The organism is Bacillus sp. DJP31 (genome assembly GCF_049310945.1).
GTDB lineage: Bacteria > Bacillota > Bacilli > Bacillales > SA4 > Bacillus_BS.
Map to the genome: position 1 here is coordinate 173,015 of NZ_JBMERO010000004.1, position 49,098 is coordinate 222,112.

Below are 49,098 nucleotides of genomic sequence, written 5' to 3' on the forward strand. Positions count from 1 at the left end.
AGAGTGGACTGGCTACTTTAAAATCATATCTATGGGATATGAAGTTACGAGGTATCAAAGGGAGGATCTTAACGTCTACGTTTCTTCAATTTAACAATCCCAAAGTGTTTCGAGAATTGATGAAGATATCGAATGTGGAGGTCAGATTAACAGATGTAAAAGGCTTCCATTCAAAGGGATATATATTTAATCATCAGACACATTACTCTCTGATAGTCGGAAGCTCAAATTTAACATCTCATGCTTTAAAAGTTAATTATGAGTGGAATGTAAAATTAACATCTCATGAAAATGGAGAGATTATTCATCACTTTATTAAACAGTTTGAAGAGATTTGGAAAGACTCTAATTTGTTATCTGCAGATTGGATAGAACAATATGAAAAAACGTACTCAGAGCAAGTGATCAAAGAAGAGCTAAAAAACGTTGTTGAAATCCCTAATGAATACCGCTTAAATACTTTGCAAGATGCAATTAATATAAAGCCAAATGATATGCAAGTTGCTGCTTTAGAAAGTATTCAAAACGTGCGCGAAGGTGGTCATACTAAAGGTATGGTTATATCGGCAACTGGAACTGGTAAAACATATTTATCTGCATTTGATGTCCGTAGGGTTTCCCCTAAACGAATGCTTTTTATTGTTCATAGGGAACAGATATTAAAAAAAGCTAAATCAGATTATCAAGAGATATTAGGTGATATTAGTAAAAATTTTGGTATACTTTCAGGTACATCTAAACAGTCTGACGTAAAGTATTTATTTGCAACGATACAAACCATATCAAAAGATGATGTATTATTACAATTTGATCCTACAGAGTTTGATTATATTTTAATAGATGAGGTACATAGAGCTGGAGCTGAATCCTACCTAAAAGTAATTAAATATTTTCAACCGAAGTTCTTATTAGGAATGACTGCTACTCCTGAACGTTCTGATAACTTCAACATCTACGAGTTATTTGACTATAACATAGCTTATGAAATTCGATTACAGGAAGCTCTCGAAGAAGATATGCTATGCCCATTTCATTATTTTGGTGTTACAGATTTTGAGCATAATGGAGAGGTAATAGATGATACAAGCACTTTGCAAAAGCTTGTAAATGAGGAAAGAATAAATCATATTATTGATAGGATTAATTATTATGGATATTCAGGTTCATCTGTAAGAGGTTTAATATTTTGTAGTGGAAAAGAAGAAGCCAAAAAACAATCGGAGCTTCTAAATGAAAGAGGATTTCGAACAGTTGCATTAACTGGAGATGATTCTCAGGATGAGCGAATTCGTCAAGTGAATTTGTTGGAGAATGGGCATTTAGACTACATTATTACAGTTGATATTTTTAATGAAGGCATAGACATTCCAAGTATCAACCAAGTTGTAATGCTAAGACAAACACAGTCTAGTATCATATTTATTCAGCAGTTGGGTCGTGGATTGAGAAAGCACAATTCAAAGGACTTTGTGACGATAATTGATTTTATTGGTAACTATAAGAATAATTATCTTATTCCAATTGCCTTATCAGGAGATAAATCACAAAATAAAGATAATGTTCGACGTAACATGAAGGACACTAGTTATATTAAGGGTGTCTCAACCATTAACTTTGAAGAGATTGCTGCAAAGCAAGTTTTTAAAGCGATAAATGAAACGAAACTAACTTCATTAAGGATACTACGAGAAGCCTATCTAGACCTAAAAAATAAAATTGGTAGGATACCCTATATGTACGATTTCATCACCCATAATTCTATTGATCCATTAGTTATAGTAGAGGAGCATTCAAATTATTATCAGTTTTTGTTGAAAATGAATGAAGACATTCCTGCACTTTCTGAATATGAAAAACAAATCCTTGTCTTTCTCTCACTTGAGGTGTTGAATGGGAAAAGAAAACATGAGATTATTTTACTTGATTTATTGTTACAGCAAAATGAACTATCAGTGAACAAGTATTTAGAGATACTAGTTTCTTTTGAATGTTACGTGACTGAAAGCACTTTAGAGTCGATTAAACGTATTTTTAATTTGGAGTTTTTTACACAATCCTATAAAAAGAAGTATGGTAACATTCCAGTTGTAGATTTTGAAAATAATGTCTATAAGGTCAACCGATTAATTAGTCAAAGCTATTCTTCAAATGAGTATTTTCACCTTCTACTGAATGATATTCTTTATACAGCTAAAGAAAAATCGAAAGACTATTCTACATCAAAACCTTTAACACTTTACCAAAAGTACTCAAGAAAAGATGCGTGTAAGCTTCTGAATTGGCAAAATGATGAGAGTTCAACAATGTATGGCTATAAGCCAAAACATGGAACATGCCCTATCTTCATAACGTATCATAAAGATGATGAGATTGATGCTAGTGTAAAATATGGAGATGAATTCCTAAATCCAAAGATAATTAAGTACTTTACTAAAAGCAATAGAACACTGCATTCAGAAGAAGTTCAAAAGATAATTTTTTCTGAACAAAAAAAATATGAACTTCATATATTTGTAAAAAAAGATGATGCAGAAGGTACTGATTTCTATTATTTAGGTACTGCATTACCAAAAGAAGAAACAGCGAGACAAACAAGCATGTTGGATAAAAACAACAAAGAGATCCCTGTAGTTACGTTAGAACTAGTTTTAGAACACTCCATTGAACCAAAACTTTATCACTATATAACAAAAGAATAGATACATTAAAAACCCACGAAAAAAATCGTGGGTTTTCATTTTTTCAGGAAGAGAAGCTGGAAATTATCTTTCTTTAATTAATTCTACAACTGCAGGAATATCAGCTGGAGCCCACTTAAGGGAATCAAGGTTTTCGCGTTTTAGCCATATTAGCTTAGAATGCTCTGTTGGTATAGGATTACCTGAAGTAATTTTACACTTAATTGCAATTAAGTTAATGATAAATGTTTCATATTCATGTGTGTTCTCGTTAAATAACTCATTAGTTTCTATTTTACAATGAAGTTCCTCTTCAATTTCTCTACGAAGGGCTTCAAAAATATCCTCATTTTTCTCTACCTTTCCACCTGGAAACTCCCACATGTTTGGTATAGCCATTTTAGGAGATCGTAATGCACAAAGAAGTTCTTTATTATCGTTTTCAATTATAGCTGCGACCACTTTTACTGTCTTTTTCAAAATTATCACCCTGTTTTTATTAATATAATAACATTTTACTGAATAATTCAAAACGATAAACACCCTTTTGCTTGAGTTGAAAGTTTTATGGAACTGTCATAAACGTATGGAAACTCCATATGAATAGGGTAGCAGGGAAGGGAGGATTGTTATGAAGCTTTCTCAACAAGAATTGGTAAAGAAACTAAACGAGCTAATTGATGCATGTGCAACCTACTCATTATTTACAAAAAGAACCCCTCATGAGAGAGCTAAAATTAAAGAGCTTTTATCCATTGTCAGAATTCACAAAGAAGAATTAAGTAAAGAGTTTGTGAAATACAACTTAGGGCAAAAGAGGCTAAAGCTTCTAAACGAATGGATGGAAGGGGCAAACAATATGACAAAGGTTGTGTCAATGCTCAATATGAAGGGTGGAGTGGGTAAAACTACACTTACCTATAATCTTGCATGGTATGCGGCCTATAAGAAAATGTATAAAGTATTAGTGATTGATTTAGACCCCCAATCTAATTTAACTCAAATTTTCATGGGTGAAGAAGGCTATAAACAATTTCTAGCAGATGATAACCAGTCAATTGTCGATATTTTTGAAAACAGCAACAATGTTAGTGATGATGTTATCCGTACAGTAGATGAATGGACAGATGGAAGTCTCATTCACCTAGTCCCATCTCGTGTTGAACTTTCCAAAACACTTAAAAATCCTACAACGAAAGAACATAAACTAAGAAGATTCTTATCTGAATATAAACATCAATACGACCTCATTCTAATCGACTGCCCTCCTACCGATTCCATCCTTTCTGTCGCAAGTTACTTAGCAAGCGATAATCTTATTATTCCAGTGAAGCTAGAAAAGCTCGCCATTATTGGTCTACCTTTATTGGCAAGTAGTATTGAAGAATTTAATCATGATAATGCAGGTGAAAATGAAATTAAAGTAGCAGGTGTTATTTTTAATAACGTTGAACCAGGTGAACCAAAAGAAAACAGAACTTCAAAGCAAGAAGTAGAGGTTTTGGCGAAACAATATGATTGGTATGTCTTTCAAAATGAAGTAAGGGAATCTAAAGCGTATGTAAACGGAATCCGCGAAGGTAAACCTATGTTTGAGACTTCAAGAGTAAGAGATTATGTCATGAAGGAATTTTACGATGTAGGAGACGAATTTTTGCAGAGGGTTGGGTTAGATATATGAGTTCAAAAGTTCTTTTACTTGAATGCTTAAAGCTTAAGGCTATGTTTGATGAAACAGAATTTAAAGAAGTCATTGAAGTATTGAAAGATCATGATCATCAGTATTTAAGAGAGGTCCTTCGTTTAGTGAAAATGTTAGATATAGGAGCAACCCAAGCTGTAATAACTAAGAATAAACCAAATAAACATCCTGATATAGTGAACTTTGATTCATATGAAAACAAACTACAGTTGGAAGAAATACTAGAATTAGCAGAATCAAAGGAAGTTTTTCGTCTTATAAAAGACTTACAAGACTATATTAGTAAAAAAAAGAAGCTTACGAAGGCAAGGTATACAAAAAAGGAGTTAATCCAAATTTATGTAGAACTACTAGCTAATGCAAGCAAAGAAGAACTAACAATAGAGAAGGAAAAGCTCTTAAGTCTTAAGGATGATAAGGTAGCTCATTTTATTGGCATGGCCAATGAAATTGTAAATGCTAGGAAAGTGAAGAAGTTTTAGTGTACGAATAATGGTTAGTGAGAGGTGTATCGTTTTTGAAATGATATACCTCTCCCTGTCCCTTAAGACCCTCTGATTAAGACCTATTGTAATAAGTTTAGAAGAAAGATATGAGATTAAAGAAATTATGGTTCATCTTAATAGTGTAAATCAGCACTTTATTTCAGCACAAGGAATTCAAATTAATCCATCACTAAACCTGAAATAATGTGCAATATTTTTCACTTTATTTCCGATGAGCAGATTAATTCGCTTTGATTTTCAAATATTTCAGTTGAAGATTAGGAGACCTAAAAACAAAAACCCCTTAGAAAGGGGCATCGGAAAGTTGGAAATATGGTGTGAAGATTTTGACTTTATAAATTTCAAGTGGCTTTAAATTAAAGCTTACATTTTGATTCATGGTAATAAACCAGTCAAAATCCTTTTCAACATATGCTTGATAGTAATGATTTCTAATTCTCAGTTCAATCGTCTGTCCTTGTTCCACACCATAGGATCTTTGGCCAATCCATACTCTCCATGTGTCATTTCGGTGGTCAAAAACTAAAATTCCACGTTTCATCATAATCCAGTATCCTCCGCGGCTATTCGAACAATCTCTTCATCTATCTGTTCCTTCTTCATTTGAAATCCATATAATAGACAATTCGTTGTTAAGGTGTTGATGACCCGTGGCCAACCTTGTGATTGTAGGCAATGGCTTCTTTTGCTGTCTCTGTGAAAATGGATATCTTCGATCCCGCAACCTTTAGATGGTGATCGACATAAAGGGAAACTTCTTCTTTATCGAAAGCAACGAGTTGGTATCGCATGATGATACGCTGAGCCAATGGGCGATTCTGATTCAAATTTAGTCTTGTCCTTAAATGTGGCAAACCGGCAAGAACGAGAATAAACGGATTGGTGGAATCCATCTGAAAGTTAAACAAAATAGCCAAATCTTGTAGAAACGTATCCTTTGCCATATGCATTTCATCTAGGATAAATACCGGAGTGATCTTCTACTCACGATAAAGTCGCTCAATTCCTTCTTGAATTTGTCTAAATAGATCTACCTTTCGGAACTTCGGCTCCTCACCTAATCCATAGGCCAAGCCCGGTAGAAGTCCATTACTCCAGTTGAGAGGGGAAAGTAAATGACTTGATAGAGAGAGGGATTCAATGATTCCTTGAAGGTGCGTAATGTAAAGGTTTTCCCTGCTCCTGGCTCTCCTAAAAGTAAGCCAATGCCTTTTGTTCTTTTCAAATAATCTAGGCCCGACAGGGCTTCTTGATAAGGACGAGATTGAAAGGAATCCGATATCTTCAATCCTTCTGGAAATGGTTCATAAGCAAGCGAATAATAGGACTTATACATCGGCATGCTCCTCCTTTTGATCTGGAACGGAAAAAGGAGAGCGGTTTCGTTTTACACGGGCATTATCTTTCATACTAACAAGCTTTAATTTTGCTATTTCTTTCCCTTCTTCATAAACGAATACATCCTGATCATCCAGGCGTACATCAATGGATTGACCAATATAACGTGGTGGTACTTCATACAATTGCTTATTGAGCGTTATGGTTCCATCTGCCTTTACTTTTCTTTGTTCACGTTTCAAGAAGATAGAGTCCAGAATAGATGGATTCTCCAGAAACTTCACGTTCTCCAATTGGGAGTGAAAGACTCCATGGGGAGTTTGCCCATCTAAAGAAGCATGCACCCTACGGTGATAGTCTTCTTTTAGCCAAAGCCAGAATCGATCATTTAGTTATTCCAATGAGTGTGCTGGGTTAGTGTCTAATAAGGGATAGAATCTTGTTTGAACAGTTTTAAAAAAACGTTCAATTTTTCCCTTGCTTTTAGGATCGTAGGGTTGCGTATGGATAACTGTTGTCCCAAGTTGAGCACAAGCATATTGCAGAGTTTCAGAACGATAGATTTTGCCATTATCTGTGTAAATGGAAGTACCTTCGAAAGCATGGGGACGGTTCTTCTGCTTCCAAATGGAAGCAAGAGGACAGTCCCCATACTTCTTCTATAATGCTAGTTTCATTGCCGCGATCACAAGTTCATCGTTTTGATCATTGCACCATGCTTCTATTTTTTCAGCTAGGCAGCTACTAAGTGTTCCAAATCCATTTTTTTCGAATAATTGAAACGGGTTAGGTGAGGGTACGCCCGCGTCTTCTACAATAATCTTATCTTTGTTCTTTGAAGAACTCTTAAGTGAATTTGAAAAACAATGTCGACATTGATTTTCAAATTTTATAAGAAAAGTTATAATTTTTCTTATAAGAGAATAGAACGGCCAAGGAAAAAGTAGAAGCTTAGGGATTGTTCTTCTAATTCCAAATGGACCCAAGAGAACTATTACCATGCTTGCTTCATAGGGGGGAAGGGACTTTGGATATAAATGCTTATGATCAACTACTAGTCTCGCATTTTGTGCATAAAACTTGTCCTTAATAGAACAGAATCGTATCTTCACTGATTCCTAAAAAAAGAAAACCAAATCCTACTAATTTTCATGTCGAACTGGTTATTTTGTGATAATTTTAAAGTAGGAACCCCGATAAGCAAGAGTGTTGATGGTTAAATTAGATTAGGTGATAAAATCCTTTATTAAATGGGAAGCAGTTATAGTATGAGAATAGTGGAGGAACTTCTATGTTTTTAAATGTCAAAATGGAATCTACATTTTTGGAAGACGTAGTTAATTACATTCAAAAAGATATGACCATTCTATTAATAGACGAAGAAGAGGATGAAACCAATATTGGTCAAGGAGAAATGATTGTATTTTCAACTAAACATGCTGACTCTCCTTCGATACGAGAACTTTGCGAGGGGCTTGAGCTGCATCTTTACCAAACTGTCAGTTCAGTTAGGATTTTTAACAATGAGTTTGAAGCCGAAGAATACGAAATGTGGAAGAAAGAAGGAGTAGATTTAACTGGAGAAGAGGAAACACATGATGATCCTGTATGGAAATTCGCTAGAGAACTTGGTGTAAGTGATGTAGCGGTGTATGAAGAAAACGATTATGATGAAAATACAATCAGTGTATATGGAACGATCGCAATTTTATCAGATTTATCTATTGGGAAAGAGTACCAAAGAAAAGGGTATGGCACCCAAGCAATGGAAGAGAATATTAATTACTGCAAAGCTTTAGGTATCGATTTTATTTTACTCAAACCCTTTCCTCCTAGTGGAGAGGATATGGATGAGATCGAAAGTCAAAGAAAGGTTAGTGAACTTCTAAGTTTTTATGAGCCACTTGAATTTAAGAAAACGATTGGGCGAGCAGAAGAAGTTCATTTGTGTTTACGATTGTTTTAAATCTAGTAGTTTATCTTGTATAGAAGCATGGTGACAGTTCTTCTGCTTAATGGAAGCAAGAGAACCGTCCCCATGCTTCCCAATTCAATTCTATGAAAAAACATTTCAACATAAACCAAATAATTGTCACGAATATCCGCTTGAATTTGAAATAATGAGGGGGTATGAAGTGATTACGTTTCGGGAAATGAGGAAAGAGTTTGGGAGTTTTCCGGCGGTTGCGGGGTGTTATAGGAGGGTGGAGTGTTAAGGGGAAGGCTATCCAAACGAGTAAATTATAAAAACGATAAACACCCACAAACATTGATATATCAATACTTGTGGGTGTTTTTATATTTGTCGAAAACAGGATAAAAAATTTTGGGTTTGTATTCATTTTACAGATTTTTCACTCAAAATTAATATGGGGAATAGTAGGATCAATAGATATAGTAGAGATTCACGGGGGTATGTCAAGTGGGGGTATTAGTATATTGTTTTGGGAAAGAGAAGCTCTATCGCTTTTAATTAACAGATTAGAAAAAGTGAACAAAGATTTCTTTTAGAATAATATAACAGGCACCTCGATTTCCAGACAGTAATCCCGGTCAGACATTGGATACATCACTTTGAGTAGTAATAACTTAAACATCAAAATGGGACATTTGGCTGTAGCGCAAAATGCCTCATTATACGTCTCTTTTAACTCATCATAAATAAATTCAAAGTTAACTAAGTTATTAAACTTCCTTAAGAAATGATCCTTCGGGATTAATATATCATAAAGTGCACTATATGAACTGAGCATTAATTCTTTTTTAGGTAGCATGGTATCACCAATTTTCTTATTTTTCTATCTCTATAATATCATTTTTAATTTACCAACTAAATAATGGGTACGAAAAAAGGTGATATTTAGACATTTTCAGCAGTCTATGTTAAATCTCGCCTTTTTTTGTTTGCTTTATTAATCCTTAGATTTAGTTTTCACATATTTGACTACAAGATGAATTCAATGAACTCGCATTTTGTCTTTTATTGTAAAAACCTAGGGGTTATAATTGAAAGTGGACAAGTATATGTATATAAATTGAGACCAATATAAAAGCAACTGATAGAAAAAGGTGATGCTATGAAGAAAAAGTTAGTTCATTTAAAGGATCGGTTAAATGATTTAGGTAAGAGAAACCGATCGATTCGAATGTTAAAGTTATATGACAAATGGGCGTTTGATATTAGTACGATAGATAAGTTAGATCAAACAACAGCGGAAACAATAGTTGAGAGAGTGGTGGAACAAAAGGGGAATGTCATCCTCCTAAAGCAAAATCCACTTAATGAAGATTCATTAGTTCTTTCAAATAAGCTAACCTCATTATTCAGGAACATAAAAGGGATTGAGGAGGAAACCGGCCTTTACGATCTATATGTTGGGTACCCTTATATTACTGGTAATATGCTGGATGGTACGTTTATCAGAGCTCCATTGTTTTTATATCCAGTCAGACTTGAAAGAGAAAAGGCGAGTGGCACACAGTGGAAGCTTCATTTTGATGATGGGGGAGCTCAACTCAACCGTACTTTATTTCTTGCCTTCAAAAAATATAGTGGAATTCATGTACCTGATGAAATCTTCGACGAAGCAGAAGAACAAGTCCAATCGATTAACTTTTTAAAGTGGATATCTTGGCTGAAAAACTACTCTTTGAATATTCTTTGGTCAAATCAAAGTGAGGTACAGTCGTTTAAGGATTACAAACAAGATGAAGTACCTGATTATAAAAATGGTCAATTTGAGTTAGAAAACATGGCGATATTAGGGAACTTTCCTCAAGGGAATTCTGCCATACTGAAGGATTACGAAGACTTAATTAGCATGGTCGAAGGTGGTAACACGGATCTTGGAGTGATTGGTGAACTTCTTCAGGCTGGTGAAGAGCTTGATAAAATCTCGGAGCCTGGTGATGATCTAGATGCAGAGGAAAGAAGAGAACAAAGCGAGAACGAAAGATTTTTCGTATTGGATACAGATGCCTCACAGGAAGAGATTATCAAGGAAGTTGACAATCAAAAAGGTATTGTCATCCATGGTCCTCCAGGTACTGGGAAGTCACAGGTTATCGTCAATTTAATTGCCAACTCTATTTCTCAGAACAAAAAAGTACTATTAGTTTGTCAAAAAAGAGCAGCGTTAGATGTGGTGTATCAACGTTTAGACTCAATCGGTTTGTCATCTCATGTAGCGTTACTACATGATGAAAAGAATGATCGGAAATCCTTGTACCGAAAGCTGCATAGTTTACTCGAGGATGACCTTTCTACCCAGGAACTTGAAACTGAACTCAACCAAATTTCTTCGAAGATTGAGCAAGCTGAATCGCAATTAAATGCGATTGCAAAAGGGCTGTATGAAGTCCATCAACACGGGTTTAAAGCCTATGATTTATATGGACTAAGTAAACCTGTTACCAGCCTGGATACAATATTAAACATTGAAAACGTGTTAACATCGTTATATAAAGATAATCTAGAAGAAGTACTTATCAAGATATTTTCATATGGTAAATACTACAGCCGATTTGGTAGTCCTAACTATCCGTTAAAAAGTAGAAGTCCTTTTACAAACTTAGATATGAAGGATTCACTTACAATTGTTGAAATTCTTAAGAACGTTCAAGAGAAAGCGAAACAAAGTATAGACTACTTAGAGAAATTCGAACAGGATTTTGTTACACCAGAATACAGCTGGAATATAAGTGATAAATTAGAAAAAATCTATGACGACTTAAGTCCTGATGAAAAAAGGTCACTGCAGAAGTTAAGGCTATGGTGGTGGACTTCATTTACCGGTAAGACGATTGTTGAAGAGATGTTAAACGAAGAAAAATTTAAGGGTTTGTCATCAAAAGAGTGGCCGAAACTTCGGGAAAGTTTAAGATTACTCTATGAACTTTCTCAGGTTTCAGAAAAAATGTCTAAAGAAGTAGACTCTTTAAAAACGTACTTCTCAAAAGTGGCCCTTACCCAACTCAATGAGAGAATTACAAAAGGGGACATCCCACTAACAGATTTTCAGCAGCAACAAGAATTCATCATACAGGACTTTGAAGAGCTGCGAAACATGGATCGGACCTATGAAGAAAGTTTACCTTTTATAAAAACGATCATAGACCTATTAAAACAAAAATCAGGGGATAACGTTCATAAACAGCTAGCAGATGAATGGGTTGATCTTGTTAAACAATCTGCTTATATTCACTGGATCGATCAAATTGAAAGGAAGCATCCTTCCTTGACGAAGATCGGAACAGAAGAATTGGACAAGGTACGTGAAAATTTCAAAGATTTGTTAGTTCAAAAAAGAAACCTAGCAGTTAAGGTATTAATCAATATATTGTTAAAAAGGCTCTACCAAGTAAAACAGCATAATAGCAAAGCGATGAGAGAGTTGAAGCACCAAGTGGGGAAGAAACGCCAGGTTTGGCCAGTGCGAAAGCTTGTGAGGGAGTTTTCCTTAAACGGCTTACTCGATGCTATGCCTATATGGTTAACATCACCAGAAACAGCCTCTGCGATCTTTCCCTTACAAAAGGATTTATTTGATGTGGTCATTTTCGATGAAGCATCTCAGTGTACGGTCGAAAACGGACTTCCGTCTGCATACCGCGGGAAAACTCTGGTTGTGGCAGGGGATGAAAAGCAGCTTCCACCTTCTAGTCTTTTTAAAGGTGAAATACAAGGCGATGAAGATGACGAAGAACAAATGGAATTGCAAGAATCTGAAAGCCTACTTAATTTAGCTAAACGTATTCTGCCTGAAAGAATGCTGCAATGGCATTACCGTTCAAAGTCAGAAGAGCTAATTAACTTTTCAAATCATGCCTTTTATAATGGAAATATTCAAATAGCACCAAACGTTCAACCATTGAAATCGCCAGCAGCTTTACAGTGGCGAAAAGTGGAGGGCAAATGGATCAACCAATGTAATGTTATTGAAGCTGAAGCAGTGGTGGAGTTAATAAAAAACATCATGATCAACAACCCATTAAAAACGGTCGGAGTTATTACCTTTAATGCAAAACAACAGGACAAAATTTTAGATATCATTGATAGAGAAGTAGAAAAAGACCAAGAATTCGGTGTTCTCTATCAACAAGTCATGAGTAAAGATCTTGATGAACGATTATTTGTCAAAAATATTGAGAATGTCCAAGGTGACGAGCGTGATTTCATCATTTTCTCAATCGCTTATGCAAGAAACGAAGAAGGCAGAGTATACAACCGATTTGGTACACTTGGTCAACAAGGTGGAGAAAACCGTCTAAACGTTGCCATCACACGTGCAAAAGAACAAATTTATGTGGTATCAAGCATCGAACCTAGTGATTTGAACGTAGCAACTGCCAAAAATGATGGACCAAGATTATTGAGAAGTTACCTAGAATATGCCAAAGCAGTCTCATCACTTAGAAAGGATGAAGTTGAGGCTGTCTTAGTTCAATTAAATGAAAACAAAAATATTAAAAAACAGGCTGCAACACTATCATTCGACTCTCCATTTGAAGAGCAGGTATATAATGAGCTAACAAAACTAGGCTATAAAGTAGACACACAAGTCGGAATGTCTGGTTATCGAATTGATCTGTCAGTTGTCCATCCTAATTATCCGGAAAAGTATATCTTAGGAATCGAGTGTGATGGAGCAATGTACCATAGTGCTCCTTCTGCAAAAGAAAGAGACGTGTACCGTCAAAAATTTCTAGAATCAAAAGGTTGGAAAATTACTCGGATATGGAGCAGAACCTGGTGGAGAAATTCGAGTGTTGAGATTGAGCGGATTGATCAGATGATTAAGCAGATGGTGAAGGATGAGGTTGTTAAGGAAGAAATGCAGTTAAGATAGGCAAGTGATAGACAAGGTGTGCCTAATTTGGTGCACTTGTTTTATTTGTGTATAAAAGAAGAGATAATTAGAAGCAGCCGGAACCGTCCCTGTGCTTCCGCAACCATTAAAGTTACCAGCAGCCATTCAGTGGCGAAAAGTGGACGGCAAATGTAATGTAATTGAAGCTGAAGCAGTAGCGAAGCAAGAGAACCGTCCCCATGCTTCACCATGCTTCATTTGGGATTGTAATCTTTGGAAAGATTCTTCTCTCTATTATTGCTTATTTCATTGTTACTTTACCTTTTCGTAAACTGGAGTCGATTGAATTTGGTGGACTCAAATATAAGGAACAGGCAAAAAGGCAAGAAGAAATTGCAGATAGGGCAATTGAAACGATTCAGGCAGACGAATTAAAGAGGTTATCTTTTATACATACAGTTGCAACTAATGAAGATATCTATCAAGGGATATCGAATTGTGTAAATTCTTATAATTCGTTCAATCAGTTTCTTGCATCTGAATACCTAGCTTCCTTATTGCATGCAACCTTTCCTGATTTTACCGAGATTGGCGTTGTGTCGATTGATAACAATCAGTTAAACACTAATCAAATGACAACCTTACACAAAAAAAAATCAGAGGTAATTAGACAATCTTTTAATCATAAACAGAAGTATTTAGATGAGGCTGAAGATAAATATTTTGCTGTTCCTTTACTTTATCAAGAAAATGAACAAGATTTCACTATTCTATATGGGGTCTCTTCAAAAAGCTTAACAGAATCAGATCTCTTGATGATATTATCTGCCTGGGGAATTATTACATACCAGATTGATCTAGCGATGTCACAATTTTCTATGGAAGCAAGCACTGGTTCTTGAGGATTGTACACTATCATGTTATTATTATATTGAGAAGTTTAATGGAAGGGGAGTTATAATATGTCAAGAAGGAAAGTAGAAGTTCGCATCATTACGACGCCATCTACAGACAACACACCGACGCCAGCGAAAACCTTAACTAGTCTTCAGACATTAAATAACTTCAAAAGCGTAGTCAATACTTATGCAACTTATAACAAAGATAAGAATGCCGTATATCGTAGGTACAAAAATGAGATGTCGTTAGCAAAAGTGACGCCTTGAATAATAAATAAAACACTTTACACATAATAATAGACATGAACTTTCACTGAGGAGGATTCTATGTCTATTTTTTATTTTCCTACAAAAAATACAAATAAATTCGGACCCAGAAAAAGAGGGAAAGGAAATTTCTTAGATAACCACTCTTTAAATACTAAAATTGCAAAAGAAATCAATAACAACGCAGAATACATACCTGAAAAAAATGCTGTCTACCGACAATATAAACAACAAATGAATGGAGTGAAAAATCCAAAATGAGTAGTTCTTAAAGAAAATAAGTGGTTTCTGAGTCAATTTTAAGAACAAATAAAAATTAATAGCAATTAGCCTAGATGAATATCCCGAATTGGTATGTTCATCCTGGGTTTTTTTAAGTAAATTAAAAAATCAAATTACGATGACCACACGCTCTCCTCTTAATATAGAGAAAAAGAAAGTATGGTGGTATGTAATTTATAAATGTGCAGGTTTGGTACGAACGTGTGAAGGCTGTTATTTTAGAAGAAGCCAGTACACAAGTTTTTATTAATTATTGGACATTCGACCAAATTAAATTCATGTCATTAGATTAATTACAGAATAAATTCAAAGTCAGCAAGGGATTATTTAAGAGAAGAGTCGGAATAATCAATTAGTAACTTTGACTCTCTATTTATTTAGTAAAACTCAATATGTACCTTGTACTTTTTAGTGGATTTTTTTTATAAATATGATGTTAGTCTAAATATAAGACACAGTAAAATAGGGTGAATGTGTAGTATAATTTAACTATCAATTAACGGGTTTGTCCAAGATGTGAAAAGGTTATGAGAAAGAATTAATTAGGTGCTGTAAGTAGGGCGAAGGAATACGGAAAAAGAGAATCTGAAGTAGCACAAGATTTAGAAGAGGAAAATACATTACTAAAAAAGGCTATGGACATCTTCGCAAAAAAAACAGAAAAAATCTATGACTTCATTGAAAAACTGAAATGAGGTTCGGGTAGCGAAGATAAGCAAGGATTTGTATAAACATACAGGTAGATTTCAATTGAACCGTTTAATAGATGGAAATAATGATTTTAATAGTTGTAGTTGTTAGAAGAGTCCCTGTTAAAAGGGGGATAGTAGCCTTAAGTTCGAAGCTTTACATATTTGTATGAAAAAAATTCAGTGAGGGGGATTAATAAGGCAATGTCAAAATGTTTTAGCGTTCTTATATTGATTTTAATAGGTAATGTTATTCTATACTTTGTATTAGGTGTTCTATTTAATAGTAATATTCTTTATGAAACACTAATTTATACATTTAGCACGATAATTATTATACTACTATCAGTGTTAATTTCTTTACTTGTTTATTTAACTAGTATATTAAAGGAAAAGCAGTAGATTCATTAACAGGATATGAACTAATATCAAAAGACGCATATTTCTCACCAATACGAGGGATATGTTTCTTTTTTATTCACCTATTACACTAAAGTGGCCCTCCCTTCGAGAAGGGCAAATAAATATGGACAACGAAGCCAATTTAAATCTACTGCCTATCATTGACTTCCTATTTGCTGATTACATTGAACATGGATTATACACAAACGAAATCAAGGATTATGAACAAAATGGTGAGGGGGATATTAATTGGAACCTTACCATCGAAGAAGAAGATGCCTATTTAGCGAATGGACAAGCCATTTACTTTAATCTAATCACAGATTTTGAGCGAACAGATGAGCAGGATTTTATTCGCCATGTACATATGCATGTATTAACGGAGTGCAATCAATATCTCCAAGCGCTATCAGTGTTGAATATTTTTGAATATCCAGAACATATCTAGTTTCTAAGGCAATCCAAAGTGATGCTCTATATTTTGCAAGAAAAGAAATATTAGATTCTGACTTGAGAATATGGTTAAAGAAGAGATTAAAGAAAGAATTGAATAACATAAAGATTGACAGCGCAGAAGGGAAAAAGTTTTATACCGCAGAATATAATCATGAATTAACAAAGGCGGATTATATTGCTAAATTAGTTATAGAGGATGATGAAGATTTAAAGGATAAACTCGAAAAATTATTTCAATCCTTAAATCATAATAACAGCACATTTTTAGATAAAGATGCAAAGTTTCAAGTGGTGAAAATCTCAAAAGACACCGATCACACCTATTTTATTTTTTATCGAAGTGTGAAAATTTCTGCAATGGAACGAAGAAACGTTAGTAAACTCCCGACCGTAAGAGACAGAGATCAGTTGGTTATTCAAGACAAAAATGTCATCGAGTTTGGAGGTAAAATTGAACTCTTTATTCACGAAGACATCATGTACATTCTGAATCCAAGAACATTAGAATATACTTTTAATTATGATGATCATATCAAAAGGCAGCGGGATAATAACTTAGATACTATTACCAAAATGAGTTTTTTTGATGACGAGTCAAATACAACCAAGTTTAAAGAAACTTCTAGCCAGTATATTCTTTCCAGAGGATTAGCTTCAATTTAAAAAGAAACATTAGACGCATTAGAGGAGAGTTTTGAAGAAAGGTGTGAAGAATTAAATATGATTAAAAGTGATATACCTGACAATGAGCCAGATAGAGATTTAAGAAGAAAGCATATGCAATATGGGATTGGATTGGAATGACCCAAAACCAGCTATTTCGTTTTTGAAAATGATTAATTCAAAGGTATTCAGAAAACTTTCCAAGTCATAGGAGGGTGTAAAAAATATTTCTAATAGGTGAATTAGTCCATGAAGGATTAAAGCACTTTTTTTGTAGATAATTCTGGTGACGTGAAGCTCTAAGGAGTAGTAGTGGTCTAATAGGGAGAGAAATGCTATACAATATATTGCGGTTTATAGTCGGAATCTATTTCAACACACTTATTACTTGATCAATGGCAGAATCAGAATAAGATCTAAAAAAGAGATTTTTCTTACACCATTTGAAATCGTATGGGAAGGAATTGCAGCACAATAGTTAATAGGTTCAAAAAGGATGGCGAAGTTAGAATGTCAATTTTAGTCTATTTATCTGTAGTAGTGCTAACTTTAATTAGTTTCATTCATTTTTACTGGGTATTTGGAGGAAGATGGGGATTTACTGCTTCTGTACCTGAAAAAGCAGGAGGCGGTGCATTGTTTACTCCTAGAATAATTGAAACTTTCATTGTAGCGATAGGATTATTAATTGTAGGATTTATGTTACTGGTTCAATTCAATGCTATCCCATTCTATAAACCTAATATAATTACGAAATCATTTTGTATTATTTTTACCATTATCTTTTTTTTAAGAGCGGTAGGTGATTTTAAATATCTCGGTTTTTTTAAGAGAATTAAACATTCTACATTCGCTAAGTATGATACTAGATACTATTGTCCTCTTTGTCTATATTTAGGGATTTCATTTTTATTGGTGTGGTTATAGATTTTACCACTTTTATGAAATGAGGAGAAAACATGAAGAAGAAAGTACTCATTATTGGAGCAGGGATTAGTGGATTAGCGAGTGCTCTTATGCTTGAAAAAATCGGCTATGCACCAGTAATCTTTGAAAAGTCTGATGGTCTTCGAAATGATGGTGGTGGCTTAACCTTATGGCCTAATGCAACAGATGCACTTCATTCGATGGGGCTATTAGAAGAAATATATCAAAAGAGCAAAATCTTGAGTGAATCAGCCCTTACAACATCTTCAGGAAAAACTCTAGTCACAATACCACTAAAAGAGCTTGCAACTAAATATGGTACTCACACAGTAGGTATTTTAAGAGCCAACCTTCATCACATACTAGCTAGTAAATTAATGCAGACAGAAATAAAAATAGGCTATAAGCTAGTAAACCTAAAAGAAACTAATGAAGAAGTGATCGCACGTTTTGAAAATGGACATGAAGAAGCAGGGGACCTTTTAGTAGGAGCAGATGGTATTCATTCAGCAGTAAGAAATAAGTTATTTCCTAATCATGCCTTACGCTTTAGTGGATATGAAGCTTGGAGAGGTATCGCTACTTATACAAATCAATATACGAAATCTGGCTCTATGTTTGAAGCTTGGGGTAATGGAATGCGATTCGGGCTCATTCCTATGTCAGATTCACTAGTATATTGGTTTGCGACAAGAAATACCTCAGAAAATCTGAGTGAAGGTCAGATATCCAAAGAACAATTGATACATTCGTTTAGAGAATTTGTCGAACCTGTTCCAACCGTAATCGAAGTAACAAAAGATAAAGATATTACAAGAAAAGTGATCTATGATCTAAAGCCATTACCAAATTGGTCAAAAGGAAGAGTAGTGCTAATTGGTGATGCAGCACACGCTACAACACCTAATTTAGGCCAAGGAGCATGTATGGCATTGGAGGATGCCGTAATTCTTGCGCAAACTCTAGAACAAGGCAACTCAATTACACAAACTGTCAAGACCTTTGAAGACATGCGTAAGGGTAGAGCTAAGTTAATTGTAAATAGTTCTTGGGTTTGTGGGAAGATTGCTCAAGTTGAAAATAAATTATTTTGTGATGTTAGGAATAAGCTAGTAAAAATAGGACCTTCAATACAAAGAAACAGTATTTTTAATAGAATTATTGGCCATAAAATTTGATACATGGTGAAGTAAGTAATTTGCATGTTATGAAAAAGGCATTACATTGTTATGCTTAAACAATTATCAAACTATTATTGAAGGGTTTTCTCTGGTTATAAAAGGATAGATTTAGTTAAACAAGAACTATCATTTATAACAGGACCCTTTGGTGCGTAGTACAACGATACTATGCAATAGAAAATAACATTCACAATCTGGCGCGATTGCGGCAGACCATAAGCCTAATTCCTTGGTAAAAATAGGGTGAATTAGGCTTTTTCACTTTAAAACCTTTCCATTACTATGGAAGCAAGAGAACCGTCCGGGATCAGTGATAAAGTCGTCAGTGTGGTCTAGTGATACTAGATATAGAGTTTGATTCCTATTAATACACAACTAATAGTAGTTAACTATATTTATTTATTCGATAATTGTACTTTATCACCAGTCTCGAACCGTCCCCATGCTTCAAGGTGATCCAATGGTTTGCAGAGAGTGTGGGAGCTACCGAGAGAAATGGTCGATTTACGCTCATCCCGGTACGACCAGACTGGAGTGATGGCTCTGATTTAATTGGGTACCGTGATATTAAGGGTGACTTTAAGGATGGTCCGTTAACGAAAGTCATCAAGCGAGCAAAGCTGGAGCTGGACAAGCCTTTCTTTGTTTTACTGGATGAGATGAATCTTGCAAGAGTTGAGTACTATTTTAGTGATTTTCTCAGTGTGATGGAGAGTCGTGACTGGGGAAATGGTGGAATTACTTCGTCATTGATTTTGACAAAAGAAGAGGCAAACGAAAATATTTGGTTCCCAGAAAACCTTTATATTATTGGAACGGTTAATATGGATGAAACGACACATCCTTTTAGCAAAAAGGTGTTAGACCGTGCCAATACGCTTGAGTTTAACCGAGTACAACTTGATTACCTAGATTTTTTAACGGATACCATACCAAATGTACAACAGAAAAACATTGATAATAAAATGTTCCGTTCTGAATTCCTTTATTTAAAGGACATGGTGAAGTCCAATATGAGCTTAATTGAAGAGATTTCGACTCAGCTTTTTCAAATAAATAAATACATACAGCCAATTGGAGCGCAGGTTGGATACCGGGTAAGAGATGAGATTTGTATGTATGTGGCTTATAACCAAAGTGGTCAGTTATTGACAAAGGAACAAGCATTCGATAACTGTATCCTGCAAAAGATTTTACCTCGGATATCTGGAAGTGATTCACGAGTAAAACGCTCACTATCTGATTTGTTCAGATTTTTGACAAATAAGGTAGTGGAGTTTGATATAGAAAACTATGAACAGGATTTAAAATTATCTAAATATCCAAGAAGTGCAACGAAGGTGTACGGGATGCTTAGGAGGCTAGAGGATGACGGCTTTACCTCTTTTTTGGATCAGCTAAAGAAGAAGTCGAGTTGGTCAAAATTGAAACGGTTGATTTTTCACTTGTCATCAAAGGGAAGCCCTATCATGAGAGATATTTAGGCTTACAGCAATATAGAAGCATGGACTTTCATGATGAGATGAAATTCATGGTAACAGGAGATATCGAAGAGGTTAAGGTCTTCGATGTAAGCTCCCAATCGTTAGTAAAACCGACAGGGCAACGACCGATCTTTTTTGAAAACGGTGTGTATCAAGTGATGATCTCACCAAAGGATGGGAAAGAACTTACCTTTTACCATGAGCATCCTATCCTTAGAAAAGCAGTAGACCGGGTATCCATTGGACATTCTTATGTGTTACTTGGTAACCTCCATTTTCAGAGTGAAATCGGGTTCACCAGCTTCGAGGTAAGAAGCGATGATGAAACATTACTTGAGATAACAGTAGAGATTTTTCCGACAAAATTAAATTATAAAGAAGACTATCAGAATTTGTTAAATGAAGTGAACGATGAGATTTATAACTTAGCGTTTCATTTTTTAAAGAAGACGTACTTAAGTGCAAAGACTAAACTCGAAGGGAATCCTTCACTTGTTGAATTCTTCCGTTTAATTACTTTTTATTTTGACGACTTTATGAAGTCCACCCAGCAAATTGAACGTCAGCCACATCATAATCTAGAGAAGCGTCATGAACTTGTTCGAGGGGATCGGATTAAGAATTTAGATCGTAAAGGTAGAAACTATCTTATTAAGAATAGTAGACTTCTTCAGCCTGTGGATCATGGAATCAAGGTAGGGAGTCAAGAGTATCTGCCAATAAAGGGGCTAACTGTTAAAAAAGAGATTACATATGTTACTCATGAGAATCGATTTGTCAGGTGGATGATGACGAGGCTCTTAATGAAGCTTGAAGGTTTATATGATCGGTATGTGAATCAACGTAGCTGGGGTGAACAAACAGCTGATGAAGAAATAAGAAAGTTAATTGAAGGCATGAAAAATAAGCTTCATTCTAAGGTAAGGGCTCCTTTCTGGAGAGAGATGCCTTTACCAGATCGAGTGTTTACAAGCTTAGTTCTGCAGCTTGCACCAGGATACCGTGATGCCTATCAAATATTTTTGACAGTCTCAAAAGGGTTAACCCTGCACAACAGTATACATAAAATGTCGGTGAAGGATGTAGCTACTCTTTATGAATACTGGACCTATTTGAAGCTGGGACAAATTCTTGGTAAGAAATATACACTAATTAGTCAGGATGTCATCAAGGTGAATCGTGATGGTTTATTTGTAAATCTTGAAGCGAATAAGCAAGCGAAGCGGGTATATAAGCATCCACTAACGAATGAGCAAATAACTTTAACATACCAAAAGCGTGAACATAATCTACCGACAATTACTCAAATACCAGACACGATGCTAAGCATTGAAAAAAAGGGAGAAAACTACAGTTATAACTATATATTTGATGCGAAGTATCGGATCGACTTTGCCAATCAAGGCAGTTATTATGGCAATAAATACTCAACACCTGGTCCAATGGAGGATGATATCAACACGATGCACCGGTACCGAGATTCGATTGTGGCAGAGATTAATGGTCCATATGAACGAACCGCGTTTGGCGCATATGTGTTGTTTCCGTGGAATGATGAGCAGCTGTACGAACACCATCATTTCTACAAGAGTATTGGAAAAGTAAATATTGGTGGTTTTCCATTTCTTCCGAATGCAACAAGCTTAGTCGAGAGATTTATAGAAAACCTCATTGAAAAAAATCCGGATGAGTTACAGAAAGAAGGCATTTTACCGAGAGGCTCGCTGGAAAAGTGGAAGGCATATGTTGAGGAGAAGGTACTTGTAGGAGTCAATTCTACTATCGAACAGTATCGAAATGCACTTCAAACAGCCTCGTATCACTTGCCTGTTTCGAAGCTAAAGAATGGCTGGCAGGAAGTAAAGTACATAGCCTTGTATGTAACGAAGCAAGCAAGCAAGGTAAATGGGGTTGTTTGTCTAGGTAAGATTTCGAATGTAGTTATTAATGACGATATGATTCATTTTCAAGTAGATAACTGGAGTAATTTGAAACAAGTGATTAAGCCAGTTAATTATGGGGTTGCGAACTATATGATTACTACCCTGCAAAACCTGCTACAAGCTAAGGAACTGCCTGAACTGTATATGAAATCCGAGGAAGAAAAAGCGATTTGGCAAATGGTAAGAAGGTTTTCGGATCATATTAAGATTGATATTGATAGCCTTGAGCTAGATAAAGCAAAGCAAATTAACCATTTTGAGTTTAAAGGGATCCAGCTTGGGTTTGATCGAGAAGAACAGTTGATAACCATTAGTTCAGATTCGAATGAATACTTAATAGACTATAAAGAGCTTCATTGCAATCCAACTAGTGTTTTTAAGATTATTGCTAAAGAGCTGGAGACGAGACTATAGATTAATTAGCAAAACATAAATCTTAAGTGTAACCACTGTCACCATCTGAAATGGTCACATATCTTCCGATGATTGCAGATTAGATAGATTAATATCAAGTAAGGATTTTCTAGTAAAGTGATAAGCCCTTATTTCAAATGTGTATAAAAAAACAAGTATCAAGGGAATTGATTTCGGACTTTTTGATTTCCATGAATGGGTAAAAGGATTAAGGAAGAATATGTCGAATAATACATTATACGATTATTAAAGAGGTGTTTATATTGGCTGAGCCTGCAAAGATTTTTATAAGTTCCGCTGCTGAATCAGGCTTAAGCCGATTAAGAGATTCTATACACATTGAATTAAAAAAAATGGAACATAATCCACAAATATATGAAAAAGATTTCGGTCCATGGCCAGCGCAGAATTTAGTAGAAAATTGTATAGACCATGTATTAAGATGCGATATCTTTCTCTTATTTATTTCACATAAAGCTGGAAATTACAGTGAGAGATATAAAGCAACGGTAACTCATATTGAATTTCAAAAGGCACATCAGAATAAGAAACATATAATAGTTTTTGTACAAGACGAAATTTATCGTTTATTCTGGAATGACCTGCGTTGGACTATTGGTGAAATGGTTGAAGCATTTAAAGAAGCTAACAATGGTATGGAACCAGATACTTATCGGAATATTGCTGAGGAAGCTTGGAATAAGCATCCTGATAAATCAGAAGGGTTTGACTCTTATGTGTGGGGATTCTTATATGATATTTATCAAAAAGGCCACTATCTTGAACAGATATCATTAGGAGTAGATGGATTAAAGACAATTAAGCAATACTTCAGTGATTTATTTCGTCAAGGAAGTAAATACCTTGCTCTAAAAAATGAAATTGATGATCAAATTGCTGAAGGTCCTACGTATCGTAAACATGCAGAATTTACTTCGAATATGATTGGGTATTTACAGGAAGGGGAAATACAAAATTCAAGAATGTTTTTGGAGTATTTACAACGGTACTTGAAAAAGGGTTCTATCTATACTAAACCTGGAACAGTTTTCGAAAAACTTCTGGGAGAATACGAATCTTGCTCTGGGAGCACACTTTATAAGAATGTTGATGCGGAATTACAGTTGATTGCTGCATCAGGAATGGCGAGTGACGACAATGATGCATACAATTTGGATGATAAATCTTCTTATGTTGTAAAAGCTTTTGAAAGTGGAAATCCAGAGTTATTTTATAGTGAAGGAAAGCGGCTATTTTATCTTGCTGTAAAATCAGGAAATTATGTAATCTGTTTTCATTATCCTGTCGATTCATTTTGGACAGAAGAGAACGTACAACACTTTAAAGTGGATATCATGCGTGATATAATGGAAACAGAACCAGCACTTTTCCGTAATTTTGCCATAAAATTACTAGGAGGGATTAGTTAATGAAATCACAGTTACTTCGTAATGATGATGAAAGAATCATACATGTTGCCTCCGGATCTGAAAAGGCTGCTGAAAAGTATATTGAAGCAAAAGCGAAACGGTTTGATGAAACAAATCGACGGTTACAAGACGCTTTCGGTGAAAAGACTAAACGAAGAGTTTACGGATATTAAGCAGTTTTACAATTTTTATATTAGCACTTTTTTAATAAAAAGAGGAAACCCATCTAAACCAGAAGGGTTTCCTCTTTATTGTCATATAATTACTGTATATTGAAACTAGATAGTATTTCTGATTTTATAAAAAGGGTAAAAGGAGTTTTTACGATATGCCACTTTACAATAAACTTGTCCGAGACCTAATTCCGGATGTAATTGATCGTGCTGGTAAAACATATTCTACAAGAATATTAGAAGATGAAGAGTACATACTTGAGTTAAAAAAGAAAAGCTTTGAAGAGCTTGAAGAGTATATGAAGACAACCAATACAGAAGAAGCAATGGAAGAATTAGCAGACTTATTAGAAATCATTCATGCTTTGGCCGAATGTCATGATACTTCTTTCAAAGAAATTGAAGTAATTAGGAAACAAAAGGCCATAACAAAAGGGGCATTTAAGAACAAGGTCTTTTTGATTGATGTAGAAGATTAAAATATAGTCGAAAAAAGGTGAAGTATGAGTCATAAACTGCAAGTAGGAGAAATGAGAGCAGAATACTTAACGGACAAAGATGTATGGTCCCATTTCAATTATATCTTTTCTCCAAAATCCAAAAATTCAACTACATATAAGTTTGTTCTCATTAAATCTATAATAGAAAACCTTTATAACGTCAACGATAGACTTGAATTAAGCTATGACAGCCTATTCAGTAGCTTTGCAAAGATTTATTGGAATCTAGTCATTCACCATAACCTTAACCAAATCAATATGATTGAGAAAAAGTCTGAGGTTCAAAAGATTCTATTAGAGCCTGTTCAAAAAGGAGGACAAAAAGAGCAAAGAAGTTCAAGGAAGCGAAGTCTTGAGCACCGGAGCGTATGTTTTGTATACGTGAGGAGCGGAAAGACGAGCTGACGAAGAAATTCGAAGCTATTTTTGCCGGACTTTTTGAACATCCTCTATTAGATGTCCAAGCCAAATATGATGTACCTAATACCTTAGTATTTGATAAGCTTTCTAGTGAAATGCAGCTTGATATTATAAATAAAGTTAAAAAACGATGTAAAATCAATGTTATGGGTGCTATTTACGGTGACACTGGGAGTACCATTTATGATTTTGACAATCAAAGGGAAGTTCTGAGAATGAACGGTTCCTATTATTCTTTCATGCAGAGGTTCCAACGGGTATTAACCTATTTAACAAACTATCAACTAGCTCTATTCTTAGAGAAATTTAATGAACAAGGTGATACCACTAGACTTTTACTAAAGGTTGAAAACGTCTCTAAAAGATCTTCGTTGGATCAATTCTACTATGTACTTGAAGCTTACTATAATGGTGAGTGCTTTTATTGTAGCAAGTCAATAAAAAAAAGGGATACCACACATGTAGATCATTTTATTCCATGGAGCTTTATTCAAGCGGATCAGTTATGGAATCTTGTCATATCTTGCAGCCCCTGCAACTTATCAAAGAGTGACAAGCTCGCTGATGACGTTTATTTGAGTGCACTTATTGATCGTAACAGGAACTTACTTAAAAGCCCGAATTTTAATTTGAGAGAAGACATGAAGGTCTATACCGCCAACAAGCTAGAACAACTATATCAGTATTCCGTTGATAATGGATTTACAGATATTTGGACTCCGAAGAGACGAATTATTTAGAGCTTTAGAAACTCGAGTGAGTATTTAGGGTTTTTCCATGCACTTTATTGGAACCTCTCTAATCCTTGAGATCTCCATATAAATAAGATAAGCAGAAAAACCCCCTGTATCAAAAGTAATTAATTTGATACAGGGGGTTTTTTACATATGTTGAATTAAAAGAAAGTAGTGAACAACGCAATAATTAGTGTTACCTTACAGCAATCATGGAACTTTATTTTATTTATTCAGAAAATTAATATAAACTAAAATTCAAATGTATATAGTAGATAGTACTGACTTCAATTAAGAGGAGAAATACTTATGAAAGCGATTGTATACACAGAATACGGATCATCTGATGTTCTTCAGCTCACAGAGGTAGGAAAACCTACTCCCAAGGACAATGAAGTGCTGGTAAAAGTTTACGCGGCATCGGTAAACCCATTGGACTGGCATTTCATGAGAGGTACACCGTACCTGGTGCGCCTAAATGCCGGGCTGCGCAGACCAAAGAGTCATGTATTGGGAGTTGATGTTGCAGGAAAGGTTGAAGCTGTTGGCAAGGACGTGAAAGAGTTTCAACCGGGGGATGATGTATTCGGTGCGTGTAATGGAGCTTTTGCCGAGTATGTGTGTGCTTCTGAAAGGTCGTTGGTGAAGAAACCAGCCAAAGTGTCGTTTGAACAAGCGGCGGCCGTACCGATAGCATCGTTCACTGCCGTCCAGGGTCTTCGTAATCAAGGACAGATTCAGCCAGGGCAGAAAGTCTTGATTAATGGTGCCGCAGGAGGTGTGGGCACATTCGCCGTACAGATTGCCAAATCGTTCGGAGCGGAAGTGACTGGCGTTTGCAGCACAAGGAATGTGGACATGGTCCGCTCAATCGGTGCGGATCACGTCATCGATTACACCCAAGAGGATTTCACTCAAAGTGGGCAACGCTATGACCAGATTTTCGATACGGTGGGGAATCGTTCTCTGTCAGATTGCAGGCGGGCATTGGGCCAAAGCGGGACGCTTGTTCTTGTGGGGGGGCCAGACAAGGGGCGTTTGCTGGGGCCTATGAATCGTTCGCTTAGAGGGCTGGTGATGTCACGGTTCGTGAGTCAAAGAATGGTGATGCTTATGGCAGCGTGGAGCAAAGATGACCTTGTCTTGATGCAAGAGCTACTTAGTAATGGAAAAGTAACACCGGTCATCGACAGACGTTACACGTTGAGTGAAGTTCCTGAAGCTATCCGCTATCTGGAAGAGGGCCACGCTCAAGGAAAAGTCGTAATAACCTTGGAACATAACAACGAAGACTAACAAATCTTTTTTACTATCGTTACTTTCATTATAATTTTTTAATTAACAGAGACTCACATGTTTGAAAAAGGAGATCGGAGAAGTCATTTCTCTAGAAGTTGAATCCATTTCCTCTGTATGAAAGTAATCTACTTAGCTTTATTCATGATTAATGCCAATCTGGCTTATATGTATAAGATTACATGGGACGGTTAGAGGAAGTAACTAGTGAACATGATAGGGAGTTTCTTATAAACTAGACATAATCATTTCCTCTATCATTAAAACGGTTGAATAAAGAAAAGCTCTCCCATAGGAACCCACCTCTGGAAGAGCTTCTTCTTTTTTATCATTCCAGTTATTACCCTTTAAATAGCTCACCGCCCATCCCGCGGAAAGGGAGCAACCTGAAGTGGAAATCAACAGGTATTAGCACATAACTTTTAAATTAATGGACTTTTTCAGCAGTCTCAACCCGTCCCATTGACCCATAACTTAGCTATATAGTGGGTTTTCCCTTATCAAATTCCTCACGAATCTCCTTCAAAAGTTCTGGGTTCGTCAACACGTCTAAGCCTGTTAATGCTAGTGTTTTTGCGCCTATTATCATACCTTCTCGACCTTGTTCACTCATGGCAGCCTCTCTGAAACCAGGAGTATGACAAGCATGTCTTTCTTTACATATTTGAATATATGGATGAATGGAAGGTACAACTTGACTGACATTCCCCATATCTAACGAGCCTGTATCACCAACACTTTCTACGATTTCTGCTATGTCCACTCCAAGTGAAACAAGTGAATCGGTAAAGGCATTTGATAAATGTTCATTTGTAATCATATCGTCGTATGAGAATTCGTAATTTGAGATTTCTAAACTTGCACCTGTAGCGAGTGCAGCCCCCCTAGCACAATCCTTCACTTTTTCAGTGACCTCATTCACATAATCTCTACTAGACGCACGAACATAAAACTGAGCAACAGCATAATCAGGTACAATATTTGCTGCTAAGCCCCCTTCAGGGATGATACCGTGAATTCGGACATCTGACTTAACATGTTGCCTTAGAGCATTGATCGAATTAAACGTTTGTATGACAGCATCCAGTGCATTGATTCCTTCATGTGGTGCTGCTGCAGCATGGGCTGCACGTCCACGAAATTCAAATTGAATAGCATCCATCGCTAGTGATGTACCACTTTTTTTGTATTGATAGAAGGGGTGAACCATCATGGCTACATCTAAATGATCAAATAGACCCTGCTCAGCCATTGTGACCTTTCCACCTTTTGTTTCTTCAGCAGGCGTTCCATACACATACACCATCCCGCCGCTTTCATGGAGCACAGAACTTAATCCAATCCCAGCAGCAATGGCCATTGTACCGATTAAATTATGGCCACAAGCATGCCCAAGACCGGGTAAAGCATCATATTCAGCCATAAAACCAACCGAAGGACCAGGCTTACCACTATCAAACACTGCTGTAAACGCAGTTGGTAAATCACATGTACCAATTTCAACCGTGAAGCCATGTTCCTTTAATGTATCTGTTAGTACTTTACAAGCCTTAAACTCCTCATGACCAAGCTCTGGATTTTCACCTATATATGTACTAATTTCATAAAATTCTTGTTGAAGTTCATCTATTCTCTTAATAATTGCCTCTCTCATAAATCTAGTCTCCTCTATAATATGGTTCCTTTCATTACATCATAAAAAAGGCTTATAAGGAAGAGTTTAATAAGATATGGGGTCAGTCCATTGATAACGGTAGCTAGTAATTTTATTGATGGTTTAGTCCACGAATTTTTTACTTTCTTATTCCATGAAAATCTCTCATCACCTGTTAAGGATAATAAAGAACACCCAGGAACAGGTTCCTTCATAATGAAAAAATTCATATCATAGTGTAAAACCTAACTGGGGTAGATATCAATGGATAAACAAAATAGCCGGTATAGATGGGTTGTATTTGCTTCTGTGTTGTTTACGTATCTAGTTATATCAAGCCAACGGACCGCTCCAGGGTTGATAACAGATCAAGTCATGTTGGATTTTGGTGTAACGGCAACCACCATTGGCTTAGTGACAAGTATCCAGTTCTTTGTGTACACGGGTTTGCAAATTCCAATGGGTATCATGGCAGATCGTTTTGGCCCCAATTTCTTTCTAATTTTTGGAGCCATTCTTACAGGTGTAGGTACAGTCATCTATAGTTTAGGCACACATGAGTTTGTCCTATTTTTCGCGAGAATGTTGACAGGGATTGGAGATGCGACCATATGGGTTAACATGGTGTTAATGTTGAGTCAATGGTTCAATGCGAAGGAATTTACACGATTAATTGGTGTAACTGCTATGACAGGAAGTCTTGGTTTTCTTGTAGCAACTGTCCCTTTCTCATTATGGATTGACTTACTTGGTTGGAGGCCAGCTTTTTTTTCAGCGGGATTACTTCTTATACTTTGTGGGGTTGTCCTTTATTTTGTACTTATAAAAAAACCAAATCAGTCGTTCTTTACAAAGAAAGAAATACAGCGTGAAAAAACATCGGTTCTTATACGAAGAATATTTTCCAGTCGGCAGGCTTGGGCTTTATTTTTATGTCATTTTGGGCTAGTCGGAACTTATGTTGGGTTTATTAGTTCGTGGGGAGTACCTTATGGGATGACGGTGTATGGAATGACACGGTCTGATGCGAGCGAACTTATGATGATTGGACTCATTGGGGCACTGATTGGTGCTCCACTTGGTGGTTGGATTTCAAGTCGATTAGGAACGATCAAACGTCCATATATTTTTGTCCATATCCTTTCATTAGTCACGTGGTCTGTCTTTCTCTTTTTTATCAATCATCCACCGTTTTTCTTAGTGATGGTGCTATTCTTCATCATTGGCCTTGCCTATGGGGCAAATGCCTTAACGTTTGCGGCCGTTCGCCAATCTTTCCCTATAAAAGAAGCTGGCTTTGTCTCCGGATTCGCCAACACAGGTGGTTTCCTAAGTGCCGTTTTACTGCCAAGCATTATTGGAAAAGTATTAGATTCTTTCGCTGAATCTTCTGGCAGTATAAGTGCTGGCTATTATTACGGATTCATCACTCCAGTCATCTTCTCCATGATTGGCTTGATTGGAGTCATTCTTGTTAAGGAAAAGCGTCAATTGTAGTGGTCACCATGCTTCAAAAGTATTATTCGTCGCAAACAAAAAGAAGTAGCCGTCTAACCTGTAGCAAGGATTCTAGACAGTTACTTCCTTTTGATTATATACATCGAATCTTTTGGCTAACCTCTTAATGCGGATGTAGTTGCCGATCAGGTGTTTGCGCACCTGATCTCTTTTTATTATATGTTCATTTATATATTTTTTTTGCGTAATAATAGGGAACGCATTTTGCCACCTGACCCGACGCTTTAATACGTTACAGCACTGGGTATCAGGCATTAGATTCCCACATTCAAGGAAAATTGTCTTATAATTACTGTATATTGAAACTATTTAATATGTCTGGTTATATAAAGGGTAAAAGGGATTTTTACGATATGCTACTCTACAATAAACTTGTCCGAGATCTAATTCAGGATATAATTGATCGTGCTGGTAAAAGATATTCGACATGAATTCTAGAAACCAGTTGATAGGAAGTCTAAACTTTTAAAGGAAAATGACAATGACGAGAAAAGTGCCTTATCACCTAGTTGATCTTTTTGCAGAAAATAAATACGAAGGGAATCAATTAGCGGTATTTCTTGATTCATCATCTTTGACAGTTAGTGAAATGTTACAGATTGCAAAAGAAGTAAATTAGGAATCTATTAATAACCCCATTTCAAAAAGTCTGCTATGGACGGCGAGAATTAAGAGTGGGCTTGTCATTCTTATTATGATTTTCGACAGCTTATTCAAATTGCTAAAAATAGCTCATATAGTGGAAGCAACACTTGAACTAGGATTTTCTGAACATCATCTTGTCGTGATCGGAATACTCGGTCTCCTTTCTGTGATTCTTTACAACATACCTCGTTTATCAGTCCTAGGTGTATTGCTGCTGACGGAGTATATTGGAGTGGCCATTGCTACACATATTCGTCTGGGTAACCCTTTTTTTCTCATACACTTTTTCCAGTCTATATAGCTGTTTTGGCTTTTGGAGGTATTTGGCTGAGATATAAAAGATTGCGAATGCTGTTTTCAACGGGCAAGTAACAAAAAATAGAATGTTTCACAAAAAAGGAGAAAGAAGTCTTTTGTCGAAATGTAGGTGAAATGTACTAATGAAAGGAGTTCATCATTTTGACAAAAGACCTCAATATCCTAGAGAAACCACAATGACATTGGCTTTCATTCTCTCGCCGTTATGTTCAAAGATTAATCCCTCTAGTTTTACGAGTATTCCACTTCCAAAAGTGAAAGATGTTATTGAAACAAATTTCCCGTCAATTGAAATTAAAGACTGAGGGATGAATCTTAATTTTCTACTTGAAGACGAGACGATTGCCACATTGAATTCGAATCAACTACCCTCACAGAAAAAGACCTCATTCGTTTCGTCCACAATGATCTTCAGCTCTATGCCACGCCATTCTAAATTTAGTTTCCTAGCATAATTGAAAGGATAGAATTTTAAGGTACGTCTACTTCGGCTAAACAGTAGAACTTCTTTATAATAGATTTTTTCCTATCGGATATTGGAAAAAATTCCACTATAGTAAGCTCAGCTCAATATAGAAGTTCAAGATATTATTATGACTATACGATATGAGAGTCTTGTCCTTAGACTTACCTCAACTTATGACCGGTTGAAGTCTTGAAAAAATAGATTGCAACGAGTAATAAGGAAATTAATTTGGACAAGACATTTGAAGTACTCCAAAGTGCTGAAATGAAGTTGTATATAGCTAGTAACACCAATTAGAATTTGTTTGGGGATTAATATTACGAGGAGGGAAGAGTAAAAGTGAGACAAGGTATAAAGGAAAAAGTCCTATTCATTAGTTAATAAGAACGGTCTGAAATGGAAGATAGGTAAAGATCTAAAACATTTGGATACGAGAAAACAATATGGTCATATTCCTGTTGATTTTTCAATGAGGGACTACGAAAATGTTATAATTAATGATAAAGAAAGCGATGTCTATTTATATTTTGTTAGAGGATTCAAGAAAGATTACTTTGTTTTTGGCGATGGAAAATGGATTGTAATAGTAGGAGAAGATGCAATTACGGAAACATCTTTTCAAATTGAAGGGGAATACACCCAATATCTTTCTTGGAAAAAGGGTTACATGTATCTTGGAAAAGAAGAAGAGGTGATTAATTGATGTCAGAATATAATAAGAGTGTTGATATTTATGGGAAATGTATAGGTGATTATGAGATCAGCCCATTTGAATCGGTTGACATGTTGCATAGGCGAAGCAATTTAGAAAGTGTAATCCATGAACTCACAAAAGATGAAAGACTCAAATTATTAAGTTACGACATGGAATTAATTAAAAATGCTATATTGATGGCTGCGCATATTGGTAAGGTCTATGATTTCTCTCTATCAGATGAACCACTTAGTGAATGGTGGTGGCATTTAGATAAAGTAGCAAATGGAACAATTGGCTTTCAATTGCGTGCTGAGGTTGGATCTGATATGGCTATTTAATTGTAAAAGGAAAGCATGGGGACGGTTCTTCTGCTTCCAAATGGAAGCAAGAGGACAGTCCAAATGCTTCTTCTATAATGCTAGTTTCATTGCCGCGATCACAAGTTCATCGTTTTGATTATTGCACAATGCTTCTATTTTTTCAGCTAGGTAGCTACTAAGTGTTCTAAATCCATTTTTCTCAAAGAATTGAAACGGGTTAGGAGAGGGTACGCCCGCGTCTTCTACAATAATCTTATCTTTGTTCTTTGAAGAACTCTTAAGTGAATTTTCTGAAGTATTCACTGGTAATGGGAGGGCATGTTGTCCATACTCGCTGGCCATTCTGGACGATCATTTGTGTCAACTTGTCCACCCATCCTGTCCACTATGTCCTCTTCATTTGGCCATTTCCCCTATGTATACTTCATCTTGAGTCTTCAGTGTTTCTAATCTTTCGGAATCAATTCAATACCATTTTATTTGATCTAATTTGAGTGTATTGAAGTTTTTAAGAGATGAAAATTTGTTGCTGCTCTAGCTTTGTAAAAATCCTTTTAAAACAACGTTGACATTGATTTTCGAATTTTATGAGAAAAGTTATAATTTTTCTTATAGAGTCTGTTCAAAAAGGAGGACAAAAAGAGCAAAGAAGTTCGAGGAAGCGAAGTCTTGAGCACCGGAGCGTATGTTTTGTATACGTGAGGAGCGGAGAGACGAGCTGACGAAGAAATTTGAGCTTAATGGAAGCAAGAGAACCGTCCCCATACCACACTAGTCAGTGTCGTCCGCTATTGGTGTTGAAAAGGGAACCATAGTCGAAAATATTATCATGGCGACATGGAATTTGTAGAAATCAGATGACGGAGAAAAATTTGAATTGGATTCAATAGTTTCATAGGAATTTGAAATTAAGAACAGAAACAAAACCAGATTCATCAATCACTAGGTGTGGAAATATACTTTGAGGTCCAAAAAAATTCCGTAGATAAAATTTGAAGGAATAACAAAGAGGTTAGTTTTTACTTAATCTATTTAAGTACATTTCATGTTTTCCAGATTGTTCAGAAAGAAACTCAATGTCTCGATTTATATTCTTTGTATTTTTGTCTATTTTCTTTAGAATAGCAACGGTATCTTCATTAGCTGTTTGAGCAATGTTATTAATCGTTGTCTCCATACGATCTAATTGAGTTGTGACCTTATCAAATTTGCTATCAAATTTTTGTTCCAACTGTTGAATGGCTTTAAGTATTTGGTCCATAACTTTTCACCTCCTTGACTGTGATTATTATACCATGGTTAGATGGGACTGGTATACAATCCAAATGGTAAAAACGGTACCGTAACAAAACCTCTTCTTGATATTTGATTAAGCTAAACGATATTCAAAAACAGTATTATTTACTTCCTAAAGGAAGCGTGTGAATGAACTGACCTTGGGTGGAATCGCTACCATTTTAAACAATAAATTAAATCCATCATCTGTTGGGGAAAGCATGGGGACGGTTCTTCTGCTTCCAAATGGAAGCAAGAGGACAGTCTGTCTCCATACTTCTTCTATAATGCTAGTTTCATTGCCGCGATAACAAGTTCATCGTTTTGATCATTGCACCATGCTTCTATTTTTTCAGCTAGGCAGCTACTAAGTGTTCCAAATCCATTTTTCTCGAATAATTGAAACGGGTTAGGTGAGTGAGGGTACGCCCGCGTCTTCTACAATAATCTTATCTTTGTTCTTTGAAGAACTCTTAAGTGAATTTTTAAAACAACGTTGACATTGATTTTCGAATTTTATAAGAAAAGTTATAATTTTTCTTATAAGAGAATAGAACGGCCAAGGAAAAAGTAGAAGCTTAGGGATTGTTCTTCTAATTCCAAATGGACCCAAGAGAACTATTACCATGCTTGCTTCATAGGGGGGCTTAGGGACTTTGGATATAAATGCTTATGACCAACTACTAGTCTCGCCTTTTTGTGCGTATAACTTGTCCTTAATAGAACAGAATCGAATCTTCATTGATTCCTAAAAAAAGAAAACCAAATCCTACTAATTTTCATGTCGAACTGGTTATTTTGTGATAATTTTAAAGTAGGAACCCCAATAAGCAAGATTGTTGATGGTTAAATTAGATTAGGTGATAAAATCCTTTATTAAATGGGAAGCAGGAAATTCGCTAGAGAACTTGGTGTAAGTGATGTAGCGGTGTATGAAGAAAACGATTATGATGACAATACAATCAGTGTATATGGAACGATCGCAATTTTATCAGATTTATCTATTGGGAAAGAGTACCAAAGAAAAGGGTATGGCACCCAAGCAATGGAAGAGATTATTAATTACTGCAAAGCTTTAGGTATCGATTTTATTTTACTCAAACCCTTCCCTCCTAGTGGAGAGAATATGGATGAGATCGAAAGTCAAAGAAAGGTTAGTGAACTTCTAAGTTTTTATGAGCCACTTGAATTTAAGAAAACGATTGGGCGAGCAGAAGAAGTTCATTTGTGTTTACGATTGGTTTAAGTCTAGTAGTTTATCTTGTATAGAAGCATGGTGACAGTTCTTCTGCTTAATGGAAGCAAGAGAACCGTCCCCATGCTTCCGCCCATGCTTCCGGAATAATCAGCCTAAGGTTTAGTGTTAAATAAAAAAAACTTAGTCATTAAGCTAATAAGAATAATGGAAGCTAATTGGTAGGAATAGCTGTACATCTGCAACTTCTGCAGTAAACTTAAAAAAGTAAATAAAGTAAATTTAAATAGTCCATTGATTTAATGGGCTATTTTCTATATCATTATTTGATAATGATTATCAATATCGAGGTTTAATTTATATTAAAAGGAAAGAAATTAAGAAAGGAGGCAAAGGGATGTCTGGGGAAAGAGACGAATCATTAAAATTTAAACAGATTTTATTAAAGAAAGAAAAAAAGGAAACAGAATTTGTTGTTGACTTCTATACAATATTCTTTGTTTTATCGGGAGAGGCAAAGATGAAGAGTGATAACATAATCTATAGATTGAGCGAGCAATCGTGTATCGTAGTCACTCCATACTCTCCTATTTGCTTAAGTGAAATAAAAGAGTGTACTCCGCTTCATTATTATCAATTGTCTTTTCAGGTGGAGAATTCACAACAAACTTCCTTACTTGGGGAACATAAAAATCTTCACCCTCTCAAACTATTAGAAAAAATAGAGAGAATGTATGAATTAAGTAGAGATGAAAAATCAGGAATCTTAAGTGTAATAGAAGAGAATATGATATTCTTTGAGCTTTTGTATTTTATTTGTAAGGGAAAAGAAACGGGAATGAAGCAGAAAGATACAAAAGAAAAAATTCAGGAGTCTATTCACTATATTCATACCCATTATCATGATGAGCTCACGAGAGAATACTTAGCTCAAATGGCTGGGTTTAGTCCAGGTTATTATTCACATGCGTTTAAAAAAGTAATAGGCTCAAGTCCAATTGATTATGTAAATGAAGTAAGAATAGCCAAGGCAAAGGAATTACTTATTAGCTCACAGCATCGGTTAAAAACAGTAGCAAAAAGTGTTGGATTTCAAGACGAATTTTATTTTAGCCGCTTGTTTAAAAAGACAACAGGTATTTCGCCAACACACTATGTCAAGAAGAGTCGTACTAGAATTTTAAATGCAGATATTAGCTTTCAAGGTCATTTCAGAGCTTTAGATATAATTCCCTTTGCAACACTTGACTACGATTGCGAACAAGGCTACCGATTAAGGGTAGGTACAAATCCAACAAAGCATGACACTATTCCATCAATGGAAGGCATGCTCGAATCCCTTATTGAAATTAAACCAGATGTCATACTATGTGCAGATTATGATGATGAAAAAGTGAAGTTGCTACAAAAAGTGGCACCGACTGTTGTGATTCCATGGATGAAGCATGACTGGAGAGAACATTTTATGCAAATTGGGGATTTGTTTGGAAGAAAAAAGGAAACAGAGAAATGGCTGGCTGATTACGATACTAAGGCAGAAGTAGCTTCTACACTAGTAAAAGAAAAAGTAAGCATAGAGGATAGGATTATGATTGTTAGAATTTACAATGAACGGTTAACAGTCTACGGCAAAAGAAACATAGGAAATATCTTCTACAATGACTTGAAGTTAAAGCCTGTAGATATAGTGGCTGAAATTCCAACTGTTCAAAACCAGTATCCAATTACGTTCGCTCAGCTTATCTCCTATAAGCCAGATTATCTATTTATCATGGATTCTAGTGATTCTCAATCACAATGGTTATTAGAGTCGATTACAACCAATGAAGAATGGTATAACATTCCTGCTGTTAGGAAGAACCAGGTTCATTTCATTTCTAAATCGTGGTTGGATTACTCACCCACTTCTCATCTAGAACACCTAGAAGAAGCAGTAGGGTTACTTAGAACATGACAATAATCCAAAAGAGTCCAAACAATAGTCTATGGCAATGAAAAGAATAGCAGTTTATAATTCTAGTTGAGAAGAATAATCACTATCATTCAAAGGAGAGTCACAACGTGAAACTTAACCATTTCTTATTAAAAGCAATTGCAATTTTTACAGTAGCGTTAATGTTAGTGGGGTGCGGAACTTCAGAAGATGCCTCCACAAAAGAGGAGACAACAGTTAAAAATGCAGATTCTGAAAAAACGGAAGAAAAAGCAACTGCTGAAAAAGAAGAAGAGGTTTCTGAGACAAGAATATTTACACATTTCAATGGTGAAACAGAAATTCCAACTGAGCCAAAGCGTGTTGTTACTACGCAATGGCTAGGCCATATGTTAGCTCTTGGTGTAAAGCCAGTTGGAGCAGGAAGTTGGACATTAAACAATCCTTACTTTGAAGGTATGATAGACGGAATTGATGATATCGGAGAAGGGGAGGTTAGTTTAGAAAAAATTCTATCACTTGAGCCAGATCTCATTATTGCAACTGACGAAGAGGCAGAAATATATGAAGAACTTTCGAAAATTGCACCAACAATCTTGATTCCTTGGATGGAACATGATGTTAATGGTCATTTAAATATAGTTGCTGATGCCTTAGGAAAACAAGCAGAAGCAGAAACGTTTATTAAAGATTTTGAAAAGGTTGCTGCTGAAAAGTCAGAAAAAGTTCGCAACTATGTAAAGGAAGACGAGACGGTACTCATTTTCCGTATCTATCCAGACAGCTTTAGTGTGTATGGAGACCGTAATATGGGCCATGTATTTTATAACGGCTTAGGATTTACACCGCCAGCTTTAATTAGAGCTGAAATGGATAAGAATCCAGGCAAGTTTAATCAAAATAAAATTTCGCTTGAGGTACTTCCAGACTACAGTGCTGACCATTTGATTGTCATGGTGAATGACCTAAAAGAGGCAGAAGTTCAATTAAAAGAAATCCAAAGCACAAAATTGTGGCAGGGCCTACCTGCTGTTCAAAACAATAATGTTTATTATATTGAAAAAACACAATGGCTAGCGTATGATTCTACTTCGTTATTAGGACAATTAAAAGACGCAGCTGAGCTGTTTGACAAGGAATAAAAAGAAGCCATATCACTATGCTGTGATATGGCTTTGTTTATAACTACATAAGAAGGGAAGATACAAAAATGAACATAATGAATGAAAAACAATTAAATGAGAATTTCGCCATTATCTACAATGATCATCCTCAAAAAGTATATGGAATTAAATTATCAAATCTAATGGACCCACTAGAAATCAAAGAGTTTGTAATAATTTATAGTGAAAAGTTAAAAGCATTAACACCTCAGGTAGCAGCTACTTACTTCTGTAAATATTATGGATGGGCACTAGCGGGGTTTCATTATTTCCATTCTTTAAATTATAACGTGAATATGAGCCCTTCTAATATTGAAATCCAGTTATATTATGATGAAGGGCATGATTATTATGGTTTGGTGTTTAAGTTAGTAGACCCAATCCTTCAGCCTGGAAAGAAAGAAGGAATAGATGAAAGAATTCGGTACCTGTATAAAGAAAATGTAACTCCATTACTTGAAGCATTTGTGATAGAGACCGGTTTGAAAATTAGAGAACTATGGGGACAATTATGCATAGGACTATACTTTGGCTATGACTTTAATTTGAAAGAATCTATTACGGATGTGCAAAGACAGAATGTAATACAAGATTTTGACTATCTGACTAAAACCTTGGACTCAGAAATATTTAAGACTAAAAAGAATCCGCTTGATATTACATTTAAAATGATACCAAATGCCAGGAATCCAGAGGTATATCAACGAATGAAACCAACTTGCTGTCTATACTATCAAACAGAAGATGCAACAAATAAATGCTATGGTTGTCCAAGAATGAGCGATGCTGAAAGAGAAGTAAGAAGGCAGGAAATTATAGCGGATGCTAATTAAAATAGATTACGTCTTTTAACGAAAAATTGGTGTTTTAAATAAAAAATAACTAACGGATTGCCTACACAATGCCCTCTACGTAGTGATGAGGGTCTTGTGCATAGAGAGTAGTTAATGTTGAATATGAGATTGAGAATGAATATAATTATCATTAGGGTTAAAAGACCTTAGTTCTTTAAATGTGCTTTCTGTTTATTTTTATAAAAGAGGTAATCGGTATATGAATACACGAAATGTTCTGCAGAAGTTGAATAGCTATGTGTACTCAGTGGATTCTGTTGACCATTATATAAAGACGAATAATGGCCTTTGTATTTTGGCGAGGTTTATTCACACTGTCTTTGCTATATCAGTAAAGGTAGGGGAAAGGTAGACATAAACGGACAACTGTTTCCAATCGATACTGGCTCACTCTTTATCTTTTTACCGGGAATCGAAATTGAGGCCTCATCAGATGAGGAGGACTTGCCATTAGAGTTTTATATTGTTAAATTTTATTTTGCTATCGCCTATTATGAAGAGGAATGGATATTTGAACGTTTAACTCATTCAAAGTTCCCAATCGAAGGTCAGGTAATAGTACAGAATAAAGCACATATTTTAACTCTGTTTATAAATATGAAGAAGGCAGCCAATCGACAGGGGAAAATAGGCTCCATAAAGCTAAAGGCTTTATTCAATGAATTAATTTATGACTAAGCGGAGAACACTCGCTACTTTAGTGGTGAGATGAATCCGTTTTTTGTGTTCATTTAAGCACGCATGTTCTATAATGGAAAGAACTACTAAAAAGGAGGTGAGTCACTTGAAACAACACAAAGCCCATAAATTTAGAATCTTTCCCAATCAACAACAGCGAATTTTACTCAACAAAACGATTGGATGCACACGGTTTGTGTTCAATTTCCTCTTGGGCAAGCAAAAAGAACAAGATGCCTACTGGTACATCACCGAAGAAATGAAACAGAACGGTCAGCTTCCGCATAACCAATGGAAAGGTGATTTCTTCAACACGTATGCGTCCATTAAATCGCTTCCTGCTCTAAAAAAGCAGTATCCATTTCTAAAGGAAGTGGATAGTATTGCTCTGCAGAAATCCGTGGAAAATCTTGGCGATTCCTATTCTCGTTATTACAAAAAACAAAATCAATTTCCACGTTTTAAAAGCAAAAAGAATCCTGTGCAATCTTATACGACCAAACATACCAACGGAAACATTGAAGTCTTCGAGAATCACATCAAACTCCCTAAGTTAGGGCGTGTTCGCTATGCCAACAGTCGCAATGTGGAAGGTCGCCTGTTACATGCCACCATTAGACGAAATTCATCTGGAAAATACTTTATCTCCATTGTGACAGAAATCGAGATTCAGCCGTTACCGAAAACCCATTCTGCTTGTGGGGTTGATGTGGGCTTGAAGGATTTTGCCGTTGTCTCCGATGGACGTGTTCATCCAAATCCGCAATGGTTTCGTCAATATGAGAAGCAAGTAGCTGATGCACAGCGAATCCTATCCAGACGAATGGAGCGTGCCATGAGTCAAAACAAGCCATTATCCGATGCGAAAAACGTCCAAAAACAAAAGAAAAAAGTGGCTCGCCTTCATGAGAAAATCAAAAATATTCGTCATGACTATTTGCATAAAGTCTCTACCGAGATTGTCAAAAAACACGACATCATCGGCATCGAAGACTTGTCTATTGCAACTATGTTAAGAAATAAAGATCTCTCAAAAGCCATTAGTGAAGCATCGTGGTCTGAGTTTCGCAGGATGCTTGAATACAAAGCAAAATGGTACGGAAAACAAGTGATGGTAGTCGCCAAGAACTTTCCAAGCAGTCAGTTGTGTTCGTGTTGTGGCTATCAGCATAAAGCCGTTAAGAATCTGGCGTTGCGAGAATGGGACTGTCCTTCTTGTAAATCCCATCATCAACGAGATCTTAATGCAAGTATGAATCTAAAGAACGAAGCGATTCGTCTTTCAACCGTAGGGACTACGGGGGTAGCTTAGTCAAATAGAAGTCGATAGACTTCTTTACCTAAGAATCCTTCGACTTTAGTCGAGGGTAGTTCAAACGATTATAGAGGATGTTCGCTCACAATTAATAGAAGGCAATATCACGCGTGTTGATTATGAATAATTTCCCATAAAAAAGCGACAAAAAGGAACGCTCTCTTGTAAAATGTAAGTACGACCAAACAATTTACGAGAAGAGGCGTTCCCTATGAAAGAGCATACCATGTTTCCGAATTTGATTCAAAAGTTTATATCTGATGAAGAGTTACAGCCACTGATTGAGCTAATCGGCTATGAAGATACTGCACGAAAATTAACGGTTAAAATGCTGATCCAGTATCTTGTGACTGCGGCGAACTGTAAGTGGAAAAGTCTTCGCCATTGCTCGGATATCGGCGCTTTGGTGGGTCTTGTAGACGTTAATTATTCGACATTATCCAAAAAACTTGGTCAGCTTGATTATAGGTTAATGAAGCAGGTCTTTGCGCTGATTGTGAACAAATGTAATCGGGTGACTCGACGCGTACTAAAGATTCCAAACCGGTTGTTACTTGTAGATTCAACGACGATTACTGTTGGGAAAAGCCGGTTGCCTTGGGCGGTTTTTCACGGGGAACGTTCGGGCATCAAGTTTCATGTTAGCTTTACTCCAGAAACAAATATGCCTTTGAACGTCATTGAAACGATTGGTTTAAAACATGACGGACCTGTCGGTGAAGGGCTTGCAGACAAGCGTTTTGTACTTGTGGAAGACCGGGCTTATTTTAAAATCAAGCGCATCGAGCAGTTTGTTTTAGATGAACAGGATTTCGTGATCAGGTTAAAAGAAAATGTTGAATTGTCTACTATCAAGTCACTTCAACGCTTGTCAGAAAAGGATTCAAACGTCACACGCGACATCACTTGTCTTCTCGGTACCATTCAGTCACGTTCAGAAAGACGACATCGTGTTATCTTTTTTAAAGACAATGAAGGGCGTGAAATCCGCGTCGTGACAAGCTTACGCAATGTCTCAGCCGAAGTAATCGCCGACATGTATAAAGCAAGGTGGGGGATTGAGTCATTTTTCCGCTGGATTAAACAAAATCTAAATGTGCCGGTTTTATTCGGCACGACTGAAAACGCCGTCTACAACCAGCTTTTTGCGGCATTAATTGCGTATGTATTGCTTAATGGCTTTTTCAACAGACAAAGTCTTCTATTTTCAGACCAAAGCTGTCGCTCACGTCTTTCCAGCGAATGCTTCTGACAGGTGAATGACCGATTATTTGGAAGAACGCTTTAGCTTTATTTCTGCATAATTATTTCGCCACTAACAGGATTCGTCTGTCTATTTCTGGATAATCAACACGCCTGAGGCAATATACAACTAGGAATTGAACAAACGATTGATTATATTGAGGAGTATTATCAAAAACCTCTTACACTAGAAAAGCTTAGTAGTACTGTAGGTTTAAGTGTTAGTTATTATTCTAAGCTATTTAAAGAGTATGTAGGACAGACTCCGATTGATTACTTGACTACGGTAAGGATAAAAAAAGCAAAGGAAATTTTGCTTTTTTCCGATGAGAAACTGAAAGTGATATCCAATTTAGTTGGATATCAGGATGAATTTTACTTTAGTAGAGTATTCAAAAAGCACGTTGGCTGTTCACCAAAAGAATTTAGTAAACAAGTAAGATTGAAAAAATAGACCTATGGAGTGATAAGACTCCATAGGTTTTTTTATAGTAAAAAAAATAAGAAAGTCCATAAATCTAGATAGTTATGTCTATGGAGATGACGGTTTTCAGAGTTTAAAATAAATGAGAATGATATTCAATCACAACGAGGGGCGATTAAATGGAAAAAGCATTTCAAAGTGCACCGGAAGTAGTAAATGGAATTGAGAAAGTCATCCGTGAAAGAAGGAGTATTCGTGAATACAGAGATGAACCTGTAGAACGAGAACTAATCATAGAGTTGTTAAGTAGTTCAGTCTGGGCCCCTAATCACTTGAAGTGTGAGCCTTGGAGGTTCATATTGGTTGATGGAGAGAAAAGAGAGCAGATGCTGAAAGGAATACATGATTATTATAAAAGTATAGGGTTTTTAGAGAAATATTCTGAGAATCAGCTACTTAATTATAAAGAACAATTTCTACGTATTCCTGCACAGCTGATAGTAGTTATGAAAGATGAAGAGCAGGAGAAAAGGTGGGAGGAGGCCTTTGCTGCGACTTGTGCACTTGTTCAAAACTTTCAGCTGTTAGCCTGGGAACGTGGACTTGGAGTTGTATGGAAGACAAATGAACATAATGCTAGTCCTATTTTTAAAAGAAGCATTGGCGTGTTAGACTCAGAAAAAATTGTTGGAATCCTTCAGCTAGGGTATCCACTTACAATACCAAAGCCAAAACCTAGAAGGTCATTAGAAGAACTAATAACTATATTATAAAAAAGAGGTGCGATCATGGTTAAGGATATATTAGCAAATAAGTGGGAAGTAGGTGCTTCTCATTATGCAAAGGGTTCAACTGCGGTAAATGAAAATCTCTGGAAGGAGATTCTAGAGGACATTTATCTAGCAGACAAAAAGCTAGAAGTATTAGACGTTGGAACTGGTCCAGGAGTTGTCGCAATTATACTTGCAGAACTAGGCCACAATGTAACTGGACTTGATCTTTCTCAATCTATGCTTGATATAGCAAAAGACATAGCTACACAAAGAGGGATACACTGCAATTTCGTTCGAGGAGATGCTGAAGCACTTCCATTTGACAATGAAAGTTTTGACTTAGTAACAAACCGTCTTAACTTATGGACGTTACCTAATCCAGGTAAGGGTGTATATCATTGGGTACGTGTATTAAAGCCTGGCGGTAAATTAGCCGTTTTTGTAAATGACGTGAAGAACCCATATGAACAAACTAAGGAGTTAAAAAACGAAGATAGTAAACAACAGCACATTTTCTCAAAGGAATACTATGACACTTTTCAACACCTCCCGTTTGCAAGGGCGTTGCCATCCCAGGTGAAGGCTTTATTAGAAGCAGCAGGTCTAAGAGATGTGACAGTGAAACCTATTAAGGATGAGAGAAGGTATACAGTTGAACAGCTCATCGATTTCTTACGAACCAAAAATGTAGACGAATCGAAAATTACGAGCCTATTAGATAATAAACTTAATGAGGAACTCCTTCAGGAAACATTCGAATCTTTGAACCTAGTTGATACATTATTCAAAAAACTAGATAGTGGACAAGAGTTTGCTATAGTTCGACACATGGTAGGGGTTATTGGAGTAAAAGGGTAAAGGGAGAAATGAAAATGAAAAGGATAGTATTACTAGTTTTGCTCATATTCTTTGTAGGAACTCTTAGTGCATTTGGAAAATCTACTGCTACAGAAGTGACCATTGAAAAAACAAGCGAGGGCATTACAGTTACCCATTCCAAGGGAGAGGCTGTTTTTACTAGCTACCCTAAGAATATTGCTACACTTTCAGTATTTCATACCGATTACTTACTAGCATTAGGTATTATTCCTATATCGACTGTCACATATGATTACAAGTCACACAAGCATCTTCCATATTTAGAGGAGGAACTAGAAGGGGTATTTGAGTTAGGTAGCCAAAGTAGTCCTGATATTGAACGCCTAATCGATCGCTCCCCTGATTTGATTCTAGGAGAAAAAGAACATGAAAAGCACTATGATACGCTCAATAAAATAGCACCCACTATCATATTGGGAAAAACCGAAAACTGGCGTAGTTACTTAGAACAAGTGGCAGGGATAGTTGGGAAAGAAACGGAAGCAGAGGCTGTTATAGCAAACTATAATCAAAAAGCAGAAGCGGTAAAAGATAAGCTTGAAACAGAGGTCGGAGATGAAACTGTTTTATTTTTACGTGTTCGACCAAAGGAACTAAGAGTATATGGTGCTCAATGGAACATAGGTGATGTTCTCTATAAAGATTTGGGGCTAACACCTGCTTCATGTGTACCAATGGGTGAATGGGCTAAGCCAATCTCAAAAGAAGTTTTACCAGAGTGTAATCCTGATCATATTCTTCTCCAGGTTGATGATGATGAAAAATCACAAAAGCTGGTGGAAGAGCTGCTTGAACAAAGTTCTATATGGGGATATCTAGATGCTGTCAAGAATGGAAATGTTTATCCAATAGAACATTGGTTCATAATGAGTGGTCCTTTAAGTAATGAAGCTAAAATTAATAGAATAGAAGAATTGTTGATTAATTAGAACAATAGGGTTTCCCTTAATAAATGAGCATGACTCAAAATAGTCCATGTTAATAGTCATAAAAATCCATTGAACTTATCGGGGATAAAAGTTATTATACATAGTATAACAATGATAATGATTATCAATTTCAAAAATTGAAATACCCAACAAGAAAAGGAATGGAAGACATTATGGCTATTAGGAAGAGTGAAATGAAACAACAGGATACGTCGCAGGGGGATGAGAAAAAGGTTAAAATAACTTCTCGTCCACTTGTGGCTACACTAATTTTATTTGCCGGACTAGTTGTACTTTGTTTCGGTCTAGGAGTCTCGATTTCTTTAGGAGCAGCAGATATTGATTTATTGACTGTATGGAAAGCGGTGTTCCATTATAATCCAGAGCTTACCTCTCATCAAATTATTCAGGAGCTTCGGATGCCTCGAGCCTTAGCAGGTGCATTGGTAGGCGCATTTTTAGCGGTGTCTGGGGCGATTATGCAAGGAATGACAAGAAACCCATTGGCATCGCCTTCTATTATGGGGATTAGTGCAGGGTCTGCCTTTATGATTGCGATTGCTTTTGCATTTTTTCCTGGAACTTCTCATATTGGATTAATGATCTGGTCTTTTGTTGGTGCTGGCATGGCAGCATGTATTGTATTTGCAATTGGTTCTTTCTCAAAAGGTGGATTAACTCCAGTAAAATTAGCACTTGCAGGAACAGCTGTAGGAGCATTACTGGGGTCTATTTCATCAGCGATCGCAATACACTTTCATGTCGCTCAAGATATAAGCTTTTGGTATGCAGGTGGAGTGGCAGGTACAAAATGGATCAGTATTCAAATTATGATTCCAGTAGCAATTATCGGATTATGTTTAGCGCTTATTTTAGCTAGGTCAATTACTGTTCTTAGTTTGGGTGAAGATGTAGCAAAGGGATTAGGACAAAAAACTACGTTAGTTAAGGTTACAGGAACGATAGTCGTCTTACTTTTAACAGGAGCCGCAGTATCAGTTGCAGGAACAGTCGGTTTTATTGGACTTGTTATCCCTCACATAACTCGCTTTTTAGTAGGGGTCGATTATCGGTGGATTATCCCGTGCTCGGCCATTTTAGGAGCCCTATTATTAGTACTTGCTGACATTGGAGCACGAATGATAAATCCCCCTTTTGAAACACCGGTTGGCGCGATAACTGCAATGATAGGGGTACCGTTTTTCCTCTACTTAGCACGTCGGGAAAGGGGAGGATTGTAATGGAATTAGTGGATAAAACAAACAAGAAGCCTTTTGTGGCAATGGGAATTATATTTTTACTAATACTAATATCATTTTTTGTGAGCTTAAATATGGGCTATATACGTATTGCACCTTTTGATGTGATCAAAACATTTGTAGGAGCAGGAACGGAAAAAGATCAGTTAGTTCTCTTTGATTTCCGTTTACCAAGAATGGTGATTGCACTATTAATTGGAGCGGGCTTAGCAATATCAGGTGCAATTTTACAAGGTGTAGCTCAAAATGGTTTAGCTGACCCTGGAATTTTAGGTATTAATGCGGGAGCAGGTTTAGCTGTTGTATTATTTATTTTCTTTTTCCAGGGGTCGACCTCTTCACTTGGTACACTATCTATTTTTATTATGCCACTAGCAGCCTTAGGTGGAGGGGTTCTTGCAGCGTTTTTCATTTATATATTAGCTTGGAAGAAGGGTGTTACTCCTGTTCGTCTTATTTTAGTAGGTATTGGGATAAACGCTGCTTTTGGTGCTGCACTCATTATCTTTCAATTAAAGATGAACCCTAGTGACTTTATGCAAGCAACCATTTGGCTTTCAGGAAGTATTTGGGGAACAAATTGGAAGTTTGTTTTAGCTGTTTTGCCATGGATTCTAATTCTAATTCCATACACAATTTACAAGGCTCGCTATTTAAATGTGTTAAATCTAGGCGACCAAGTGGCCACAGGCTTAGGAGCAGCTGTGGAGAAGGAGCGCAGAATACTTTTACTGTTAGCTGTAGCTTTAGCGGGCTCTTGTGTAGCTGTTGGTGGTGGAATTGCCTTTTTAGGGCTTGTTGCACCTCATTTGGCTCGGAGAATTGTTGGACCAAAACATCAAATAATGTTACCAACAACTGCTTTAATGGGAGCATTACTACTACTTGTTGCTGATACAATCGGACGAAATATTTTATCACCATCAGAAATACCAGTAGGAATTGTAGCTTCAGTCCTTGGAGCACCATACTTTATTTACTTATTAATGAAAACTAACTAAAAGGAGTGGGTATGTCTAATGGTTATGTTATCAACCGAGCAACTTGGCATTTCATACGGAGATGTAGACATTGTAAAGGGACTAGACTTGAAAATTCCAGAGGGAAAAGTCACGACAATCATTGGACCTAATGGTTGTGGGAAATCTACTATTCTTAAAACGATGTCTCGTATACTAGAAGCGAAAGCAGGAGCGGTTTATTTAGATGGAAAAGCCATTCATAAAATATCAACAAAAGAAATTGCTAAAAAAATGGCGATTCTACCACAAACACCAGAAGCTCCAAGTGGGTTAACAGTTTACGAACTGGTCTCATATGGTCGTTTCCCACACCAGAGGGGATTTGGACGTTTGACAGATGAAGATCGCCGAATTGTCCGCTGGGCCATTGAGGTGACAGGTATGACAGTATTTCGTGATCGCCCAATTGAAGCATTATCCGGAGGACAAAGGCAACGTGTATGGATTGCTATGGCACTAGCACAGGAAACGGATTTACTTTTACTCGATGAACCGACCACTTATCTTGATTTAGCTCATCAGCTTGAAGTGCTAAAGTTGCTTGACCGTTTAAATAAGGAAGAGAAACGTACGATTGTTATGGTAATTCATGACTTAAACCATGCGGCACGTTTTGCGCACCATATGGTTGCAATTAATAATGGTAAGATTATCAAAGAGGGAAAGCCCAATGAAGTCATGACATCTGAAGTTTTAAAAGATGTATTTAATATTGATGCAGAAGTTGTTCCAGATCCAAGGACAGGTAGGCCTGTGTGCATTACTTATGATCTAGTGGAACAGGGATCTTTGGGTGAGAAAAAGCACTTAGTAGGTGCATTAGCTTAATGTAATAGACGAATTTAAAGGCCATATCACTTTTTGGGGGTATGGCTATTTTTAATCTTGTTAACCCAATGCACGATTTAGATAATTAATAAAGCAGATTCGTCCATCCGTATACTTGGGAGCCTTAACTCTTTACACAATTCAATGACTTCTAATTTTTTATCCACTTTTAAGCACTCCCTCATCCTTTTGATTAAACATTTTTGAAAAGGCCTTCATGTTTTGAATAGATTGTTCGACCGTTTCATCTGAATTAATGGTTCAAGAAGATCAGGTATTTCAAAAACCTGTATACGCAATTGATCTTTTGCACCAAGCGTTAACAAGAGAAAAAAATGATCGGCTTGTACGATCGAAATCGACCAGATTCGCTTAGCGAATTTTCCGGAGAAAAAAATACTTGAGGAATTAAAGATGGACGGCTTACCCGAAGACGCGCAAAAGAAGCTGCCCTATTTAAAGTCCCTTGATTTTATTAAGGCAGGACAGAATGTCATTTTGTCTGGATCGGCTGGAAC

47 protein-coding genes and 4 pseudogenes (1 of these 51 running past the window's edge) are annotated in these 49,098 nt (G+C 36.3%); 41 read left to right on the top strand and 10 right to left on the bottom strand.

Annotation, left to right across the window (positions count from 1 at the left end; translation table 11 throughout):
• Positions 1-2,699 carry the 3' portion of a DUF3427 domain-containing protein gene (locus tag ACOI1C_RS06345; protein WP_422509100.1) on the top strand. It extends 193 nt beyond the left edge of the window, so 2,699 of the gene's 2,892 nt are visible here — the last part of the coding sequence; the start codon falls outside the window, past its left edge; its stop codon occupies positions 2,697-2,699.
• A 63-nt stretch (positions 2,700-2,762) separates the two neighbouring features.
• Here the strand turns inward: ACOI1C_RS06345 and ACOI1C_RS06350 are convergent, their stop codons facing one another.
• Entirely contained in the window at positions 2,763-3,158 is a 396-nt protein-coding gene (locus tag ACOI1C_RS06350) for a (deoxy)nucleoside triphosphate pyrophosphohydrolase (RefSeq protein ID WP_422509102.1), read from the bottom strand.
• A gap of 151 nt (positions 3,159-3,309) precedes the next feature.
• On the opposite strand from ACOI1C_RS06350, the gene ACOI1C_RS06355 reads away from it, so the two are divergent.
• A complete protein-coding gene (locus ACOI1C_RS06355; protein ID WP_422509104.1) occupies positions 3,310-4,359 on the top strand; it encodes a ParA family protein in 1,050 nt (349 codons plus the stop codon).
• Complete coding sequence (locus ACOI1C_RS06360; RefSeq protein WP_422509106.1) at positions 4,356-4,862, top strand: hypothetical protein; 507 nt, start codon at positions 4,356-4,358, stop codon at positions 4,860-4,862. Before ACOI1C_RS06355 ends, ACOI1C_RS06360 begins: the two co-directional genes overlap by 4 nt.
• Positions 4,863-5,169: 307 nt before the next feature.
• Here ACOI1C_RS06360 and ACOI1C_RS06365 read toward each other — a convergent pair whose 3' ends face one another.
• The 4 genes and pseudogenes from ACOI1C_RS06365 to ACOI1C_RS06380 form a co-directional block, all read right to left on the bottom strand.
• Positions 5,170-5,430 carry a DUF5348 domain-containing protein gene (locus ACOI1C_RS06365; protein ID WP_422509108.1) on the bottom strand — a complete coding sequence of 87 codons (261 nt, stop codon included), beginning with the start codon at positions 5,428-5,430 and terminating at the stop codon, positions 5,170-5,172.
• Positions 5,427-6,222 (bottom strand): annotated as a pseudogene (locus ACOI1C_RS06370) (ExeA family protein). The gene ACOI1C_RS06365 and the pseudogene ACOI1C_RS06370 overlap by 4 nt, the downstream one beginning before the upstream one ends.
• Positions 6,215-6,808 (bottom strand): annotated as a pseudogene (locus ACOI1C_RS06375) (Mu transposase C-terminal domain-containing protein); the annotation flags it as partial. The pseudogenes ACOI1C_RS06370 and ACOI1C_RS06375, both read right to left, overlap by 8 nt.
• Before the next feature lie 75 nt (positions 6,809-6,883).
• The gene (locus tag ACOI1C_RS06380; protein WP_422509110.1) at positions 6,884-7,336 is read right to left on the bottom strand and encodes a hypothetical protein; all 453 of its coding nucleotides are present in this window, start codon (positions 7,334-7,336) and stop codon (positions 6,884-6,886) included.
• Positions 7,337-7,515: 179 nt separating this feature from the next.
• Here ACOI1C_RS06380 and ACOI1C_RS06385 point away from each other — a divergent pair, with 179 nt between their 5' ends.
• The 17 genes from ACOI1C_RS06385 (at position 7,516) to ACOI1C_RS06465 (ending at position 27,193) form a co-directional block, all read left to right on the top strand.
• Positions 7,516-8,190 (top strand): GNAT family N-acetyltransferase, encoded by a 675-nt coding sequence (locus tag ACOI1C_RS06385; RefSeq protein WP_422509112.1) that lies wholly within the window; start codon positions 7,516-7,518, stop codon positions 8,188-8,190.
• 1,111 nt (positions 8,191-9,301) lie between these two features.
• On the top strand, positions 9,302-13,072 hold the full coding sequence (locus ACOI1C_RS06390) for an AAA domain-containing protein (RefSeq protein ID WP_422509114.1): 3,771 nt from the start codon (positions 9,302-9,304) through the stop codon (positions 13,070-13,072).
• A gap of 200 nt (positions 13,073-13,272) precedes the next feature.
• Positions 13,273-13,935, top strand: a complete 663-nt coding sequence (locus ACOI1C_RS06395; RefSeq protein WP_422509116.1) for a hypothetical protein — start codon at positions 13,273-13,275, stop codon at positions 13,933-13,935.
• Positions 13,936-14,259: 324 nt separating this feature from the next.
• Positions 14,260-14,460, top strand: coding sequence for a hypothetical protein (locus ACOI1C_RS06400; protein WP_422509118.1), 201 nt, complete (start codon positions 14,260-14,262; stop codon positions 14,458-14,460).
• Positions 14,461-15,374: 914 nt separating this feature from the next.
• Positions 15,375-15,572, top strand: coding sequence for a hypothetical protein (locus ACOI1C_RS06405; protein ID WP_422509120.1), 198 nt, complete (start codon positions 15,375-15,377; stop codon positions 15,570-15,572).
• Between the two features lie 124 nt (positions 15,573-15,696).
• Positions 15,697-16,020 (top strand): LlaJI family restriction endonuclease, encoded by a 324-nt coding sequence (locus tag ACOI1C_RS06410; protein ID WP_422509121.1) that lies wholly within the window; start codon positions 15,697-15,699, stop codon positions 16,018-16,020.
• Between the two features lie 98 nt (positions 16,021-16,118).
• Entirely contained in the window at positions 16,119-16,691 is a 573-nt protein-coding gene (locus ACOI1C_RS06415; protein WP_422509123.1) for a Kiwa anti-phage protein KwaB-like domain-containing protein, read from the top strand.
• Between the two features lie 510 nt (positions 16,692-17,201).
• Positions 17,202-17,618 carry a DUF3995 domain-containing protein gene (locus ACOI1C_RS06420; RefSeq protein ID WP_422509125.1) on the top strand — a complete coding sequence of 139 codons (417 nt, stop codon included), beginning with the start codon at positions 17,202-17,204 and terminating at the stop codon, positions 17,616-17,618.
• A gap of 32 nt (positions 17,619-17,650) precedes the next feature.
• Positions 17,651-18,796, top strand: a complete 1,146-nt coding sequence (locus tag ACOI1C_RS06425; RefSeq protein WP_422509127.1) for an FAD-dependent monooxygenase — start codon at positions 17,651-17,653, stop codon at positions 18,794-18,796.
• 479 nt (positions 18,797-19,275) lie between these two features.
• Positions 19,276-20,283, top strand: a complete 1,008-nt coding sequence (locus tag ACOI1C_RS06430) for an McrB family protein (protein ID WP_422509129.1) — start codon at positions 19,276-19,278, stop codon at positions 20,281-20,283.
• On the top strand, positions 20,214-22,640 hold the full coding sequence (locus ACOI1C_RS06435; protein WP_422509131.1) for a DUF2357 domain-containing protein: 2,427 nt from the start codon (positions 20,214-20,216) through the stop codon (positions 22,638-22,640). Before ACOI1C_RS06430 ends, ACOI1C_RS06435 begins: the two co-directional genes overlap by 70 nt.
• 263 nt (positions 22,641-22,903) lie before the next feature.
• Complete coding sequence (locus ACOI1C_RS06440; RefSeq protein WP_422509133.1) at positions 22,904-24,070, top strand: DUF4062 domain-containing protein; 1,167 nt, start codon at positions 22,904-22,906, stop codon at positions 24,068-24,070.
• Positions 24,070-24,243 carry a hypothetical protein gene (locus ACOI1C_RS06445; RefSeq protein ID WP_422509135.1) on the top strand — a complete coding sequence of 58 codons (174 nt, stop codon included), beginning with the start codon at positions 24,070-24,072 and terminating at the stop codon, positions 24,241-24,243. The genes ACOI1C_RS06440 and ACOI1C_RS06445 overlap by 1 nt, the downstream gene beginning before the upstream one ends.
• A 155-nt stretch (positions 24,244-24,398) precedes the next feature.
• On the top strand, positions 24,399-24,722 hold the full coding sequence (locus ACOI1C_RS06450; RefSeq protein ID WP_422509137.1) for a phosphoribosyl-ATP pyrophosphohydrolase: 324 nt from the start codon (positions 24,399-24,401) through the stop codon (positions 24,720-24,722).
• Positions 24,723-24,746: 24 nt separating this feature from the next.
• Positions 24,747-25,148, top strand: a complete 402-nt coding sequence (locus ACOI1C_RS06455) for a hypothetical protein (RefSeq protein WP_422509139.1) — start codon at positions 24,747-24,749, stop codon at positions 25,146-25,148.
• Complete coding sequence (locus tag ACOI1C_RS06460; RefSeq protein WP_422509141.1) at positions 25,112-25,903, top strand: HNH endonuclease; 792 nt, start codon at positions 25,112-25,114, stop codon at positions 25,901-25,903. Before ACOI1C_RS06455 ends, ACOI1C_RS06460 begins: the two co-directional genes overlap by 37 nt.
• Positions 25,904-26,206: 303 nt before the next feature.
• Complete coding sequence (locus tag ACOI1C_RS06465; RefSeq protein WP_422509143.1) at positions 26,207-27,193, top strand: NAD(P)-dependent alcohol dehydrogenase; 987 nt, start codon at positions 26,207-26,209, stop codon at positions 27,191-27,193.
• Positions 27,194-27,421: 228 nt separating this feature from the next.
• Here ACOI1C_RS06465 and ACOI1C_RS06470 read toward each other — a convergent pair whose 3' ends face one another.
• Positions 27,422-27,553, bottom strand: coding sequence for a hypothetical protein (locus ACOI1C_RS06470; RefSeq protein ID WP_422509144.1), 132 nt, complete (start codon positions 27,551-27,553; stop codon positions 27,422-27,424).
• Between the two features lie 118 nt (positions 27,554-27,671).
• Positions 27,672-28,847: a M20 family metallopeptidase gene (locus ACOI1C_RS06475; RefSeq protein WP_422509146.1), complete on the bottom strand. Its 1,176-nt coding sequence runs from the start codon at positions 28,845-28,847 to the stop codon at positions 27,672-27,674.
• A gap of 264 nt (positions 28,848-29,111) precedes the next feature.
• Here ACOI1C_RS06475 and ACOI1C_RS06480 point away from each other — a divergent pair, with 264 nt between their 5' ends.
• From ACOI1C_RS06480 to ACOI1C_RS06505, 6 genes are all read left to right on the top strand, one after another.
• On the top strand, positions 29,112-30,344 hold the full coding sequence (locus ACOI1C_RS06480; protein WP_422509148.1) for an MFS transporter: 1,233 nt from the start codon (positions 29,112-29,114) through the stop codon (positions 30,342-30,344).
• A gap of 502 nt (positions 30,345-30,846) precedes the next feature.
• Positions 30,847-30,984 carry a hypothetical protein gene (locus tag ACOI1C_RS06485; protein WP_422509150.1) on the top strand — a complete coding sequence of 46 codons (138 nt, stop codon included), beginning with the start codon at positions 30,847-30,849 and terminating at the stop codon, positions 30,982-30,984.
• Between the two features lie 75 nt (positions 30,985-31,059).
• On the top strand, positions 31,060-31,311 hold the full coding sequence (locus ACOI1C_RS06490; protein WP_422509153.1) for a DoxX family protein: 252 nt from the start codon (positions 31,060-31,062) through the stop codon (positions 31,309-31,311).
• A gap of 139 nt (positions 31,312-31,450) precedes the next feature.
• Positions 31,451-31,633: a hypothetical protein gene (locus ACOI1C_RS06495; protein ID WP_422509155.1), complete on the top strand. Its 183-nt coding sequence runs from the start codon at positions 31,451-31,453 to the stop codon at positions 31,631-31,633.
• 585 nt (positions 31,634-32,218) lie between these two features.
• Positions 32,219-32,497, top strand: coding sequence for a hypothetical protein (locus ACOI1C_RS06500; RefSeq protein ID WP_422509157.1), 279 nt, complete (start codon positions 32,219-32,221; stop codon positions 32,495-32,497).
• Entirely contained in the window at positions 32,497-32,829 is a 333-nt protein-coding gene (locus ACOI1C_RS06505; protein ID WP_422509159.1) for a hypothetical protein, read from the top strand. Before ACOI1C_RS06500 ends, ACOI1C_RS06505 begins: the two co-directional genes overlap by 1 nt.
• A 72-nt stretch (positions 32,830-32,901) precedes the next feature.
• Here ACOI1C_RS06505 and ACOI1C_RS06510 read toward each other — a convergent pair whose 3' ends face one another.
• The 3 genes and pseudogenes from ACOI1C_RS06510 to ACOI1C_RS06520 all read right to left on the bottom strand — a co-directional run.
• Complete coding sequence (locus ACOI1C_RS06510) at positions 32,902-33,153, bottom strand: hypothetical protein (RefSeq protein ID WP_422509161.1); 252 nt, start codon at positions 33,151-33,153, stop codon at positions 32,902-32,904.
• 670 nt (positions 33,154-33,823) lie between these two features.
• Positions 33,824-34,072 (bottom strand): hypothetical protein, encoded by a 249-nt coding sequence (locus ACOI1C_RS06515; protein WP_422509162.1) that lies wholly within the window; start codon positions 34,070-34,072, stop codon positions 33,824-33,826.
• A gap of 296 nt (positions 34,073-34,368) precedes the next feature.
• Positions 34,369-34,479, bottom strand: a pseudogene (locus tag ACOI1C_RS06520) (replication protein); the annotation flags it as partial.
• Positions 34,480-34,966: 487 nt separating this feature from the next.
• Here ACOI1C_RS06520 and ACOI1C_RS06525 point away from each other — a divergent pair.
• The 15 genes and pseudogenes from ACOI1C_RS06525 to ACOI1C_RS06595 form a co-directional block, all read left to right on the top strand.
• On the top strand, positions 34,967-35,332 hold the full coding sequence (locus ACOI1C_RS06525; protein WP_422509164.1) for a GNAT family N-acetyltransferase: 366 nt from the start codon (positions 34,967-34,969) through the stop codon (positions 35,330-35,332).
• 346 nt (positions 35,333-35,678) lie between these two features.
• Complete coding sequence (locus ACOI1C_RS06530; protein WP_422509166.1) at positions 35,679-37,235, top strand: AraC family transcriptional regulator; 1,557 nt, start codon at positions 35,679-35,681, stop codon at positions 37,233-37,235.
• Positions 37,236-37,342: 107 nt separating this feature from the next.
• Positions 37,343-38,356: an ABC transporter substrate-binding protein gene (locus ACOI1C_RS06535; RefSeq protein ID WP_422509168.1), complete on the top strand. Its 1,014-nt coding sequence runs from the start codon at positions 37,343-37,345 to the stop codon at positions 38,354-38,356.
• Positions 38,357-38,424: 68 nt separating this feature from the next.
• On the top strand, positions 38,425-39,210 hold the full coding sequence (locus tag ACOI1C_RS06540; protein WP_422509170.1) for a hypothetical protein: 786 nt from the start codon (positions 38,425-38,427) through the stop codon (positions 39,208-39,210).
• A gap of 309 nt (positions 39,211-39,519) precedes the next feature.
• Entirely contained in the window at positions 39,520-39,909 is a 390-nt protein-coding gene (locus ACOI1C_RS06545) for an AraC family ligand binding domain-containing protein (RefSeq protein WP_422509172.1), read from the top strand.
• 106 nt (positions 39,910-40,015) lie between these two features.
• Positions 40,016-41,221 (top strand): IS200/IS605 family element RNA-guided endonuclease TnpB, encoded by a 1,206-nt coding sequence (gene tnpB, locus ACOI1C_RS06550; protein WP_422509174.1) that lies wholly within the window; start codon positions 40,016-40,018, stop codon positions 41,219-41,221.
• A gap of 214 nt (positions 41,222-41,435) precedes the next feature.
• A pseudogene (locus ACOI1C_RS06555) lies at positions 41,436-42,571 on the top strand (IS4 family transposase).
• Between the two features lie 52 nt (positions 42,572-42,623).
• Positions 42,624-42,920 (top strand): helix-turn-helix domain-containing protein, encoded by a 297-nt coding sequence (locus ACOI1C_RS06560; RefSeq protein ID WP_422509214.1) that lies wholly within the window; start codon positions 42,624-42,626, stop codon positions 42,918-42,920.
• Positions 42,921-43,069: 149 nt separating this feature from the next.
• Positions 43,070-43,663, top strand: coding sequence for a nitroreductase family protein (locus tag ACOI1C_RS06565; RefSeq protein WP_422509176.1), 594 nt, complete (start codon positions 43,070-43,072; stop codon positions 43,661-43,663).
• Between the two features lie 15 nt (positions 43,664-43,678).
• A complete protein-coding gene (locus ACOI1C_RS06570) occupies positions 43,679-44,521 on the top strand; it encodes a class I SAM-dependent methyltransferase (RefSeq protein ID WP_422509178.1) in 843 nt (280 codons plus the stop codon).
• Positions 44,522-44,535: 14 nt separating this feature from the next.
• Positions 44,536-45,471, top strand: coding sequence for an ABC transporter substrate-binding protein (locus ACOI1C_RS06575; RefSeq protein WP_422509180.1), 936 nt, complete (start codon positions 44,536-44,538; stop codon positions 45,469-45,471).
• A gap of 194 nt (positions 45,472-45,665) precedes the next feature.
• Complete coding sequence (locus ACOI1C_RS06580; RefSeq protein WP_422509182.1) at positions 45,666-46,712, top strand: FecCD family ABC transporter permease; 1,047 nt, start codon at positions 45,666-45,668, stop codon at positions 46,710-46,712.
• Complete coding sequence (locus tag ACOI1C_RS06585) at positions 46,712-47,731, top strand: FecCD family ABC transporter permease (RefSeq protein ID WP_422509184.1); 1,020 nt, start codon at positions 46,712-46,714, stop codon at positions 47,729-47,731. Before ACOI1C_RS06580 ends, ACOI1C_RS06585 begins: the two co-directional genes overlap by 1 nt.
• An 18-nt stretch (positions 47,732-47,749) precedes the next feature.
• Complete coding sequence (locus tag ACOI1C_RS06590) at positions 47,750-48,580, top strand: ABC transporter ATP-binding protein (RefSeq protein WP_422509186.1); 831 nt, start codon at positions 47,750-47,752, stop codon at positions 48,578-48,580.
• Positions 48,581-48,946: 366 nt separating this feature from the next.
• Positions 48,947-49,098, top strand: a 152-nt coding sequence (locus ACOI1C_RS06595) for an ATP-binding protein (RefSeq protein WP_422509216.1), incomplete at its 3' end; no start/stop codon positions are given.

Coding starts and splice junctions, on each gene's coding strand:
- ACOI1C_RS06355 (WP_422509104.1), top strand. CDS start 3,310: ATGAAGCTTTCTCAACAAGAATTGGTAAAGAAACTAAACGAGCTAATT.
- ACOI1C_RS06360 (WP_422509106.1), top strand. CDS start 4,356: ATGAGTTCAAAAGTTCTTTTACTTGAATGCTTAAAGCTTAAGGCTATG.
- ACOI1C_RS06365 (WP_422509108.1), bottom strand. CDS start 5,430: ATGATGAAACGTGGAATTTTAGTTTTTGACCACCGAAATGACACATGG.
- ACOI1C_RS06385 (WP_422509112.1), top strand. CDS start 7,516: ATGTTTTTAAATGTCAAAATGGAATCTACATTTTTGGAAGACGTAGTT.
- ACOI1C_RS06390 (WP_422509114.1), top strand. CDS start 9,302: ATGAAGAAAAAGTTAGTTCATTTAAAGGATCGGTTAAATGATTTAGGT.
- ACOI1C_RS06395 (WP_422509116.1), top strand. CDS start 13,273: ATGCTTCACCATGCTTCATTTGGGATTGTAATCTTTGGAAAGATTCTT.
- ACOI1C_RS06400 (WP_422509118.1), top strand. CDS start 14,260: ATGTCTATTTTTTATTTTCCTACAAAAAATACAAATAAATTCGGACCC.
- ACOI1C_RS06405 (WP_422509120.1), top strand. CDS start 15,375: ATGTCAAAATGTTTTAGCGTTCTTATATTGATTTTAATAGGTAATGTT.
- ACOI1C_RS06410 (WP_422509121.1), top strand. CDS start 15,697: ATGGACAACGAAGCCAATTTAAATCTACTGCCTATCATTGACTTCCTA.
- ACOI1C_RS06420 (WP_422509125.1), top strand. CDS start 17,202: ATGTCAATTTTAGTCTATTTATCTGTAGTAGTGCTAACTTTAATTAGT.
- ACOI1C_RS06425 (WP_422509127.1), top strand. CDS start 17,651: ATGAAGAAGAAAGTACTCATTATTGGAGCAGGGATTAGTGGATTAGCG.
- ACOI1C_RS06445 (WP_422509135.1), top strand. CDS start 24,070: ATGAAATCACAGTTACTTCGTAATGATGATGAAAGAATCATACATGTT.
- ACOI1C_RS06450 (WP_422509137.1), top strand. CDS start 24,399: ATGCCACTTTACAATAAACTTGTCCGAGACCTAATTCCGGATGTAATT.
- ACOI1C_RS06455 (WP_422509139.1), top strand. CDS start 24,747: ATGAGTCATAAACTGCAAGTAGGAGAAATGAGAGCAGAATACTTAACG.
- ACOI1C_RS06460 (WP_422509141.1), top strand. CDS start 25,112: ATGTTTTGTATACGTGAGGAGCGGAAAGACGAGCTGACGAAGAAATTC.
- ACOI1C_RS06465 (WP_422509143.1), top strand. CDS start 26,207: ATGAAAGCGATTGTATACACAGAATACGGATCATCTGATGTTCTTCAG.
- ACOI1C_RS06475 (WP_422509146.1), bottom strand. CDS start 28,847: ATGAGAGAGGCAATTATTAAGAGAATAGATGAACTTCAACAAGAATTT.
- ACOI1C_RS06480 (WP_422509148.1), top strand. CDS start 29,112: ATGGATAAACAAAATAGCCGGTATAGATGGGTTGTATTTGCTTCTGTG.
- ACOI1C_RS06485 (WP_422509150.1), top strand. CDS start 30,847: ATGACGAGAAAAGTGCCTTATCACCTAGTTGATCTTTTTGCAGAAAAT.
- ACOI1C_RS06490 (WP_422509153.1), top strand. CDS start 31,060: ATGATTTTCGACAGCTTATTCAAATTGCTAAAAATAGCTCATATAGTG.
- ACOI1C_RS06495 (WP_422509155.1), top strand. CDS start 31,451: ATGAAAGGAGTTCATCATTTTGACAAAAGACCTCAATATCCTAGAGAA.
- ACOI1C_RS06505 (WP_422509159.1), top strand. CDS start 32,497: ATGTCAGAATATAATAAGAGTGTTGATATTTATGGGAAATGTATAGGT.
- ACOI1C_RS06510 (WP_422509161.1), bottom strand. CDS start 33,153: ATGGCCAGCGAGTATGGACAACATGCCCTCCCATTACCAGTGAATACT.
- ACOI1C_RS06515 (WP_422509162.1), bottom strand. CDS start 34,072: ATGGACCAAATACTTAAAGCCATTCAACAGTTGGAACAAAAATTTGAT.
- ACOI1C_RS06525 (WP_422509164.1), top strand. CDS start 34,967: ATGGGAAGCAGGAAATTCGCTAGAGAACTTGGTGTAAGTGATGTAGCG.
- ACOI1C_RS06530 (WP_422509166.1), top strand. CDS start 35,679: ATGTCTGGGGAAAGAGACGAATCATTAAAATTTAAACAGATTTTATTA.
- ACOI1C_RS06540 (WP_422509170.1), top strand. CDS start 38,425: ATGAACATAATGAATGAAAAACAATTAAATGAGAATTTCGCCATTATC.
- ACOI1C_RS06565 (WP_422509176.1), top strand. CDS start 43,070: ATGGAAAAAGCATTTCAAAGTGCACCGGAAGTAGTAAATGGAATTGAG.
- ACOI1C_RS06570 (WP_422509178.1), top strand. CDS start 43,679: ATGGTTAAGGATATATTAGCAAATAAGTGGGAAGTAGGTGCTTCTCAT.
- ACOI1C_RS06575 (WP_422509180.1), top strand. CDS start 44,536: ATGAAAAGGATAGTATTACTAGTTTTGCTCATATTCTTTGTAGGAACT.
- ACOI1C_RS06580 (WP_422509182.1), top strand. CDS start 45,666: ATGAAACAACAGGATACGTCGCAGGGGGATGAGAAAAAGGTTAAAATA.
- ACOI1C_RS06585 (WP_422509184.1), top strand. CDS start 46,712: ATGGAATTAGTGGATAAAACAAACAAGAAGCCTTTTGTGGCAATGGGA.
- ACOI1C_RS06590 (WP_422509186.1), top strand. CDS start 47,750: ATGGTTATGTTATCAACCGAGCAACTTGGCATTTCATACGGAGATGTA.